The sequence below is a fragment of the Vicinamibacterales bacterium genome (genome assembly GCA_041659285.1).
Taxonomy (GTDB): Bacteria; Acidobacteriota; Vicinamibacteria; order Vicinamibacterales; family UBA2999; genus 12-FULL-67-14b.
The window spans coordinates 56,203-113,873 of record JBAZYO010000004.1; the positions used below are offsets into that span (position 1 = coordinate 56,203).

Annotated in this window: 49 protein-coding genes (2 of these 49 only partly in view); 20 read left to right on the top strand and 29 right to left on the bottom strand. The window is 67.0% G+C overall.

The features are described from left to right. The 8 genes from mtgA to WC815_07405 form a co-directional block, all read right to left on the bottom strand. Window positions 1-195, bottom strand: the 5' end (the start) of a protein-coding gene (mtgA, locus tag WC815_07370) for a monofunctional biosynthetic peptidoglycan transglycosylase (protein MFA5908578.1). Its footprint begins 672 nt before the window's first position; only the first 195 of its 867 coding nucleotides appear in the window; the start codon lies at window positions 193-195; the stop codon falls past the left edge of the window. A gap of 64 nt (window positions 196-259) precedes the next feature. After that, entirely contained in the window at window positions 260-706 is a 447-nt protein-coding gene (locus WC815_07375; GenBank protein ID MFA5908579.1) for a hypothetical protein, read from the bottom strand. Between the two features lie 118 nt (window positions 707-824). Next, window positions 825-2,294: a M48 family metalloprotease gene (locus tag WC815_07380; protein ID MFA5908580.1), complete on the bottom strand. Its 1,470-nt coding sequence runs from the start codon at window positions 2,292-2,294 to the stop codon at window positions 825-827. Window positions 2,295-2,455: 161 nt separating this feature from the next. Then, window positions 2,456-3,364, bottom strand: a complete 909-nt coding sequence (locus WC815_07385) for a dihydrodipicolinate synthase family protein (GenBank protein ID MFA5908581.1) — start codon at window positions 3,362-3,364, stop codon at window positions 2,456-2,458. 31 nt (window positions 3,365-3,395) lie between these two features. Next, window positions 3,396-3,599 (bottom strand): hypothetical protein, encoded by a 204-nt coding sequence (locus WC815_07390; protein MFA5908582.1) that lies wholly within the window; start codon window positions 3,597-3,599, stop codon window positions 3,396-3,398. Between the two features lie 185 nt (window positions 3,600-3,784). Next, entirely contained in the window at window positions 3,785-4,711 is a 927-nt protein-coding gene (locus tag WC815_07395; GenBank protein MFA5908583.1) for an ABC transporter permease, read from the bottom strand. After that, window positions 4,708-5,676: an ABC transporter permease gene (locus WC815_07400; GenBank protein MFA5908584.1), complete on the bottom strand. Its 969-nt coding sequence runs from the start codon at window positions 5,674-5,676 to the stop codon at window positions 4,708-4,710. Before WC815_07400 ends, WC815_07395 begins: the two co-directional genes overlap by 4 nt. Window positions 5,677-5,682: 6 nt before the next feature. Next, entirely contained in the window at window positions 5,683-7,407 is a 1,725-nt protein-coding gene (locus WC815_07405) for an ABC transporter substrate-binding protein (protein ID MFA5908585.1), read from the bottom strand. Between the two features lie 375 nt (window positions 7,408-7,782). Here WC815_07405 and WC815_07410 point away from each other — a divergent pair, with 375 nt between their 5' ends. The 6 genes from WC815_07410 (at window position 7,783) to WC815_07435 (ending at window position 16,210) form a co-directional block, all read left to right on the top strand. Beyond that, window positions 7,783-7,935 carry a helix-turn-helix domain-containing protein gene (locus WC815_07410; protein MFA5908586.1) on the top strand — a complete coding sequence of 51 codons (153 nt, stop codon included), beginning with the start codon at window positions 7,783-7,785 and terminating at the stop codon, window positions 7,933-7,935. Window positions 7,936-7,995: 60 nt separating this feature from the next. Beyond that, the gene (locus tag WC815_07415) at window positions 7,996-9,738 is read left to right on the top strand and encodes a S8 family peptidase (protein ID MFA5908587.1); all 1,743 of its coding nucleotides are present in this window, start codon (window positions 7,996-7,998) and stop codon (window positions 9,736-9,738) included. A gap of 119 nt (window positions 9,739-9,857) precedes the next feature. Then, the gene (locus tag WC815_07420; protein MFA5908588.1) at window positions 9,858-12,194 is read left to right on the top strand and encodes an HD domain-containing phosphohydrolase; all 2,337 of its coding nucleotides are present in this window, start codon (window positions 9,858-9,860) and stop codon (window positions 12,192-12,194) included. Window positions 12,195-13,202: 1,008 nt separating this feature from the next. Then, the gene (locus tag WC815_07425) at window positions 13,203-14,999 is read left to right on the top strand and encodes a sigma-54 dependent transcriptional regulator (GenBank protein MFA5908589.1); all 1,797 of its coding nucleotides are present in this window, start codon (window positions 13,203-13,205) and stop codon (window positions 14,997-14,999) included. A gap of 46 nt (window positions 15,000-15,045) precedes the next feature. Next, a complete protein-coding gene (locus WC815_07430) occupies window positions 15,046-15,534 on the top strand; it encodes a hypothetical protein (GenBank protein MFA5908590.1) in 489 nt (162 codons plus the stop codon). 172 nt (window positions 15,535-15,706) lie between these two features. Then, a complete protein-coding gene (locus WC815_07435) occupies window positions 15,707-16,210 on the top strand; it encodes a GNAT family N-acetyltransferase (GenBank protein MFA5908591.1) in 504 nt (167 codons plus the stop codon). A 48-nt stretch (window positions 16,211-16,258) separates the two neighbouring features. On the opposite strand, the gene WC815_07440 is transcribed toward WC815_07435, so the two are convergent. Further along, the gene (locus tag WC815_07440) at window positions 16,259-17,467 is read right to left on the bottom strand and encodes a hypothetical protein (GenBank protein ID MFA5908592.1); all 1,209 of its coding nucleotides are present in this window, start codon (window positions 17,465-17,467) and stop codon (window positions 16,259-16,261) included. Between the two features lie 75 nt (window positions 17,468-17,542). Then, a complete protein-coding gene (locus WC815_07445) occupies window positions 17,543-18,544 on the bottom strand; it encodes a hypothetical protein (GenBank protein ID MFA5908593.1) in 1,002 nt (333 codons plus the stop codon). A gap of 74 nt (window positions 18,545-18,618) precedes the next feature. Between WC815_07445 and WC815_07450 the strand changes: the two genes are divergently transcribed. Together WC815_07450 and WC815_07455 are read left to right on the top strand one after the other, a co-directional pair. Further along, the gene (locus WC815_07450) at window positions 18,619-20,640 is read left to right on the top strand and encodes a M1 family metallopeptidase (GenBank protein MFA5908594.1); all 2,022 of its coding nucleotides are present in this window, start codon (window positions 18,619-18,621) and stop codon (window positions 20,638-20,640) included. A gap of 16 nt (window positions 20,641-20,656) precedes the next feature. After that, complete coding sequence (locus WC815_07455; protein MFA5908595.1) at window positions 20,657-21,646, top strand: hypothetical protein; 990 nt, start codon at window positions 20,657-20,659, stop codon at window positions 21,644-21,646. 11 nt (window positions 21,647-21,657) lie between these two features. On the opposite strand, the gene WC815_07460 is transcribed toward WC815_07455, so the two are convergent. Continuing rightward, window positions 21,658-24,444: an Npt1/Npt2 family nucleotide transporter gene (locus tag WC815_07460; protein ID MFA5908596.1), complete on the bottom strand. Its 2,787-nt coding sequence runs from the start codon at window positions 24,442-24,444 to the stop codon at window positions 21,658-21,660. A gap of 52 nt (window positions 24,445-24,496) precedes the next feature. On the opposite strand from WC815_07460, the gene WC815_07465 reads away from it, so the two are divergent. Beyond that, entirely contained in the window at window positions 24,497-28,195 is a 3,699-nt protein-coding gene (locus WC815_07465; GenBank protein ID MFA5908597.1) for an Npt1/Npt2 family nucleotide transporter, read from the top strand. A 266-nt stretch (window positions 28,196-28,461) separates the two neighbouring features. Here the strand turns inward: WC815_07465 and WC815_07470 are convergent, their stop codons facing one another. The 3 genes from WC815_07470 to WC815_07480 all read right to left on the bottom strand — a co-directional run bounded on the left by WC815_07470 (window position 28,462) and on the right by WC815_07480 (window position 31,208). Next, complete coding sequence (locus WC815_07470; GenBank protein MFA5908598.1) at window positions 28,462-28,833, bottom strand: hypothetical protein; 372 nt, start codon at window positions 28,831-28,833, stop codon at window positions 28,462-28,464. Between the two features lie 187 nt (window positions 28,834-29,020). Continuing rightward, window positions 29,021-30,505: a HAMP domain-containing sensor histidine kinase gene (locus tag WC815_07475; protein ID MFA5908599.1), complete on the bottom strand. Its 1,485-nt coding sequence runs from the start codon at window positions 30,503-30,505 to the stop codon at window positions 29,021-29,023. After that, the gene (locus WC815_07480; GenBank protein ID MFA5908600.1) at window positions 30,498-31,208 is read right to left on the bottom strand and encodes a response regulator transcription factor; all 711 of its coding nucleotides are present in this window, start codon (window positions 31,206-31,208) and stop codon (window positions 30,498-30,500) included. Before WC815_07480 ends, WC815_07475 begins: the two co-directional genes overlap by 8 nt. 140 nt (window positions 31,209-31,348) lie before the next feature. Between WC815_07480 and WC815_07485 the strand changes: the two genes are divergently transcribed. Next, window positions 31,349-31,906: a Spy/CpxP family protein refolding chaperone gene (locus WC815_07485; GenBank protein MFA5908601.1), complete on the top strand. Its 558-nt coding sequence runs from the start codon at window positions 31,349-31,351 to the stop codon at window positions 31,904-31,906. Window positions 31,907-32,041: 135 nt separating this feature from the next. Here WC815_07485 and WC815_07490 read toward each other — a convergent pair whose 3' ends face one another. The 4 genes from WC815_07490 to WC815_07505 form a co-directional block, all read right to left on the bottom strand. Then, window positions 32,042-33,325 (bottom strand): cation transporter, encoded by a 1,284-nt coding sequence (locus WC815_07490; GenBank protein MFA5908602.1) that lies wholly within the window; start codon window positions 33,323-33,325, stop codon window positions 32,042-32,044. Between the two features lie 80 nt (window positions 33,326-33,405). After that, window positions 33,406-33,873 (bottom strand): thioredoxin-dependent thiol peroxidase, encoded by a 468-nt coding sequence (gene bcp, locus WC815_07495; protein MFA5908603.1) that lies wholly within the window; start codon window positions 33,871-33,873, stop codon window positions 33,406-33,408. A gap of 75 nt (window positions 33,874-33,948) precedes the next feature. Continuing rightward, the gene (locus tag WC815_07500; GenBank protein MFA5908604.1) at window positions 33,949-36,957 is read right to left on the bottom strand and encodes a gamma-glutamyltransferase; all 3,009 of its coding nucleotides are present in this window, start codon (window positions 36,955-36,957) and stop codon (window positions 33,949-33,951) included. Further along, window positions 36,954-38,795, bottom strand: coding sequence for a transketolase (locus WC815_07505; protein MFA5908605.1), 1,842 nt, complete (start codon window positions 38,793-38,795; stop codon window positions 36,954-36,956). The genes WC815_07500 and WC815_07505 overlap by 4 nt, the downstream gene beginning before the upstream one ends. A 57-nt stretch (window positions 38,796-38,852) precedes the next feature. Between WC815_07505 and WC815_07510 the strand changes: the two genes are divergently transcribed. The 4 genes from WC815_07510 to WC815_07525 all read left to right on the top strand — a co-directional run bounded on the left by WC815_07510 (window position 38,853) and on the right by WC815_07525 (window position 42,500). Continuing rightward, the gene (locus WC815_07510) at window positions 38,853-39,341 is read left to right on the top strand and encodes a DUF4149 domain-containing protein (GenBank protein MFA5908606.1); all 489 of its coding nucleotides are present in this window, start codon (window positions 38,853-38,855) and stop codon (window positions 39,339-39,341) included. Further along, the gene (locus WC815_07515; protein MFA5908607.1) at window positions 39,338-40,336 is read left to right on the top strand and encodes an isocitrate/isopropylmalate dehydrogenase family protein; all 999 of its coding nucleotides are present in this window, start codon (window positions 39,338-39,340) and stop codon (window positions 40,334-40,336) included. Before WC815_07510 ends, WC815_07515 begins: the two co-directional genes overlap by 4 nt. A 79-nt stretch (window positions 40,337-40,415) precedes the next feature. Further along, window positions 40,416-41,540 (top strand): 1-acyl-sn-glycerol-3-phosphate acyltransferase, encoded by a 1,125-nt coding sequence (locus tag WC815_07520; protein MFA5908608.1) that lies wholly within the window; start codon window positions 40,416-40,418, stop codon window positions 41,538-41,540. 15 nt (window positions 41,541-41,555) lie between these two features. After that, window positions 41,556-42,500, top strand: a complete 945-nt coding sequence (locus WC815_07525) for a proline dehydrogenase family protein (protein ID MFA5908609.1) — start codon at window positions 41,556-41,558, stop codon at window positions 42,498-42,500. Window positions 42,501-42,573: 73 nt separating this feature from the next. Here WC815_07525 and WC815_07530 read toward each other — a convergent pair whose 3' ends face one another. From WC815_07530 to WC815_07555, 6 genes are all read right to left on the bottom strand, one after another. Next, window positions 42,574-43,644: a cytochrome c peroxidase gene (locus tag WC815_07530; protein ID MFA5908610.1), complete on the bottom strand. Its 1,071-nt coding sequence runs from the start codon at window positions 43,642-43,644 to the stop codon at window positions 42,574-42,576. Between the two features lie 50 nt (window positions 43,645-43,694). Continuing rightward, the gene (locus tag WC815_07535; GenBank protein ID MFA5908611.1) at window positions 43,695-44,846 is read right to left on the bottom strand and encodes a M20/M25/M40 family metallo-hydrolase; all 1,152 of its coding nucleotides are present in this window, start codon (window positions 44,844-44,846) and stop codon (window positions 43,695-43,697) included. 67 nt (window positions 44,847-44,913) lie between these two features. Then, a complete protein-coding gene (locus tag WC815_07540) occupies window positions 44,914-45,399 on the bottom strand; it encodes a hypothetical protein (protein ID MFA5908612.1) in 486 nt (161 codons plus the stop codon). Window positions 45,400-45,408: 9 nt separating this feature from the next. Continuing rightward, on the bottom strand, window positions 45,409-45,849 hold the full coding sequence (locus tag WC815_07545) for an NIPSNAP family protein (GenBank protein MFA5908613.1): 441 nt from the start codon (window positions 45,847-45,849) through the stop codon (window positions 45,409-45,411). Between the two features lie 86 nt (window positions 45,850-45,935). Then, window positions 45,936-46,319 carry a type II toxin-antitoxin system VapC family toxin gene (locus WC815_07550; GenBank protein ID MFA5908614.1) on the bottom strand — a complete coding sequence of 128 codons (384 nt, stop codon included), beginning with the start codon at window positions 46,317-46,319 and terminating at the stop codon, window positions 45,936-45,938. After that, entirely contained in the window at window positions 46,316-46,546 is a 231-nt protein-coding gene (locus WC815_07555; protein MFA5908615.1) for a type II toxin-antitoxin system prevent-host-death family antitoxin, read from the bottom strand. The genes WC815_07550 and WC815_07555 overlap by 4 nt, the downstream gene beginning before the upstream one ends. Window positions 46,547-46,607: 61 nt before the next feature. On the opposite strand from WC815_07555, the gene WC815_07560 reads away from it, so the two are divergent. The 3 genes from WC815_07560 to WC815_07570 all read left to right on the top strand — a co-directional run bounded on the left by WC815_07560 (window position 46,608) and on the right by WC815_07570 (window position 48,866). Beyond that, entirely contained in the window at window positions 46,608-47,966 is a 1,359-nt protein-coding gene (locus WC815_07560) for an HD domain-containing protein (protein MFA5908616.1), read from the top strand. 274 nt (window positions 47,967-48,240) lie between these two features. Then, on the top strand, window positions 48,241-48,468 hold the full coding sequence (locus WC815_07565; GenBank protein MFA5908617.1) for a type II toxin-antitoxin system prevent-host-death family antitoxin: 228 nt from the start codon (window positions 48,241-48,243) through the stop codon (window positions 48,466-48,468). Further along, window positions 48,468-48,866, top strand: a complete 399-nt coding sequence (locus WC815_07570; protein MFA5908618.1) for a type II toxin-antitoxin system VapC family toxin — start codon at window positions 48,468-48,470, stop codon at window positions 48,864-48,866. Before WC815_07565 ends, WC815_07570 begins: the two co-directional genes overlap by 1 nt. A gap of 77 nt (window positions 48,867-48,943) precedes the next feature. Here the strand turns inward: WC815_07570 and WC815_07575 are convergent, their stop codons facing one another. From WC815_07575 to WC815_07595, 5 genes are all read right to left on the bottom strand, one after another. Further along, window positions 48,944-49,477: an RES domain-containing protein gene (locus WC815_07575; GenBank protein MFA5908619.1), complete on the bottom strand. Its 534-nt coding sequence runs from the start codon at window positions 49,475-49,477 to the stop codon at window positions 48,944-48,946. After that, entirely contained in the window at window positions 49,474-50,091 is a 618-nt protein-coding gene (locus WC815_07580; GenBank protein ID MFA5908620.1) for a hypothetical protein, read from the bottom strand. Before WC815_07580 ends, WC815_07575 begins: the two co-directional genes overlap by 4 nt. 48 nt (window positions 50,092-50,139) lie before the next feature. Next, window positions 50,140-51,123 carry a threonine/serine dehydratase gene (locus WC815_07585; protein MFA5908621.1) on the bottom strand — a complete coding sequence of 328 codons (984 nt, stop codon included), beginning with the start codon at window positions 51,121-51,123 and terminating at the stop codon, window positions 50,140-50,142. 67 nt (window positions 51,124-51,190) lie between these two features. Continuing rightward, on the bottom strand, window positions 51,191-52,825 hold the full coding sequence (locus WC815_07590; GenBank protein ID MFA5908622.1) for a M20/M25/M40 family metallo-hydrolase: 1,635 nt from the start codon (window positions 52,823-52,825) through the stop codon (window positions 51,191-51,193). 24 nt (window positions 52,826-52,849) lie between these two features. Further along, the gene (locus WC815_07595) at window positions 52,850-53,773 is read right to left on the bottom strand and encodes an NAD-dependent epimerase/dehydratase family protein (protein MFA5908623.1); all 924 of its coding nucleotides are present in this window, start codon (window positions 53,771-53,773) and stop codon (window positions 52,850-52,852) included. A 72-nt stretch (window positions 53,774-53,845) separates the two neighbouring features. Here WC815_07595 and WC815_07600 point away from each other — a divergent pair, with 72 nt between their 5' ends. The 3 genes from WC815_07600 to WC815_07610 form a co-directional block, all read left to right on the top strand. Beyond that, window positions 53,846-56,338, top strand: coding sequence for an AMP-binding protein (locus tag WC815_07600; GenBank protein ID MFA5908624.1), 2,493 nt, complete (start codon window positions 53,846-53,848; stop codon window positions 56,336-56,338). Window positions 56,339-56,392: 54 nt separating this feature from the next. After that, entirely contained in the window at window positions 56,393-56,611 is a 219-nt protein-coding gene (gene infA / locus WC815_07605) for a translation initiation factor IF-1 (GenBank protein MFA5908625.1), read from the top strand. Window positions 56,612-56,792: 181 nt separating this feature from the next. Then, window positions 56,793-57,671, top strand: partial view of a DEAD/DEAH box helicase gene (locus tag WC815_07610; protein MFA5908626.1) — the 5' portion only. The gene runs 240 nt beyond the window's last position; the window shows 879 of its 1,119 coding nt (coding positions 1-879); its start codon is at window positions 56,793-56,795; its stop codon lies beyond the right edge, outside the window.

A 57,671-nucleotide genomic window follows, 5' to 3' on the forward strand; every position in this document is an offset into this window, starting at 1 on the left:
GCGACCGGCGTCCGCCGCCTCGCGGATCCGCAACTCCATGAATGCCGTGGTCGTGGGATTGGTGTCAGCGAGCCAGCGGACGTCGGGCAGGGTCAGGTAGACGTAGGCGACGTAGGCGAAGCCGATGGCGCCAACAGTGACGACGGTGTTCAGGATTCGCTTCCAGATTGACTTCCGCGCCCGAGCCGCTGGCATCAGGCGATTATACGGGGCGGGTACGCCGACGGCGCTCGGCGTTGAACAGAGGGCAGGGAATCAGCTAGCAGCCGTATCCGTACGGATCGAGGCACTCCGGCGGATTTGGGGCCGATGCGCCGTTGATGCTGCCCACCATTGACGAATGCAGCGTGCAGTGGAAGTTCGCCGCGGCGGCGCTGCGAAGCGTGAAGCCGCGCGAGGCGGCGCCCGGCGCGATGTCACCGAGGTCCGCGGAGCCGTCATCCATGACCAGGTGATGCAGCAGCCCATCGTTGTTCCTGAAGATCACGGTATCTCCCGAACTGGCTCGCACCGGATTGGGCTGAAACGCCGAGTTGCCGGCCGAGGCGATGATGGCGACGTTCACGGTTGCCGCGCCCGGAGCGGATGCCGTCGGGCTCGGCGAAGTCGGCGAAGCCGCCGATGAGCTGCCACCTCCGCCGCAGTTCCAGAGTGCCAGCGCGCCGAGGATCGCCAGGGCGGTCGCCGGGGTAAACGAGTGTCGCATACGGTGTTCCTCCACTTGCCTGACAGGCAAGCGGCGTACCGTGGGTGCGACACGGCGGCTCAACGAGTTACAGGGACTCGCCTTTACGCAAAGGGAAATTACTTACGCGGCGTGGTGACTACCCCTCGACCACGAGCTTGATGCGATCGCCGGGCTGCGGCTGAACGTTGACCTCATGGTCGTTCATGATTGCCAGCGTCGCGGCGTTGACGATGTTCTTGCCCTGCCGCACCGCGATCGACTGCCACGAGTCGCCCTGGCGCACCACGTAGAAGTCCACCTTGTTGGGACGCACGCGGGAAGCCTCGGCGGCGGTGAGGCCGCGGAAGGTCTGGATCGACGGGGTGACCTCGCGATCGACGAGGGCGAACTCGGCTTCCGGCGCGAAGCCCGCCACCACGTACAGCTGCCGCCCCACCGCAATGTGCGCGGCGCGCATCAGGACCTTGCCCGCGCCCTTGGCCGTGCCGCGATACAGGCCGACGTGGGCGTCATGGCCGTTGAGCGTCTCCATGCGGCCGTCCACCACGGAATACCCGGCGGCGCGCATGGCGGCCACCGCGGCGTCACCGATCGTTCGGCCGCCCTGGCCTCCGGAGCCCTGGCGAAGGAGGCGCGGCTGCTCCACTTCCTGCAACACCATGTAGTGTTCGGTGCCCGGCTCGCGCGCCATCACCGCCTCGGGCGAATTGATCACGCCCCAGCCTTCCGGGAAATCGAGTCCGAGGCGCAGCAGCGGATGCAGAAAGACGTTGCCGCGAACGATGCCGTCCTTGGGGTTGTCGCCGACGACGAGCCCGGCGATGCGATCAAGATACTCGTCGCGGTTCCTCTTGGTGGCGGTCGGCGAGACGAACTGGCCCGCGACCGGTTCGGCCTTGCCGACACGCGAACCCGGATCGGGGTGCGTGGACAGCCAGTTGGGCACGCCGTCTTCGGTGAGCGCATCGACGCGCGCGAGCGTGGCGAGGAAGCGCGGCACGCCGGACGGGTCCCAGCCGGCGGCCGAACCGTATTCCACGCCGAGGCGGTCGGCTTCGATTTCCGCATCGCGCCCGTGCTTGAGGAACAACACCCCAAGGCCCGTGGCGCCCAGATCGGTGAACGGCCGCGTGCCCGGCACGAAGATGCTGAGGATGGTGAGGCCCAGGTTGGCTTGCGCCTGCCGCGTGTAGGCCTGCGCCGCGTGCCGCGCCGTGACGTGGCCAATCTCGTGGCCAAGCACGCCGGCCAGTTCCGACTCGTCATCCAGGTACGAGAGGATGCCGCGCGTGATGTAGACGTAACCGCCCGGCAGCGCAAACGCGTTGATGGCGGGGTTGTCGACAATCGTGAACGACCAGGGCAGGTTCGGGCGATGGGAGGCGCGCGCCAGGTCCTGGCCGATTTCCGTCACATACGCCTGGAGGGCGGGGTCGTCATAGACCCCCATTTCGCGGCGAATCTCGACGTCTTGCTGCTGCCCAATCGCCAGCTCCTCGGCTTCGCTGAGAAGGGACATCTGGCGCTTGCCCGACACCGGGTTGGTGGCGCACGCCGCCGTGACGGCGACGAGAACCGTAAAAAGGAAGCAGGTCCCTTTTCTCATGCCCAGGCGACTGCAACCCCTGTACCAGAGCCGGACGTCACGCTTTGCGGACATCCGGCGAGGCCAGGGCCTCCCCGAGCGCCTTCAGCAGCAGATCGACCAGTTCTGGTGACGAACTGGTGCCCATCAGAGCCGGTCCGGGATCGAGGAGGATACGTGCGTTATCGGGAACCAGGGGCGGCCTCCAGCAGGTTGAGCGCGACGAGTTGCTCGCGAATGGCGTCAATGGCAGCCTGGCCGACCGGCTGCAGCGGCGGCCGCGGCGGACCGCCGGCGTAGCCGAGCAGGTCGAGCGCCGCCTTGAGTCCAGGCACGCCATGGGCCGTGCCGACGAGCCGCGCGAGCGGCGCGAGCTTTCGCTGCAACGCGCGCGCCTCGGCGAAGCGGCCATCAGACGCGGCCTTGAACAGGTCCATGCACAGCGCGGGGGCGACGCCGCCAACCGCGAGAATGGCGCCATGCGCGCCCAGCGCGAGGGCCGAGTAGTAGGTCGCGCCGGAACCGGCGAGCACGGTGAAGCCCTGCTTGGCGCGGGCGAGATACTCGCCAAACTGCACCATGTCGCTGTTGGTCTCTTTGACCCCGGCAATGTTCGGATGGGCGCTGAGCGCGGCAATCGCGTCGGGCAGCAGGTTGACGCCGGTGTAGATGGTGACGTTGTAGAGCAACACCGGCACGGGCGACTGATCGGCCACCTGCGTGTAGTGGCGGACAAACGCGTCCGTGGTCATCTGGCCTTTGTAGAACGCGGGTGTGCGCACGAGCACGGCGTCCACGCCCAGGCCGGCGGCGCGCCTGGTGGCGGCCACCGTCGCCTGCGTCGATTCGCGCCCGGTGCCGGCGAGGAGTGGACGGCCCTTGGGCATGGACTCACGCACCACCGCAATGGCGCGATCAGCCTCCGCATCGTCCAGCTGCGGCGCCTCGCCGTTCGAGCCGAGCACGACCAGGCCGGTCAGCGGCGAACGCAGGTAGCGTTCGACATTGGCCTTCAGGCCGCGCTCGTCGAGCGAGCCATCCGCGGCGAAGGGAGTGGCGAGTGGCGTGTAGACGCCGGCAAATGGGTTCATCCGCTGAATTCTATCAGCGGACGGCCCGCGTTCAGGGGGTCAGGAGGCGGATCAGCAGTGCCATCAACGCGGCGGTGGCGGCGACCTGCCCAATCCAGAACGCGAACGACCAGCGCAACAGTTCAACTCGCAGCGCCGCCATCTCATCGCGGATCTCGGAAAACCCCTTGATGAGATCCTCGCGCAGGGCGAAGCGCTCGAGCCGCACATCCAGACGTTCAGTGCACGCTGTCATGACGTCTTTCCTCCAGGCCTCACCCTGTTGACCGAGACACTCGAACAGGTCGTGTGAGGCTTCCTCTCCGAGTCGCTCGCGAAGTGCCACGCCGATTGAATCGACGGATCACGATGTGCTCCATACTGCCGACGACCGCCTGACCGCAAGACGACGATGCCATCGTCGCGGGGCATGGTCAACTGTCATTTTCGGTCGTTCGGAGAGGCGATCAGATTGGTGACCAAGACGATGGCAAAAATTGCCACCGCTGGTGCAAGCGTCCACGGAAATCTTGCCACCGCGTTGTAGTTACCCGCTTCCGCGAGCATGGTGCCCCAGCTCGCGACGGGATCGGGAAAGCCGAGGCCCACAAACGAGAGGGTCGCTTCCGCGAGGATGAATCCCGGCAGCAGCAAGGTGGCCTGGACGACGAGATGCCCGGAACAGGCCGGGATGAGGTGATGCACCAGGATGCGACCCGAGCCGGCGCCGAGCGACCGCGCCGCCTGCACGTACTCGCGATCGCGCTCGGCCGCGACGATGGCGCGCACGCCCTTCGCGACGAAGGGCCAGCCGACCACCACGAAGATCCAGGCCACGAGCAGGAAGACGGTGGACGCCGGCAGCACGAGTGGCAGCACCGATCGCAAGACGAGCACCACGTAGATCACCGGCAGGATCAACACGAAGTCGGCCGTGCGCATGACCGCGTCGTCAACCCAGCCGCCGCAAAGTCCGGCCCAGGCCCCGGCCAGGGCGCCGATGAGGACGGCGCCGAGCGTGGCGACCAGCGCCAGGCCGACGGACGTGCGCGCCCCGTAGAGCAGGCGCGACAGCACATCGCGGCCGAAGTTGTCGGCGCCGAGCAGAAAGACCGGCGCGTCGTCCGTACCGGCGAACCACGGCAGCGGCACGGTGCGCGTGGTGTCGGCCTCGAAGCGCTGCTCGAGGCGATCGGCGAGCACGAGCGGATGCACGACCGGCGCGTGAAGCCCCTGGAACCGCGGACGCATCGGCGGCGCGTGCAGGAAGTCGCGGAAGCCGCGGCCCGCATCGTACGGCGCGAGCAGCGGCGCGAGCAGCGACAGCGCCGCGAGCACCAGCACGAACATCCCCGCGCGCCGGCTCATGGCGCCTCCTGCGAGCGCACCCGCGGATCGGCGAGCGCGAGCAGCACGTCGGCGATCCAGGTGCCGGCGGCCAGGAAGAACGCGCCGCTCGCGGCGCAGCCGGCTACCAGATACAGGTCACGCGCCTTGAGCGCGTCGTACATCAATCGGCCAAGGCCGGGCCACGAGGTGACCACTTCGACGACGAACGAACCGCTGAACAGGGTGCCGATCATGACGCCGTAAAGTCCGAGCACGGATCGCAGGGACACCGGCCAGGCGTGCCTCACCACGGCCTGCGCCTGCGTGAGGCCGCGGGCCCGGCTGGCCGCCACGAAGGGCTCGCGCGTGGCCTTCTCGATGGCCTGCGACTGCAATCGCTCGAGCGTGGCCGCCAGCGGCAGCGCCAGGGCGAGCGCCGGAATCGGAATGTGCCGCGCCAGGTCGGCGAGCCACTGGGCCCAGCTGAGATTGATACCGGCGGCCGAGGTCATGCCGCCGACGGGCAGCCATCCGGTCCGCGCCGCGAGGAACACCAGCGCCAGCGAGCCGATCAGGGGCGGGACCGAGAGCGCCAGGATCGACAGCACGCGCACCACCGAGCGGCCGGCACCCCGCGAGCGGCTGCCTGAATACACTCCCAGCGGCAGGCCAATCGCGGTGGCCAGCATGAGAGCGGCAATCGCGAGCACCGCGGTATTGAGCGCGCGCTCGCTGATCAGCGTGCTGACGGGGCGCGCGTAGAGGAGGGAGCGGCCGAAATCAAGGCGGACGACGCCGCCCAGCCACGACAGGTATTGGACGGCGAGCGGCCGATCCAAGCCCAGTTCGGCCCGCAGCCTGGCGAGCGCGGCCGGGTCGAGGGCGAGGGCTTGATCCGAGGTGATGTCGCCGGGGGCGAGGTGCGTGAGCAGCAGTGACGCCGACGAAACGACGAGGACCAGGAGCAGGGCGAAGCCGAGACGCCTCAGGAGATAGCGTCCCATGCGGCGTTACCGCCCTCCCTGCCCTGTTGGTACCGGGGTGCGCACGGTGATGGTGTCGGCGGCCCACAACAACTGCGGGCGCAGGATGGTGGGCGACAGCGAGCCGACGCGGGCGCTGACGCCGATGTACATGCGCGGCGCCACGAAGTAGATCGCGGGTAGGTTCTCCGCGAAGATCTTCTGGACCTGGTCGAAGAGCCGCTTGCGTTCCGCCTGGTCCACGCTCGACATCACCTGGTGCGTCAGGTCGTCGATTTGCTTCTCCCACTCGGTGGCCGGCGTCGCCTGCCCGATGTTCCAGATGTGCGCGGATCCGGAACTCAGCCAGAAATCCGCCGACATCGCGGGATCGAAACTGGTCGCCGAGAAGAAGAAGAAGATCGACTCAAAGTCACCCTTGATCATGCGCTCGACGAGCGCCCCCTGCTCGAGGGCGACCACGTCCACGGCAATGCCGAGGGGGCGGAGATCTTCGCGCAGCACCGCGGCGGACCGCTCGAGCGACGAGTTGCCGCGATAGGTCAGGAGGGTGAAGCGGGCTTCGGTCCCCTTCTCGTCTTCCAGCCATTCGTCGGCGTCGCGGTTGGTGAGGCCGATACCGGCGAGCAGCTCCTTCGCGCGATCGATCGAGAAGGGATAGCGCGGGACGTTGGGCGAGAACCACTTCTGGTTGCCGGGTGTGATCGGTCCCCAGATCGGCACACCCGCGCCAAGAAACACGGTGTTCGCGAAGGCCTCGCGGTCCACCGCGTGCGAAATCGCCTGCCGGAACTCGCGCCGCGTAATCCAGCTGCCGCGCGGGTCCTTGGCCCACCGCTGGGGCCGCAGGTTGAAGAAGAACAGGTCGGGGTCGGTGCCGACACCCAGTTCCAGCAGCTGCAGCTTGCCCTGATCCACCAGCGGCCGGAGCGTGGCGATGTCTTCGGGCCGCACCTGCTGCTGCAGCATGTCGATCTGCCCGGCCTGCAGGCGCACGAGCTCGGCGTTCTGATCGGGCACGACCTCGAGCACGATTTGGTCCACGTATGGCAGCTGGGTGCCGGCGGTGTCCTTCTTCCAGTAGCGCGGATTGCGATCGAAAATCAGCCGCTGCCCCGGCTCGTAGCGCGACAGCACGAACGGGCCGAGCGACACCAGCTCGTTCACCGGGGTGGCCACGCCCCAGGCCTGCGCGAAGGTGCCGGCGGCCAGCGCGGCCTCCAGCTTGTGCTTGGGCGCGAGGGTGAGGTTGTCGAGCATCGCGATGCCCGGGCCGAAGGGTCCTGGAAAGGCGATCACGACGGTTCGCGCATCGGGCGCGGTGACCGTGAGCGGTTTGCCGTCCACCTCGAGCGAGCTGGCCAGGATGCTGTTGACCTTCGGATCGTAGATGGCCTTGAAGGTAAAGACGACGTCGGCGGAGGTGAACGGGGTGCCGTCGGACCACGCGGCTTCGCGCAGAGTCAGGGTGAAGGTCCGGTTATCGGGTGAGGCGGTCCACGTCTCCGCCAGCGCCGGCTCCAGTTCCTGCGTGCTGCGGTTGACGCGGATCAGCTTGCCCTGCGTGAGCTGCGAGATGAGGTCCGGCGGGAAGTTGCGGTCTACCCACCGGTTGAAGGTGCGCGGTTCGCTGCGCAGCGACGAGGTAAGGACGCCGCCGCGCGTGCTGACGTCGGAGAAGACAATTTCCATGCCTTCGCCGGCAGGTTTCTGCTGGCCGGACCACCACCGCCACCCGGTGAAGGCGATCAAGCCCAACAGCAGAACGCTCAGCAATGCCCGCGGTTGTCGGTTCACTTCTTGTCCAGTCGGCCAATAAATTGGCCGGTTTTGCCGGTGCACTGAATCCGCATTTCGTTCGCTTTGCGTGCAGATCGGCGTCTGGTTGAGCCGGCCGCCTCGACCGGGGCAACCTTTTGGCCGTCGATCCCGGTTCGCTGCCCGGGCCGACCGACCGCATCGTAGAACACCAAACCCTGCCGATGCAATCACTTAGCAGGAACGCGGCGCCGCGCCGGGAAATCTGGCACCGCCCGTGCGATGTCCCTGACCGGAGGAGCACTGCAAATGGACGTTCAACCGCTGACTTACAGCGAACCGGAATTTCAGCCTCAGGTCGGTCGAAGCGTGAGCATCGAACAGGCCGCTCAGTTGCTGAGTGTCTCCCGCCGGACCGTTTACTACCGCATCCGGGATGGACGGCTCCGTACCATTCGCACGCTTGGGGGATCCCAGCGCGTGCTGATGGACTCGGTCGAGGAAATGCGCGGGACGCACTAGCGTCCCGCCCGTTCACCGAACATTTTGTACTTAACCGCACGACACACCCTGGAGTCCCTGATGGACCTGCATCGGAATGGCCGGCGCCGCCAAGGCGGAATCCGGTCTACGTGGTACGGCTCCACCGCTGTTCTAGCGGCCGCGCTCCTGTTCCTCGCCGGTGCCACGTCGGCCATGGCGAGCGAACGGCGGGCGCGGCTCTCGACCGATCTCGTCGCGCACCTCAACTCCGGTTCGCCGGCGCCGGTCGACATCATCGTCTCGGGCTCGCAGGAACGCATCGATCGCCTCGTGAAGCGTCATGGCCTGGTGGTGAAGAAGGTCCTCACCTCGGGCGCCGTGCTGACGGCGTCGAAGGCCGCCGTTGACGCGCTCTCGAACGACGCCGAAGTAGACGCCCTCTCGGGCGATCCGGTCGTCCACTCCCACATGGCGGTCACCACCCAGTCCACCGGCGCCGACGCGGCGTGGGCGGGAGCCATTGCCACGTTGGGCGCGGTCAACGGGCGCGGCATTGGCGTGGCCATCATCGACAGCGGCATTGCCGATCATCCGGCGTTGAGGGATCGGGTGGTCGCGAGCGTGGACTTCACCAGCCGGCGGGGCAAGGGCGGGGATCAGTACGGCCACGGCACCCACATCGCCGGCATCGTCGCGGCGCGGTCGTTCAGGAACGCGGTGACGGGCGCGGAGAGCGGCATGGCGCCGGCGGCGCACCTGATCGACCTGAAGGTGCTGGGCGCTGACGGCAGCGGCCAGGCCAGCGACGTGATCGAGGCCATCGACTGGGCCGTCAAGTACCGCAAGTCGTACGGCATCCGCGTGATCAACCTCTCGCTCGGCGCGGCGCCGACGCAGAGCTACAAGGACGACCCCATATGCCAGGCGGTTGAGCGGGCCGTGAAGGCCGGCCTGGTGGTGGTGGCGTCGGCGGGCAACTACGGCACCAACGACCAGAACCAGCAGATCTACGGCAGCATCACGTCCCCCGGCATTTCGCCCTATGCGATCACCGTGGGCGCCATCCGCACGCAGGGCACGGTGGATCCGGGTGACGACGAGGTGGCGCCATGGAGCTCGAAGGGCCCGACGCTGGTCGATCACATCGTCAAGCCGGACCTGGTGGCGCCGGGCTCGAAGATCGTGTCCACGGCGGCGCCTGGGGCGACGCTGATGCGGCAGTTTCCGGAGCGCCTGATCGACGGCCCCGGCTCGCGCGATTACTTCTCGATGAGCGGCACGAGCATGTCGGCCGCGGTGGTGTCTGGCGCGGTGGCGTTGCTGCTGGATGGGCGCGGAGACCTGACGCCGTTGCAGGTGAAGCTGGCACTGCAGGCGAGTGCGGATTTCATGCCGGCGGCGGGGTTGCTGGCAAGCGGCGCGGGGAGTCTGGACTTAGAAGACCTCGTTCAAATCCCCAACCTCACGCCGAAGGACCAGGCCGAAACAGGCTTCTCGATGACCGTACCGAGCGCTAACGGCACGTCCGCTCAAGTCATCGTTTGGGGTGACGTCATTGTTTGGGGCGACGTCATTGTATGGGGTGATGTGATCGTCTGGGGTGATTCGACGAATGCGAATGACGTCATCGTCTGGGGCGATTCAACGAACGACGTAATTGTGTGGGGGGACTCCACAGCCGCCCAAGATGTCATCGTCTGGGGCGATGCGACGACCTCGCAAGATGTCATCGTGTGGGGCGACTCGCTGGAGGACGTGATCGTGTGGGGAGACTCCGTCGCCGAAGTAATTGTGTGGGGTGATGTAATCGACTGGGGCGACGTGATTGTCTGGGGTGACTAGTTTGCTGTCGCCAAACGTCCACTAGTGCACGTTTCTTCTGAAGGAGAAGTGATGGCTAAACTCATTATCTGGGGCGAATAGTTTTACTGGCAAAGCGACGATAATCTCATCGACGCGATATGTCTCTTCAGTTCGGGGCCCTACCGAGGCCAGTCCGTGCCTACGTGACCGGAGTGTCGGCGATTGGAATCATCGTCGCCTTTCATTCCCTCGCGCAATTACTACTGCAGCAGGTCGACTTGCAGTGGCTCATTCTTGCTGCCCTGACCCTCTTGACAGGCACTTTTACGGTTCGCATACCAGGAGTGCGGGCACGACTCTCCGTTTCTGACACGTTCGTTTTTGCCTCGGTCCTGCTTTTTGGGCCCGCCGCCGGAACGATTACGGCCCTCCTAGACGCGCTGATTATCTCCCTCAGGCTCGGCCATCACGCGCGAGAACCGTTTAGGGTCATCTTCAACGTCGCCGCCGTTGCTCTGTCTACAACACTCTCAGGACACCTCTTCTTCGCCGTCGCGGGTGTGCCCCCCTATTCGATAGCCAACACGCCTCTGTCGCAGATTCTGTTCCCTCTTTTCTTATTTACGCTTTCGTATTTCTTGCTGAATAGCTGGCTTGTTGCGTTTGCTCTGGCCCTAGAACAGCAGAAGTCGCCCCTGGTTATCTGGCGTGAGAACTTCCTGTGGCTGTCAGTGAACTACTTTGGTGGCGGCTCTGTTGCGGGCCTGCTCGTGACGTACACGAGAGAGATAGACTTCACGACGCTCGGAATCATCGTTCCTCTACTCCTGATTTCGTATCTAACATTCAAGACTTCACTCGGAAGAATCGAAGATGCCAACAAGCATCTGATGCACGTCAATAAGATGTATCTGTCGACGATCGAAACCCTTGCAATGGCAATCGATGCGAAAGACCAAATCACGCATGGCCACATTCGACGAGTCCAGCGATACGCGGTTGGCTTAGCGCGAGCAGTTGGGGTAAACGACGACACACAGATCAAGGCAATCGAAGCGGCGGCCCTCCTCCACGACATGGGTAAACTCGCAATACCGGAATTCATCTTGAACAAGCCGGGACGACTGACGCCGAACGAATTCGACGTGATGAAACAGCACGCGAACATTGGAGCGGACATCCTTTCATCGATTCAGTTCCCATATCCGGTGGTGCCAATCGTTCGACATCATCACGAGAGTTGGGACGGCACTGGATATCCGACTGGCCTTAAGGGTGTCGCGATCCCACTTGGTGCCCGGGTATTGTCGGTCGTCGACTGTTTCGACGCGTTGACGTCCGATCGACCCTATCGGCCGAGGCTCTCGGTAGAGGATGCTATTGCGATCTTGATTCAACGCAGAGGGTCAATGTACGACCCCCTGATAGTGGACAAGTTCATCGAGGCCCAGCAAGAACTGTCGGAACTGGCCCAAGAGAATGACGTCGAGAAAGACGCCATCGATTCGATCGCCACAAAGCTACGGGTAATACCCGAACCGCCTCCGCCCGACCTTGTCGATGTATCCGACCGGCTTCCGCTCAAAGTTCTGTCGCTCTTGCAATCGATCACACCTTGCCCACCTGGAATCTCTGTTGAAGACCTTGGTGTAGTCGTTTCAAGACAAGTGCTCCGACTCACCAATGCTCGCTCGATGGCCCTGTACGGCGTGGATGAAAACGGGCACTCAATCCGGTGTGTTTTTGCGGACGGACCCCTATCGCAACTAGTCGGCGGCCCCGAAATCCGTCTCGGCGACAAGCTCTCGGGATGGGTTGCCGCCCATCGAACCCCTATATGGAACTCTGATGCAACGCTTGATCTTCCGATCGAACTCGCACGATCTTCAGGAGTTGGCCTCGGCTCAAGCGTCCCCCTAGTCGACGGAGACGTCTTGGTCGGCACTCTGACGTTCTACGCACCTTCAGGCTCAGAAATCGCGGTCGAGCAGCGGGTTCTGATTCAATCGGTTGCCCCTTTGTTGGCGGCTGCTCTTGCGACTTCAATGGCCCATGATCAGGTGGCATCGGTTGACGGCACTAGCCGAACGTCACGGGAAACGCTTTACGTCATTCTGGACGCCCTCTTATCCCATCGGGCGCACGGAGTCGACCGCAGCCATCCCGATTTCTTGTCCGTGGTTTTGGTCACGTTTTTGAATGCTACGAGCTCGGAACGACATCGGGAGGCCACTCAGACCACCTTCCAAACAGAGCTGGCCGCAGCATCGGGCCGAATTGGCATCGTTCGACTCTCCTCAAGCGAACTCCTTGTCACAGCACCTCTTCGGGCACTTACGGGAATCGGTTTCGATCCGGCTTCGGCGTCAAAGCCGCTGCTGATGGTGCGGAATATCAAGATCGCCGAGATCGCCAACTCTCTTCAACTTCGTGAGGTGCTCGGGCTAATCCAGTCCGGGGAGCCACAGCTAGACGGAAAGCCGCTGGTGCACTAGATCGGAGCGCAGTGGATGACTCCAGATTCGATCATTACCTCGTTCGTGGAGTCAGGGCAATTCCGAACCGCTGCGAAGGCTCTTGACGAGCAACCCAGCCGGCCGCTTGGGTTACGAGTAATACGAGCCCAACTCGAAGCACACGTAGGAAGCCCGGCGCGCGCACGCGATTCGGCGGAGCGGCTTCTCAATGAGCACTTAACGATTTCCGATAAGGCGGCCTGCTGGAACGTCATCGGGCGCGTCAACCTCAGCATCGGCCAGACGGACGTCGGCCTGCGGGGAATGAAACGCGCGCTGGCTTTCGCGTGGGACTCCGGTGACTCTAGGTTACAGGCCAGGCTCATGTGCAGCAACGCCGAAGGCTTGCTCCATTGGGTCGGAATTGAGCCAGCCGCCATCGAGGTCTCGAGGCTTAGAAAGGCCGTGATCCGCGCAGGCGATCCCCATTCAATGGTGGCCCTACACTCTCTGTGCGCGGAGATTCAGGCGAAGAGAGGGTTCTTGGTCGCCGCCGCCAGGAGCGCTCACACAGCGAAGAGCCTACTGGATGGATTCGCCAACGTTTGGCAGCAAGGCAGGCTGGCGATCACCAACGCGGGAATCGCGATAATCAACGGTGACTACCGGACTGCTCTTGAGCTGACCGAGCAAGCCCTCGCCTGCGCCGAGAGTTCCGGGTCACGCGAACTTCGCATACCGGCCCTTGGGAACTTCGCGCATATCAGACTCGCTCAGTCGTCAGTTCAAGATGCGAATGAGGCACTACGAGAGCTCCTTGAGGTGGTGCGCCGCGGGGGATCGACCGAGATAGGTATCCGCGACACTCAGATGCAGTCGGCCCTAGCATCAGGGGACCTTGAGTTCGCCAGAAGTCTAGCCGATGAGATACAGGCTCTTTCGGAAAACCTAGACCATGGTCACTCGTACTACGGACTGTGGCACCTTCTCACCCGTGTCAAATGGCTCTACCTCACTGATCAAGCTGACGCCGGCGTCGCCGTCGCCATGGATGCCATCCCTCGCATCGAGCGCATGGCCGATCGCAACCTGCTGGAACGGATGAAACTGCTGGCGGCGGAAGGCCTCGGGCGCATTGGGCGGGCTGCTGACGGCGCCAGGCTGATGGCCGAGGCGGTCAGCGCCAACCCCGACCCGCCACTCGAGATGCTGGCCGAGGCCTCGCGCGTCGCCGGCCGCCTCACCGCCGACGACAACCAGGCGGCCGCCGCCAGCTACTTCGACCGCGCCGCCCGCATCCTGGTCAGCGTCGGCAACCTCACCGCCGGCGCCGAGATCCAGCGCGACGCCCTGGAAACCGCGCCGCGAACCGCGCTCGCCGGCACCGCCTTTACCGGCGGCGACAGCGGCGACGGACTCGCCGTTGGCGAAGACCCGCCGTCGCACGATGGCCCGGATCGGCGGCCACCGGCCGCGGCCCTCACCGAACGCATTGCCGCCCTCGTTGACCTGGCCGCGCACCCGCCCCTCCTCGCGACCGAAACGCTTTCGTTGATTGCCGACACCCAGGCCGCCCTGCACGCCCGCATTGTCGAGACCCGGCCGGATGGCACGCACCACTGGCCGGCCGCCTACGCGGCGCCCGACGCGCCGGCATGGCGCGCCGATCACCCGGACACGATCCGCATGGCCCTCGGCTCGCATCGCGACCGGCAATTCGCCATCGCCGCCCTGCCGCGCCCCACGGCGACGGCCCGGGCCACGCTGCTCGCCGTGGAACGGATGGTGCACACCGCCCTGGCGCTCGCCCGCGCCCGGCACCAGGAGCGCGAGCAGACGGCGCTGTGGCCCGAACCCTCGCCGGAACAGCAACTCGGCCTGGTGTGCGCGTCTGAACGGATGCTGGAACTGGTGAAGTCGGTGCGCCGGGTGGCGCCGTCGAACGTGACGGTGCTGATCACGGGCGAGACCGGCGTCGGCAAGGAGCTGTTCGCGCGCGCCCTGCACCAGGCCTCGGCCCGGCACGACCGCCTCTTCCTGCCGTTCAATTGCACCACCGTCCCGCGCGACATCATCGACAGCCAGTTGTTCGGCTATCGCCGCGGCGCCTTCACCGGCGCTCTCGACGACTCCCCCGGCCTGATCCGCGCCGCCGCCGGCGGCACCCTGTTCCTCGACGAGATCGGCGAGATGAGCGCCGAGGCGCAGCCGAAGCTGCTCCGCTTCCTCGAGTCCGGCGAAATCCTCCCGCTCGGAGAGACCCGTCCCCAATTCGTGGACGTCCGCGTCGTCGCGGCCACCAACGCCAACCTCGACCAGCTGGTGACTGAGGGCCGGTTCCGCGAAGACCTCTACTACCGGCTCAACGTGATCCCGCTGCACGTGCCGCCGCTCCGGGAACGGCGCGAAGAGATCCCGCTGCTGGTGGAACACTTCCTCGACAAGTTCGCGCACGAGCTGCAGAAGCCGATGCTGCGGGTGGCGGAGGAGACCCTCGAGTATCTCGTGCTCTACCGATGGCCAGGCAACGTGCGGCAACTCGCCAACGAAGTGCGCCGCATGGTGGCGCTGGCGGAACCGGGCGCGGTGCTGATGCCGGAGCACCTGTCGTCGGTCATCGCCGCCAGCCGCCGCACCGTGCCGGCCAATCAGCGGACGCTCGAACCCACCGAGATGGTGATGCGGATCGATCAGCCGCTGGCGGCCGCGGCCGAGCACCTGGAGCGCGCGCTGATCCAGCGCGCCCTCAAGACGTGCGACGGCAAGGTGGAGGACGCCGCGAAAATGCTCGGGCTGTCGCGCAAGGGCCTCTACCTCAAGCGGATGCGCCTCGGCATCGAATAGCTGATGGCGCCGCCAATCCGGCCCACCTCGCGTTAGGATGAGCCCCATGTTCATGGTCATCACGCTGTTTTCGAGCCTGCTGCTAGCCCAAGAGCCGTCGCCAGCCACAGTCATCACCGCCGCCGACATCGAGGCGACGATGAGAGCGTCGATTGCGAACAAGACGCTCGACACGAAGGTGAGGGAAACGCCCGTCAAGGGCGGCATCGTGCGGGTCGGGATCGTGCACCGCATCAACGCCGAGGCCCGCGCGCTGATGCACGAAGATCTCACCGAGATCTATCAGATCATCGAGGGGTCGGGCACGCTCCTGATTGGCGGTGCGATCCAGGACAAGAGGCCGGTCTCCGATCCGCCGAATCTCGGTCCCACGCCCAGCTTTTTCGTGACGCAGGTCGGCGGCGTCACCCAGAAGGTGAACCCCAAGGACCTGGTAATCCTGCCGGCCGGGATCCCTCACCGGTTTACGCAGCTGGACGGACCGATTTCCTACGTCATCTATCGCTTCGAGCCAGCCGCCGCCAAGCAGTTTTAGGGGCTCACAGGTAACCCGGCCACCAGGTTGTGCTGTTTGCACACAAAATCTCCGGCCGTCGCTCGATCCCTGTACCAAACGAGGCCATACTCTTTGTCAGGTTGGCTCCCCTCCTCTGGTTCGTTTTCAGGGAGCCCTTTGCAATGTGGTGAGCCAGGCAACTGTGCATGCTTTGCCCGTACTCTCGCAGGACGACGTGTGCCTGCGCGAAGTACAGCTGTCTGACGCGGCGGCGCTAACGGCGCTGTTCTCGAAGCCCGAGGTGTCGGCACACCTCGATCCGCCTCCCGGAACCATCTCCGAGTTCGGGGCGTGGATTGCGCTCAGCCAGTCGCGCCGGTCCGATCGCCGCGCCGCTTGCTACACCCTGCTCACCGGCAACGAGGAAGTGTCGGGCTTGTTCATGGCGCTGCGGCTCGATGACGACCGCGCGGAAATCGGCTTTGCGATGTCGCCGGACCTGTGGGGGACCGGCGTGTTCCTGACGGCCGTCACCCTCTACCTGGACTTCCTGTTCAACGAGTGGGGCGTGACATCGCTGGTCGGCAAGACATTGGTGCGCAACGGCCGCGGCGTGGGCGCCATGCGGAAGCTGGGCGCGCACGTGGTCAAGGAATCGACCAGGAACGGCCAGCCGGAACTGATCTGGACGCTGGAACCGCGACAGTCCGCCTGAAGGCGGACGCCACATCACGCAGCAATCCGCCAGACGGCGGATGAAGTATCACCTGCCCGCATCGAGAATCCCGGTAATCGCCTGGCGAATCGCCGGCGTCAGGTGCGCGAACTTCGGTCCGGCTTCTTCACCAGACAGCACGCGGTTAATCTTCCCCATCACCAGCGTCGTGACCGCCGGCGGCAACGCCGCGAAGGCCGGCGCGTCGATCATGTAGCTCAGCGGATACTTCTGCAGCCGCGTCTTCAGGTCCAACTCGCGCAGCGACCGGCCTTTCGCGTCGCGCGGGCCCGTGGCGGCGAACTTCTCGGCGAACCCGGATGACCCGACGATGGGCCCGTCCACGATCGGCGCTTCATCCACGAAGAGCATGTAGTCCGCGATGGCATTGGCCGCTTCGGCCACCCTCGACTCGACGCCGACCCTGGCCTCCCAGGTTGCCCGCGTGAACAGGTTGAACAGGTGCGTCTGGTGGTCCAGCACCATCAGCGAGACCACGTCGCTGTAGGGGGTGAGATAGCCGCTCATGTCGAGCTGCCCGGCGAGCGACTCGCGCGCGGGCGGCGGCGTGGCGACGCGGGCGGGCATGAACAGGGGCAGGTTGCCGGCGTGCCTGGCCGGCACCCGCTTGCCGGTCACGTACCACCCGCCCCACCGGTCCTCGATGGGCCGGTAGTGATCCACCGTGAATCCGTTGGCGTAGTCGGCGTCGTTCTTGCGCGGGAAGGTGCTGAGAACGGTCTGGCCGGGAACGCCGAGCGTGTCCCACGACACATGACAGCGCAGGCATTGCTGATCGCGGCCGAACGTCGGCACGGCGGCGGGTTCCTGGCGCACCACGTAGAACACCGAGCCGAGCACCGGATCCTGGGCGACGATCTCGAGCAGCCCGGCGCCGCGGATGTAGCCGACCGACACGTTGTCGTTGAAGTAAATCGCGCGCGGGTTGGTCATCGAGATGTGCTGCGCCTGCAGGCTGGTCTGCGTGTAGACCAGCACCTGCGATTCGACCGGAACGCGCAGCAGGTCGAGGACCGACTTCAGGTAGCCGGTCTTCTCGTCGTAGGCGAGAGCGGCGGACTTGTCGGCCAGCCTCCGGTTCAGCGCATCGACGACGGTGTTGGTGTCGGAGGTGCTGTAGCGGATGGCGGGATGGTTGTAGGACTGGTCGAAGACGCCGGCGCGCTGGGCAATGGCGGCCGCGACGTTGGCGGCGAGGATGGCGGCGGTGGCTAGGAGGAGGTGCGCCGGACGCATGCCTGCTAGCATAGCGCGGAGGCGGTGGTGCGGAGGGGTCAGACCCCTCGGCACTTCTTGCTCGGGGTCAGACCCCTATTTGCCGCCGAACCAGCTGGGGATCGGCATGTCGGCCATCGTCCGCAGGCCCGGCGACACGCGCAGGATCTTCGGGATGGAGTTGACCGTGATCGACGCGGTGGCGATGTCGCCGTGGAGGCCGCCCACCACCCGCGAGGTCACGCGAGGGTTGCCTTCGATGGTGACGGCGTCGTACGACTCCGGCGCGCCCAGGTAGGCTTCCATGTGGAGCGTGATCACCGGCTTGCCCTTGCTGTAGCCGACGCCGTCCTGGATGATGCCGCACACGTAACCGGGATCGACGGCAATCAGGTCGCTTTCCACGGCCTTGTCGGCGATCTTCGGCTGGATGACGTCGGTGATCTTGTCGAGCTTCCAGCCCATCGAGTCGGCAATCATCGTCACGCTTTCGGTCAGGCCGACGTGACGGACGGTGCCCGCCTTCACCTTCGCGGCGAACTGTTCCTTGGTCAGGCCGGAGCCAATCTTCTGCTGGAACGGCAGGCGGCGGGTGCGGGCGTCCTGGACGCGGTCCACGCGAATGCTGTCAACGCGCTCGCAGATGCCGGTCAGCGTGATCGGCAGCGCGTCCATCGCGAAGCCGGGGTTGACGCCGGTACCGACCACCGCCACCTTGGCCTTCTTCGCCAGCGCGTCGATCTTCTTCGCCAGCGCGCGGTTCTTGCCGACCGGGTACGACAGCTCCTCGGTGGTCGAGACGATCGCCACCTTCTTGCCGAGCACCTGCTCGATTTGCGGCATCACCTTCTTGAGCGACGAGCTGGTGCAGAGCACCGCCACGTCCGGCTTGCCTTCTTTGATGGCGCCGAGCGCGTCGTTGGTGACGCGGATGCGCAGCTTCCTGTCGAGGCCGATGACCTGCCCGAGGTCGAGGCCGACCTTCGCGTGGTCGATATCGACCGCGCCGACAATCTTGAAACCCTTGCGTGAGGCCACCTGGCGCGCAACCGCGGCGCCGATGGGGCCCAGACCGTAGAAGAGAACTCGAATTGCCATAGGAACTATGGATTATACCCGCCTTCGCCAAGGCTGCGGCGGGCAAGCACCGTCCCGGGTTACGATGGGCGCTGGTGACCGACAGAAAAGGACTCCGGCGACTCGGGCGCCTCGGGCGCCTCGCGCTGCTCGCAGCGGCCCTGACCCAGGCCGCCCCCTCGGCCCAGACCCCGGGCGGTCCCGCGCGGCAGTCCCCCCGGAACGCCAACTACGACATCGACGTCACGCTGGATCCCGCCGCCCGCACCCTGACCGGGAGCGAGGTCATCACCTGGCGGAACCTCGGCACGCTGGCTGCCTATTCCGTTCGCGTCCACCTCTATTGGAACGCCTTCCGCAACACCAACTCGACGTGGCTGAAGCAGCGCAAGCTGGTGGGCGATGATGCGTTTGGCGACGCTCCCGAGGGCGATTTCGGTTACACCGAGGTCGCGACCATCTCGGTGCTCAACGATGACGGCACGGACCGGGCCGACCTGAAGCCGGTGCTCCGCTACATCTCTCCGGACGATCAGAACCTGGACGACCGCTCGCTGGCGTCGGCGGAGCTGCCCACGCCGGTCCAGCCGGGCGAAACGCTGCGGCTGCGCATCACGTGGAAGGGCCGGTTCCCGGCCAACTTCGACCGCACCGGCGCCATCGGCAACTACTTCTTCGTGTCGCAGTGGTTCCCCAAGCTCGGCGTGTTCGAAGCCGGCGGCTGGACGGCGCACCAGTTTTTTGCCAACTCGGAGTTCTTCTCTGACTTCGGCCGTTACGATGTCCGCATGACGGTGCCGACCGGCTGGGTGCTGGGCGCGACCGGCGTCGAGCAGTCGCGGATCGACGCAGGCGCGGGCCGGACCACCCATCGGTATGTCCAGGACGATGTCCACGATTTCGCGTGGACGACGAGCCCGGACTTCATCGAGCGGACCGCGCGGTTCGAGCACAGCGGCCTGCCGCCGGTGGAGATGCGGCTGCTGCTGCAGCCGGAACACGCCGGCTTCGCGGATCGCCACTTCACCGGCACCGCCGCGGCCCTCCGCTACTACGGTGAGTGGTACGGCGCCTACCCGTACGGCCACATCACGATTGTCGATCCGGCGTTCCAGAGCGACTCGGGCGGCATGGAGTATCCGACGCTGTTCACCGGCGGCACGCGGTGGCTGTCACCCCGCGGCAGCAACGATCCCGAATACGTCGTGCTGCACGAGGCGGGTCACCAGTTCTGGTACGGCATGGTGGCGAACAATGAGACCGAGCGCGCCTGGATGGACGAGGGGTTCAACGAGTACTCCGATTCGCGCGTGCAAGCCGAGGCGCTGCAGCCCAACTACTTCGTGCAGCGCTTCTTCGGCGACTTCATCCCCTGGCAGTTCCGCGACATCCCGCTGAAGCGGGCGACCGACACCAACTGGATGAACACCTATCGGCGCATGGGCGATCGCGACGCGCTGTCGACGCCCACCTTCCAGTTGTGGCCCGCCACGCACCAGGCGCAGTCGTACCACAAGACGGCGCTGATGCTGCACACGCTCGAGCGGAAGCACACCTGGGAAGTGATGCAGAAGGTGCTGTCCACCTACTTCTCGCGGTGGCAGTTCAAGCATCCGCAGCCGGACGACTTCTTCGCAGTGGTTGAAGAAGTCACGGGCCTGCCGCACGCGTGGTTCTTCGACCAGGTGTACCGCAGCTCGAACAAGTTCGACTACGGCATCGAGCGGCTCGACAGCGAGCCCGTCTCGTCGCGAGGGCTCAGCGACGGCCTGACCTTCGAGGACCGGAAGTCGGAGGGCACGTATCGCACGACCGTGGTGGTGCGGCGTCTCGAGGCCGGCGTCTTTCCGGTCGATGTCCTGGTCACGTTCAGCAACGGCGAGCAGGTCCGCGAGGCGTGGGATGGCCGCGCGCGCTGGCACGCGTTCACGTTCGACCGGCCGGTCAAGGCGGTGTCGGCGCAGGTCGATCCCGAGCGCGTGTTGCTGCTCGACACCAACTACACGAACAACAGCCGCGTGATGGCACCCGCGACCGAGGCGGCAGCCACGAAGTGGTCGCTCCGCTGGATGGTGTGGGTGCAGGATCTGCTGATGACTTACGCGTTCTTTGTTTAGGTTCTGAAAGGTGCTGATGGGTTCGGCTTTCGTTGACGGGCTGATGCGGGTGAAGCGAGCGCCGTGGCTGGTGATTGGGCTGTGGCTCTCCACCATCCTGCTGGCCTTGCCCTTGTCTCTGGTCCTGCATGCCGCCCTTGGCGACCACCTGGGCGCCAGCATGGCGGCGCAGCCTGCGGCCGAGGGCATGAACTTCGACTGGTGGAACGAGTTCCTGGCGCAGGCCTCCGGCGTCGGGCAGACGTTCGTGCCGGCCATTCTCGGCTTCGCGGCCGTGCTCAAGAACCTGAGCGGGGTCGCCGACGCCAGCGGACCGCCGTCGCCGTTGGTGTGGGTGGTGGCGGCGCAGATGATCGTCTCGACCTTCCTGATCGGCGGCGTGCTGGACCGCCTGGCGCGCGATCACGCCATCGGCGCGGGCGGATTCTTCTCCGCTTGCGGGGTCTGCTTCTTCCGCTTTCTCCGCCTCAGCGTGATGTCGATGTCGGTGTATGCGTTCCTGTTCATCACCGTGCACCGCTGGTTGTTCGACGGCCTGTATTCGCGGCTGCTCGAAGGTCTGACCGTCGAGCGCACCGCGTTCTTCTATCGCCTCGGCCTCTACATCGTCTTTGGGGCGCTGGTGCTGTTTGCGAACCTGATCTTCGATTACGCAAAGGTGAGGGCGGTGGTCGAGGACCGGCGCAGCATGATCGGCGCGCTGGTGGCGGGCTGGCGGTTCGTGCGCCGCAACCCGGGGGCGGCCATCGGGCTTTACGCGATGAACACGCTCGCATTTCTGGCGGTGCTGCTGCTCTATTACGTTGTGGCGCCGGGCGCGAGCGCGAACGCGCTGGCCTTCGCCGTCGGGCAGCTCTTCATCGTGCTGAGGGTGATTATCCGGCTGCAGTTCGCGGCGTCGCAGACGGCGCTGTTCCAGGGGCGGCTGGCGCATGCCGGTTACGTCGCACGGCCGGTGCCGAAGTGGCCGGATTCCCCGTCGGCCGAAGCAATCGGGCCCGCGTAAAGGGGTGATCCCTAGAGGGCATCAACGCCGGCGGCGGCAGCCGCGGCGTGACGCAACTTCTCGCGGGCGTCGACCGCGGTGGCCCGGAGCAGGGTGTCGCCGTCCTTCGCCCACTCGTCCAGCTTCGCCGCAAACCGCGTCAGCCGCATCTCGCCCATCGCATACGCCGCGCACGAGCGCAGCCACGGGTCCTGGCTGAGCGCCATCACCTCGATGGCCTCTTCGCGGTCGCCGAGCGAGGCGCCGAGCATCCTGTCGGCGGCCTCGATGCGGGTGCCGACGGGCACCTCGCGATCGAACAGCGGGATGACGATCGACCGCACCTCCGGCGGCAGCACCGAGTCGAGGAACTCCACCGCGTTGTCGTGGACGACCGGGTCGTTGGACTGCAGGCCGACGTAGGCACTGTGCATGTCGTAGGAGGGATACAGTATCTTGAGGAGCCGGAAGATGCGCTCCGCCTCCTTCTCCATCGACTCCCTCAACCCATGCGCAATCGGGTTCGCCTCATCGTCCAGGGAGGCGCCGAGCGTGCCGAGCACCTGGTAGGAGCGGTAGTGGCCCATGATCTCGGCGGCCATCACCGACTCGCTCAGCTTGCGATCGGTGGACCGCTCGGGATGCTGCTGGCCCAGCTTGTTGAGGGCCGTGATGGTGTGGTACCGGAGGATGACGTCGCGATCGAGGACGCTCTCGGTCAGCACGGCTTGCGCCGACCGCGAGCCGATGGCCTGCAGGACCTTCGGGATCTCGCGCCGCACCTCGGTGCGGATCCCCTCGTCGGTCAGGTAATCGCGCAGGGTGCCGACAATGCGGTCGCCGAACTCGGCCAGTGCCGAGGTCGCGACCTCGGCGAGCGATGGATCGGCGAGACCATCGATCACCGGCGCAATCAGGGTGCGCTTCCCCAACTTGCCGACGGCGACCATGGCCGCCCGCGCCACCTCGACGTCCTCGTCGTCCAGCAGCGTACGCAGCTCGCGCTCGAACAGGTCCGGCAGCATGGCGATGAGCCGCGCCGCTTCGAGACGGGTGCGCTGGCCTGCCGCCCCTTGCTCCTCGACCATCTTCGCGAGCACCAGCCGCGACGCCTCGACATTCTGGGTGGCGCCGGGCCGGGCGAGGAACGCCACCAGGGCGGCGCGGATCGAGAAGTCCTCGAAGTCGCCGAGCGCCTCGATGCGCTCCAGCGGGTCGCTGTCGTCGAACACCGTGAGGTACAACAGCGCCTCGGTGCGGACTTCGAGGTTCGGGTCCCGGAGCAGCGCCTCGACCTCGGCCTTGACGCTGGCGTCGCCGGCCCGCGCCAGCAGCGAAATGGCCTGACGGCGAATCTCCGGCTGCTCGTGACGGAGCAGGCCGCGCACCGCCGGATGCACCTTGCGGTCGTGCGCCATCTCGAACAGGCTGAGGGCGTAGGCAATCTCCCGCGTGGTGCCCTTCAGCCGCGACGAGATCAGCGCGGTGGCGTCGCGTTCCATCACCGGCATGGAAGCGCGCTCCGAATCCACCCGGTGCTGATGGATGCTCTCACGCAGGTTTTCCACGTACTGCCGGCGCGCCACGAACGCCGCCAGCATCCAGGCGCCAATCAAGACGACGCTGACCTGCGACATGTCCACCGCGGACCAGTGCAAGCCGGCCGCGAAGAGCAGGACGATGAGGCCGCCACCGGCGTCGCCCAGGCGGTAGACCACGGTGTCGATGAACGACTTGACACGGAAGGTGTGCGCGGCCGGCACCGGCAGGTACAACAACTCGGTGGTCGCCTTGTCGATCGAATAGCGCAGCACCTGGTCGCTGGCCTTGAGCGCCGACGCCGCCACCAGCGTGCCGAGCAGGAACACGCCCATCGATCCCATCAGCATCGCGGTGGGCACGATGAACAGCGCCGCGCCCACGCCCGCGGTCCGCAGCACGCGGCCGGTCAGCAGCAGCTGGAGAATCAGCGACATGATCCCGGCGATCATGTTGAAGGTGCCGAAGAACATCGCCAGTTCGTCGGTGCCGGGAATGGCGGCCTTGGCGATGGCCTTGAACTGCCAGCCGGCCACGGTGGTGGTGAGCGCCGAAATCAGCACCAGGGCGGCAATGGCGCGCAGATACGGCGACTCGCGCACCAGTGCCAGGCTGCCGAACAGGGTGGCCGCGGTGCGGTCGGTGCCGGTCGCCGGCATGTCGTTGCCGACGTAGTCGGGACGGTTGCGCCAGATCACCATCACCAGGCCGGCACAGACGAATAGTGACACCGCGACAATCGCCAGCATGTTCGCGGTGCCGAAACGCGACACCGCGGTGCGGGTGGCCAGGCCGCCGACGATCCACCCGAGAATGGCGCCGCTGCCGATGAAGCCGAACGACCGCTTGGCCTCGCGCGTGGTCATCACGTAGTTGGCGAGCGTCCACACCTGCGACGGCGCCAGCACCGAGAAGACGCCGACCCAGATGTAAATGGCCACGAACAGCGCGCCCGACTCGACCACCGACACCGCGGCCCAGGTCCAGAACAGGAGGGCGTTGGCGGCGAAGAACAGGATGCTGCCGACCAGGAGGTTCCGCAGGTTGGTGCGGTGGCCGATCCACAGATACACGCTGGCGGCGAGGCCGACCAGGACGGCGATGGCGATGTCCACGTACGGCAGGTCGATGGCGCGGTAGCGATCGAGGAACAGCGCGTCGCGCGCCGCCTTGCTCGCCACGCTGCTGGCCATGGTCAGGAACAGGTAGGCGAACAACGGGAAGGCCCGTCGAAGTTCACGGCGGGTGAGGCCGAGCGCGCGTTCTGCAAGACTCAGCATCAGGCCCTGCGGGAGTTTACCTTAGGATAAGATTCCCTCACTCCCAACCCAGATGGCCGAACGTCCCTCCCGCCTCTCGCGCGTCCTCGGTCCCGTCGTCCAGTTGCGCGACGGTGAGTCGACGACGGCCCTGCTGATGTTCCTGTACTCGTTCCTGGCGATGACCAGCTACAACATCGTCAAGCCGATCACGCGGTCGGAGTTCATCTCGAGCCTGGGCGCCGACAACCTGCCGTGGGTGCAATTCGGGGCCGGCGTGCTGATCGGCTTCATCATGCAGGGCTACACCACGGTGATGCGGGCGGTGCCCCGGCGCTGGACCATCCCGGTGACGCAGGCCGGCATGGCGGGCCTGCTGCTCCTGTTCTGGTTCCTGTTCACCACCGTCGGCGCCGACTGGGTCGCGGTCGCTTTCTACGTGCTGGCGCTGATCCTCGGCATCCTCCTGATCAGCCAGTTCTGGACGCTGGCCAACGACGTCTACGATCCGCGGCAGGCGAAGCGCATCTTCGGCTTCATCGGCGGCGGCGCCAGCCTCGGCGGCGCGACCGGTGCGGGCCTCACGGCGTTTCTGGTCGAATCGCTCGGCGCCAAGCAGATGCTGCTGGTCAGCGCCTCGATCATGGGCCTGTGCTTCTTCATCGTCACCTTCATCCTGAAGCGCGAGAAGGCGGCGGGCACGAGCGACGCCACCAAGACCGGCGAGGACGAGGGCGTCAGCAGCGGCGAGGCCATCCAGCTGCTGCGGTCCTCCCGCCACCTGCAGGTGATTGCGCTGGTGATCGGCTTTGCCGCCATCGGCGCCGCGATCATCGAGCAGCAGCTCAACATGGCGGCGGCGGAGGCCAAGGGCGCCGCCAATTCCGACGCGATCGCGGCGTTCCTCGCACAAGTCACGGTCTACCTGTCGCTGATCGGCTTCGTCATCCAGGTGGGGCTGACCAGCCGCATCCATCGCGTGATGGGCATCGGCTTCGCGCTGCTGGTGCTGCCGGTGAGCCTGGGCACCACCGCGGTGGTGATGCTGTTCAACCGCGCGCTGTGGGCGCCGGGCCTGGCCCGCGTGCTCGACACCTCGCTGCGCTACACCGTGGACAAGACCTCGCGCGAAGTGCTGTTCCTGCCGCTGCCGGCGGAGCTGAAGTACCGCGCCAAGCCGTTCATCGACGTGACGATGGACCGGTTGTCGAAGGGCATGGGGGCGCTGATGATCCTCGTCCTGATCAAGGACTGGGGCCTGGGCTGGAACTGGCAGCAACTGAGCTACGCCAGCCTGACCATGGTCGGGTTGTGGATGTTCACGGCGATGCGGGCGCGCAAGGAATACCTGCGGACGTTCCGGCGCAGCATCGAGCAGCAGGACGTGGCGCCCGCCGACATCAGCGGCGCCAACCTCGGGCCGCAATCGATCGAAACGCTGGTGAGCGAGTTGTCGCACCCGGAACCGCGCCGCGTGCTCTACGCCATCGATCTGCTCGACGCCCTGGACAAGCGCCACCTGGTCACGCCGCTGTTGCTGGCGCACGAGTCGGCCGAGATCCGGGCGCGCACGTTGAGGGTGGCGGAAGCCGCCGGCACCGAGGCCGCGGACCGCTGGCTGCCGCGCGTCGAGCGGGCGTTGCGGGATGCCGACGCGTCGGTGCGGGTGGCCGCGGTTGGCGCGCTGGCCGCGCTTCGCGGACAAGCCGCCGCGGATGTGATGCGCCCGTTCCTGCACGGCTCCGACCAAGCCCTCGCCATCGTCGCGGCGGCGGCGCTGGCGTCGAGCACGCACGAGGCGGACGTGCAGGCGGCCGAGGATCGGCTCCGCGCCTTCTCGAGCGACACCCGCGAGCAGGGCACGGCGGGGCGGCTGCTGGCGGCCCGCGCGCTCGGCGATGTCGAGAATCCGGCGTTCCGCCCGCTGCTGGTGCCGCTGATGTACGACCCGAACGTCGAGGTCGCCCTCGCGGCGATCGAGAGCGCGGGCAAGCTTGGCGCGCAGGACTTCCTGTTCGTGGTGCCGCTGGTGTCGCTGCTGAGGAACCGCCGGCTGAAGTCGGCGGCGCGGCAGGTGCTGACCGGTTTCGGGGAGCCGGTGGTGGCGCCGCTGGCCTACTTCATGCTGGACCGCGAGGAGAACATCTGGGTGCGCCGCCATGTGCCCTCGACCCTGGCGCACCTCCCGTTCCCGTCCACGGTGGCTGCCCTGCTGACCGCCCTCGACGACCCGGACGGCTTCCTGAAGTTCAAGGCGGTGTCGGCGCTCGAGCGCATTCGCGTGACCAACCCCGAGATCGCGATCGACAAGGACGTGGTGACCCGGCACCTCCATGCGGAGGCCGGCCTCGCCTACAGCGCGCTGACGCTGCACCACAACCTGTTCGTGGCCGGCGGGCTTGACTCCCAATGCCTGCTCGCGCGCTCGCTCACCGAAAAGCAGAGCCGCCGGCTGGGCCGCACCTTCCAGCTGCTCGGCCTGATCAACACGCCGTCGGACATCGCCGCGGTGCAGAACACGCTGACCGACAACGACCCGAAGGTGCGCTCGCGGGGCATCGAGTACCTGGACAACCTGCTGTCGGGTGACGTGCGCAAGCGCGTGATGATCCTGGTGGACGACATGCCGACCGAGGAGCGCATCCGCAAGGGCAACGTGATCTACCGGACGCGTGTGCGCGACGTCGAAGACACCGTGGCGCAGCTCCTGCACGACGAAGACGAGTCGATTGCGGCGGCCGCCGTGCTGCTGGTGGAAGAACGTGGCATGTGGTCGCTGGCCGACGACCTGGAGCACGTGCTCGCCCATCGCGACGCCAAGGACCAACATATGTTCGAGGCGGCGTCGTGGGCCCTGGCCGCGCACCGGATGCCGCCGGACCAGCGCGCCGCCCTCTGGCAGGAGCCGCTGCCGTCGGTGGAGCTGGCCGACCGCCTGCGCCGGCTGCCGATGTTCGACTTCACGCACGTGAACGAACTGTTCCGCCTCGCGCGACTGGGCCGGCAGGTCCGTCATGAGGCCGGACGCACCCTGTACCAGCGCGGCACCCGGCCGACGTCCGTGCAATTCCTGCTCGACGGGCGGGTGCAATCGACCGGCGCCTCCGGCGTGACCGAGATCGCCGCGCCCGCGCCCCTCGCGTTCGAGGCCGTGCTCGAGGGCGCCCCGATGACCACCAGCGTCACTGCGGTGGACCGTGTCATCACGCTGGCGCTGACCAACGACGAATTCCTGGCGCTGTTGTCGGAGAACGTGGAACTCGCGGAAGGCCTGTTCCGGTCCCTCATTCACTCGCGGCACCTGGGCGCGGACCATACGCACATCGAGGGCGACGTGCCGCAGGAGCTGAAGGACCAGGCCACGGCGCCGGAGCAATTGCAGCCGGTCGATCGCCTGTTGCTGCTGCAGTCGAGCCCGCTGCTCGCGCATGCCACGGCGGTGCAGTTGTGGCGGCTGTCGGCCATCGCGCGTCCGGTCACGCTGCAGACCGGTAGCGAGCCGATCAAGCGCGGCGGCGAAGCAGCCATCCTGATCGTCTTGAGCGGATCGCTCACGGTGGAGATGCCGGGCGGCACCACCGCCACGGCGAACGCCGGCGATATCGTCGGGATGTACGAGACGCTGGGCGGCTCGAAGTTCGACGCCACCATGACCGTGACGGAGACCGCCACCGCGCTGCGGCTGGAACGCCATGCGCTGTTCGAGCTGCTCGCCGATCACACCGACCTGCTGCAGGGGGTGTTCTCGTTCCTGCTAAGGCTCGAACGCTGATTTGGCGATTTGGCGATGTGGTGATTTCGCGATTTGGGGAAATCCCAAGTCGCGCAGGCTTCGCTAACGACCTCCCACCCAGCCCGTTCTCAGACCCCAGCGCATGAGGCGTGGTGACGACGTCGGCGATTCAATACCTGCCTCCGGTCGCGATCGCAGGTCACCAGCCCAGCGGCGCGGGTGGCCCCAATGCCTCGCCGGCACCTCGAGTCGCGCCGGCGAGGGTCACTGGTGCGTGCTTCGGCGAGCGTGATGTCTCGCCTGGACTAGGCCTCGATCGCCTGTCCGCCGCAATCGGGCAGCGCGGTTCGGTCTGCCAGCGTCACGTATCCACGCTGCAGTGCGTGCTCGAGCGCCGCGAACCCTTCCACGGCCTCGTGATACGCCTCGCGCAGCGGTTTCAATTCGAGCGCGGTGTCAGTCTCGACGTCCGCACTGAGCGATTCGTCGCCGAGCCTGAGCACGCACCGCAGATAGCGCCCTCGCTGGTGGGCGACCATACGCGCGACGTTGGTGAACGCATTGCGTGTGATCGCCCCAGTGGCGGCGCTGATCAACTCGTGGTTCACCTCGCGGATCGTCATCTCCAGTTCGTGGTGGAGACGACGAGTGGCGGCTTCATCGGGCGGCAATAACATCCAGAATCCTCCCCAATTGCGATGCGCGTTGGCCGACACACAGGCCTACCGGGATAATCGGCCGGCCGCGTCGGCACTTCACTTTCTCGGCGTCGGGCGCCTGGCCGCCACGATCGGGCAGCGCGAAGATGAGGGCCGCACCCAGCAGGAAGAATGCCGATGTGACGCCGAGCGCGAGGCCGATGTCTCAGTCTGGCAGCACGATCTCAAAACTCGTTTCGACCCCCGGCGTGCTGCGCACGCTGACGGTGCCGCCATGGCGCTCGACGATCGCCTTGACGATCGAGAGGCCGAGCCCCGATCCCGATTGCGCGCGGGACCGATCCGCCTTGTAGAACCGATCGAAGACGTGCGGCAGGTGTTCGGCGGGAATGCCGACGCCCGAATCCGACACGCGGATCGCGGCGCCGCGCCCGGTGCGCGCGGCGGCCAGTCGCACGGTGCCGCCGGGCGGCGTGTGGCGCAGCGCGTTCGACGCCAGGTTCTGCACGGCCTGCTCCAGCCGATGCGGATCCGCGGTGACCCTCAGGTCGGTATCTCGGGGATCGACGGTGATCGTCACGCCCTTTTCCTGCGCCGCCTGCGCATGGCGCTCGGTCACGCGCTCGAACAGCTCGTCCACCGACACGGTTTCGAGCGTGAGCGAGATGCCGCCCGCCTCGAAGCGCGCCAGGTCGAGCAGGTCGCCGACCAGCCGCTCGATGCGCTGTCCCTCCTCCTGGATCACGCGAACGGCTCGCTGCCCTTCCTGGTTCTCGGGCAAAAACTGCGGGAGCGCCAGGGTTTCGGCATAGCCGCGGATCGCGGTCAGCGGCGTCATCAACTCGTGCGACACGTCCGCCAGCAACTGCCGACGGGCGCGGTCGGCTTCGACGAGTTGGGCCTGGCGGGCGGCGAGGTCGGCGGCCATGCGATTGAACGCGTCGGCCACCGCCGACACCTCGTCACCGCCGATGGACGGCGCGCGCGCCGACAGGTCGCCTTCGCCGAAGCGGCGGGCCGCGTCCTCGAGGGCGCGCAGGCGCGCCTGGGCGGGGCGAAAGATCACGAGCGCGGCCAGCGCGGTCCCGCCGATCAACAGCAGGAACGCGCCAATGGCGAGGGGCGTGCCGATTTCGTCGGCGGCACGGCGCAGGCCGGTGAGCGGCGGCACCCACACCACGCCGACGACGTCACCGTTGTGCGCAATCGGCGCCATCACCGGTCCGCGCCGCGGCCCGCCAAACGGCATGCGCGGCATGGGCCCGGGGGGCGGCATCCGCTCCATCGGCGGGCCGCCAGGCTCCCCCGCCATGCCGGGCGATCGGCGCTTGAACGGACCCGGCATGCGCATGCCGGGCGGCACGTCCACCCCCGGCGGGCCGACCACACGGCCATCGGCGAAGATGATGACGGCGGGGCGATGCAACTCGCTGATGCGGCGCCTCGCATACTGCTCGAGGTCAATGGCGGGGTCACGTTCGAGCGCCGACTCGAACTCCGACGCCACCAACTCCGCGAAGTCGCGGCCCATCCGCTCGGGCATGCCGCCTTCGGTTTCGCCCGCCACCCAGATGAACAGGGCGAACTGCAGGCCGAGCGTAATGGCCAGGAACAGGATGAAGCCGAGGCCGATGCGCCAGTAGAGGCTGGACGTCAGCTTGGTTCGGGTCGAAGCGGCAGCATCAGACATCGGCGCACTTGTAGCCACTCCCCCACACGGTGAGGATGATGGCGGGGTTGGCCGGATCCAGTTCGACGCGCCGGCGGAGCCGCTTGACGAGCGAGTCCACGCTGCGCTCGGTCACGTAGGTGCGGTCGGGCCACACGCGGGTGAGCAGCGCCTCGCGGCTGAACACGATGCCCGGGTGCGTCGCCAGCACGAACAACAGGCGGAACTCCTGCGCCGTGAGGTCCATTTCCGCGCCGCGCACCCGCACACTGCGGCGGGCCGGGTCGATGTGCAGGCCGTGGATCTCGACCGGGCGTTCCGACGGGGACGCGGCTTCGGCCTGTAACTGCGACCGCCGTGGCCGCCGCAGCAGCGCGCGGGCGCGGGCCACCAGCTCGCGGATGCCGAACGGCTTGGCGAGGTAGTCGTCGGCACCGCTTTCGAGGCCCAGCACCTTGTCGCTCTCTTCGCGCCGCGCCGTGAGCATCATGATCGGCACGTCCTGGTTCGGGCCTTCGCGCCGGATGGCCCGGCAAATCGACACGCCGTCCATGCCGGGCAGCATCAGGTCCAGCAGGATCAGGTCGAACGGCTGCGCGCTGGCGCGAGCCAGCCCGTCGAGCCCGTCGCCCACCGCCTCGGTTTCGAGGCCCTCGAGACCAAGGTGGAGAACGATCAGATCGCGGATGTGCGTGTCGTCTTCGATCACCAGGACGCGTGCCATCTCCCTGCAGTTTTTCACAGATTGCGGCGCTTGCCCCGCCGAAGCCTTGGCGAAGGCGGGCTGCCACAGTTTTCTCACACCCGGGCCACGGGGCTGCCACGAGAATCCCGTCTCATAGGCTAGAAGGAGTGAGCAATCACATGACCAAGACATTCAAGATTTCCCTCGCCACCGGGCTCGTCGCGGTAGCCATGGCCGCGGGTTCGGCGCTGGTGATGGCACAGGACGGCCCGATGCGCCGAGGCGGCGGCCCTGGCGTGGGCGGCCCGCCCCCGGGCGGACCGATGGACGGACAAATGCGTGGACCGGGCGGGCCAATGCGCGGCCCCGGCGGTCCCGGCGGCCCCATGGGCATCGGGCCCGGGTTCCGTGAACTGGATCTGAGCGACGATCAGAAGGCGCAGGTCAAGTCGATCCACGAATCGCACCTGGCCGAATTCCAGGCCGCGGGTGCAAAGGTCGGCGCGGCGCGCGAGGGCATGCGCAAGCTGCTCGAAGCCGACACGCTGGACGAATCCGCGGTCCGCGCCAAGAGCGTGGAGGTGGCTGCGGCCGAGGCCGACGCGGCGATCCTGGGCGCGAAAGTCCGCGCGCAGACGCTGCAGGTGCTGACGTCGGAACAGCTGGCCAAGCTGAAGGAGCTGCGGGCATCGCGCGAAGCGCAGCCGAGAAAGCAGCGCCAGCAGGGTAAGCGCTAATCAGGCGGGGGCTGACCCCTCATGGGCATTGTGTGAGGGGTCAGTCTCCGACGCCGCCCGCGTAGGGGTCTGTCCCCGACGCGGCGCCGCGAAGGGGTCAGACCCCTCGGCATTTCTCGCTCGGGGTCAGACCCCTTATTGGTTCGCGTGGGCTCTGAGCAGCCGGAGGCCGTTGAGCGTCACGGCGACCGTCGCGCCGGTGTCCGCCAGCACCGCCAGCCACAGCGGCGCGGCACCGAAGAACGCGGAGATGAGGAAGGCTGCTTTCGTGGCCAGGGCGAGCGTGACGTTCTGGCGAATCACTTTCACCGCCCTTCGCGCGTGGCCGACCAGGAACTCCATGTCTTCGGGATGGTCGCACGTCAGCACGACATCCACCTTCTCGAGCGGGATGGTGTCGGCCGTGCGGCACTGCACGACGACTCCGGCGGCGCCGAGCGCCTCCACCGTGAATGCCTTCGCTTGCGCCGCGCGCTCGAGCGGCGCGCCGCCCTTGAACAACACGCCGCGCCTGGCCGCGGAGGTGAGGGCGGCGACCACGGTCACGGGCGTGGAGATCACGAGCGCGCAGGGACAGGCCAGCACGAGGAAGATCAGGCCGCGGTAAAACCACACTTCCCACCGGCCGTCGAGCATGGGCGGCAGCATCACGACGGCCAGGGCCGCGAAGGTCACGACCGGCGTGTAGACGGCGGCGAACTTCTCGATCCAGCGCTCCACCGGCGCCGATTCGTGGCCGCGGTCCTCGCCCCACCCGGGCTCGTGGCCGACCAGGTGGGCCACGGCGTGCCGCGCCCGATCGATGCTCCACGCTTCCATGAGGTGGGCGAGGGCAAACAGGAAGGCGACGGCCGCCGCCTCGGCCCACTGGCCAATGGACGCCGCGCCGATCGCCGACAGGCACACCAGCACGTGCATGTCGAGGCGCCGGTAGCGCAGCGACACCACCGCGCGCGGAATCATCGGCGCCAGTCCGGCGACCGCCGACAGCGCGTAGGCCGCCACGGCGGGGCCCTGGTGCGCGTGCCCGGCCCCCGTGCCGTGCCCGAACATCGCTTCGCTCCAGGTCTCGGCGGACAGGCCGTCGATAATCCAGCCAACGGCAAAGGCGGCCAGGCTCGCGCCCGCCCACCACTTCGCGGTGTCGTGATGATGATCGTGATGGTCGTCGCCCACCACGTCGTCGGCGTCGTGGCTGTGGGCGACCAGCCCGGTGCCGGCCACCGCATCGAGAATCGCCGACGCGGGGACAATGGACGGGTCGTAGGTGACGTCAACGCGGCGGCCGACCAGGTCGAAGGTCAGCGCGGCGACGCCCGGGCGATTCAGCGCATGTCGAATGAGCGCCGCTTCGTCGGCGCAGTCCATCCCGGCAACATGTAGTCTCAGTATCGAGTTGGTTGGGCTGGCCACGAACACTTCATTATCGCCGGAACGGTCCGGCTAAAGCCGGACGCCACAGGCGCCGGACGCTGGCATGGTCCGGCTAAAGCCGGACGCTACAGGGCCTGGACTGCCGCCAGCACGTCTTCGGCGTGGCCGTCGACCTTGACGCCGTCCCATCGCCGCACGACCTTGCCGTCGGGCCCGATGAGATACGTGGTGCGCGCCACGCCCATGTAGTTGCGGCCGTACATCGACTTCTCCTGCCACACGCCGTACTTCTCCATCACGGCGTGGTCTTCGTCGGCGAGCAGCGGGAACGTGAGGTCGTACTTCGTCGCGAACCTGGCCTTGCTCTTCGAGTCGAGCACGCTCATGCCGAACACGGCGGCCTTGCTCTTCTTGAACTTCGGCAGGTTGTCCTGAAAGGCGCACGACTCCTTGGTGCAGCCAGGCGTGTCGTCCTTCGGGTAGAAGTAGATCACCACCGGCTGGCCGGCGTAGTCAGCCAGGGTGTGGACCTTGCCGGCCTGGTCGGGCAGGGAGAACGCGGGAGCTTTCTTGCCGGGGTCGATGAGTGCCATGGTGTCTCCGCGGGCGGCATGGTCCGGCTGAAGCCGGACACTACATGTCGAAGTCGCCCCTACGTGTTCTGATGCCTACTGGGCGGTCGAGGTTGCGCGGCCGTCAAACGGCACGGCGGCGTGGGCGCGACGCGGCTCCGCGCCGCCCTCCACCTTCTTGTTCGCCACGTCCACGGTGATGGCGGCGGCGTAGCCGTAGCGCACCTCGCCCTTGCGGCCGATGCGCTGGAAGCGATGGCCGCGGTCGATCAGGTTGTTCAACAGGCTCCGCGGAAAGCGATCCTCGATCTCGATGCGCTCGCCGTTCTCGAGCGGATCCGCCGGGTCGCGCCCGGGCAGGAAGCGCGGCGACTCGATCGCCGCCTGCGCGCCGAGCTTGCCGTCGATCACGCCGGTGATGATGTTGTAGACCGACACCGGAATCCAGGCGTTGCCGGCGCAGCCCACCGCCAGGCGGGGCACTTCTTCGCCGTTCGCCTTCTTCTCGAACACCAGCGTCGGCACGCTCGCCGTGCTCGACCGCATCAGCGGCACCAGGCTGCCGTAGGCGCCCGCCGTCAGGCGGTTCGATCGCAGATGGTTGTTATAGAGAAAGCCCAAGCCCTTGGACACATAGAAGGTGCCGCCCCATGTGCTCAGCGTCTGCGTGACCGCGATCATGTTGCCTTCGGCATCCGCCACCGCAAATGACGTCGTCCCGGTGCTGATGCGCGGCGTCGGCGCCGATTGCGTGGTCGGCGCCTCGTCGGGCGGCTGCCGCTCGTAGCGCGACGCCTTGTTCGCGTCGATCTTCGCAAACAGCTTCCTGGCGTGCTCCGCGGTCAGGTGTTCCTCGAACTCCACCGGCCAGCGTTCGGGATCCGCCACGCGGCGCAGCGGATCGCGCACCTTCCACGATTCCACGAGGTAGTGCAGGTAGTCGGGATCCGTGGAGGCGCGGGCGCCCGGCGCCGGCACGTAGTTCTCGAGCACGTGCAGCGACTCGAACAACTGGATGCCGGTAGACACCGGCGGGCCGCCGGCATAGAGCGTGTGGCCGCGATAGCTGCCCATCACCGGCACGCGCTCGATGGCCCGGTACTGCGCCATGTCGGCAAAGGTCAGGATGCCGCCGTTCTCTTCCATGTCGGCGGCGATCTTCTTCGCGATCTCGCCGCGGTAGAAGGCGTCGGCGCCGCCCTTCTGGATGGCGCGCAGCGTGTTGGCGTAGTCCTTGTTGAAGAACCGCTCGCCCGGCTTCGGCACCTTGCCGCCGGGCAGGTAGATCTTCGCGGCCTCGGGCCACTTCTCGAGGAAGCGGCGGCCCTCGGCAATGCTCGACGGCAGGCCTTCATCGAGGACGAAGCCCTCGTCCGCCAGCGCGATGGCCGGCGCCACCAGGTCTTCCCACTTCACCTTGCCGCTGCCGTAGGTGCGATAGGCGTAGTCGAGGCCGGCGACAATGCCGGGGATGTTCGCCGCGGCCGGACCGTCGGCGACAATGCGGCCGTCCTGCATCAGCCGCGGATTGTCGGCGGTGGCGCCGATCGGCGTCATGTCCTTGTATTCGATGACGGTCGGCTTCTTCATGCCCTTGAGGTAGAGCACGGCCGAACCGTCGCCGCCCACGCCCGAGGCTTCGGGCTCGACCACACCGAGCGCGAACGACACGGCGATCATCGCGTCCACGACGTTGCCGCCCTTCTCGAAGGCGAGCCGCCCGGCCGCCGACGCCAGCGGATGTCCCGACACGACGACCGCGCCGTTGGAGGTGATGACCGGCTTGATCAGCGGCTGCGCGGCCACCATCTCGTCGATCACCGACTCGAGGTCACCCTCGGTCTTCGCGGCGGTCGCGCGCGGGCGGAACTGGTCCTTCAGGCTCGCCCACTTCTCCGCCGGCACCGGCGCCGAGTAGTAGAGCGTGCGGAGCGTGTTCCAGACGCGATCGAACATCGCGGCGAAGGCCGCCGGCGAGGGCGCCATCTCCGCGGTGACGCCGCCACCGTCTTCATGCACGGGCAGCGGCGCGGCCACGCGCCACAACTGGAACGCGGCGTTCAACGCGAACAGCGGCGGCGCCTCGACGTCGCTGCGAAGCGGGTTGCCGTTGTAGACCGGCTGCGGATCGGGCAGGCCCGAGACGAGCAGTGTCTTGCCGTCGGGCGACCACGCCGGCGCGCCGCCCTTGCGCGACACCAACTGCGGCTGCGCGGCGGGCTTCGGACGCGGCAGTGGATCCTCGGCCCCCTCGGGGCGCGGCGGCTCGACGGCGGCGACCCACACCGAGCCGATGCCGTCGCGCACGGCATAGAACGCCATGCGCACGTTGTCGGGCGCCCACGACGGGTAGGCCTCGTTGCCGCGGACGCGCGCGATGCGGAACGATCGCAGCGCCCGTCCGTCGACACCGACGCTGGGAATGGACGAGGTCACCGGCTTGGCCGGGCGCGAGCCGAGCGGCGTGGGCCTGGCCACCGCGGCGGGCGGCACCGCCATCCACCACAGGTCGAGGTCGTCTTCGGACTCCCGCTCTGAGATGAAGGCGACCTTCGACCCGTCCGGCGAGACGCGCGGATAGGTCTCGCTGTCCGCCGTTTCGGTGAGCGCCAGCGGCGCCTGCCAACTGTCGGACTGTTGGACCGGACGCACCACGAACAGGTCCCATTGCAGACTGGGATCCGCGGCGCGGCCCGCCGGGCGCGCATCCCGATGCGCGAACACGAGCCGGCCATCCGCCGTCCACGACGGCCACCGCTCGTCGCCGGGCAGCGTGGTGACGGCGACGGGCGCGCCAACGGCCACGCCGTTCTTGAGCGCGACCACCAGGACGTCGAAGCCATCGCCGCGATCGGCGGCATACGCCAGGCGGCGGCCGTCCGGCGACCACGCCGGCTCGCGCTCAATCGCGCTGCCATCCCCGGCGGTGACCGCTTTCCCCTGCCGGCCTTCCGGCGTCATGGTCCAGATGCGATCGAGGTACGACACCGCGATGCGCTTGCCGTCGGGCGCCCACGCCGGCTCCTGGACGCCGACGGGCGCCTGCGCGCCACCGGCGGATTGAAGGGCGAGGAGGATGGCGGCGAGCAGCAGCGTACGTGTCATTTGTTCAATACGGCGTTCACGATGTGACGGGCCGAGATGCCGAACTTGTCCACGAGCTCGTCGGGCTTGCCGCTGCGTGGGATCTCCGGCACGGCCAGGCGCGTGACGGTGAGGCCGGCGGGCGCGACGGCCCGGGCCACGGCGTCGCCGAGTCCACCCGAGATGTAGTGATCCTCGACCGTGATCAGGCGGCCGGTTTGCCTGCCCGCCTCAATCAACGATGCCGCGTCGATCGGCTGCACGGAATAGAGGTCGATCACGCGAATCGAGATCCCCTTCGCCTTCAACTCGTCGTGGGCCTTGAGGGCCTCGAACAGCGTGACGCCGGCGCCGATCACCGTCGCCGTGTCGGTGGCGCCCTGGCGCACGACCTTGAGGCCGCCGATCGGGAATTCCTCGCTGTTGTCGTAGATGACGGGCGTCTTGGGACGCGAGGTGCGGATATAGACCGGACCGTAGTGGGCAGCGGCCTCGCCGATCAGCTTTTCCATGCACACCGCGTCGCTCGGGTAGAGCGCCACGAAGTTCGGCTGCGCCGTGGTCATGGCGAAGTCTTCGAGCGCCATCTGCGACGGCCCGTCCTCGCCAATCGAGACGCCGGCGTGCGAGCCGGCCAGCTTGATGTTGTTGCCGCCGACGGCGGCCATGCGGATGAAGTCGGCGGCGCGGGTCAGGAACGCGGCGAAGGTCGACGGGAACGGGATGGCGCCGCGCGCGGCAAGCCCCATGGCGGCCCCGACCATCACCTGCTCGGCAATGAAGAACTGGTAGAAGCGCTCGGGATGCGCCGCCTCGAACTTGTCGCTGAAGGTGGAGTTCTTGACGTCGGCGTCGAGCGCGACGACGCGGGAATCCACGGCGCCGAGCTTGGCGATGCCGGTGCCGTAGGCCTCACGCGTGGCGACCAGGTCGCCGAGCTTGAACTGGGGCGGCGCCATCTTGCCGGGCGCCGGCTCCGGCCGGGCGGCGGGCGGCGCGGCAATCTGCAGGGGCGATCCGGTCTCGGGCACCATCTGGGCCTCGAGCTCGGCGAACGCCTTCTGCATCTGTTCCTGGCTGAGCGCCTTGCCGTGCCAGTTGGGGAGACCTTCGGTGAACGACACGCCCTTGCCCTTCAGCGTGCGGGCCAGGATCACGGTGGGCCGGCCCTTGGTCGAGCGGGCTTCCTTCAGCGCGGCCAGCACCTGCGTCAGGTCGTGGCCATCGATCGCGATCGCATGCCAGCCGAACGCGTTCCAGCGCGCGCGATAGGTTTCCATGTCGTGCTCGAGCTCGGTGCCACGGCTCTGGCCGAGCGCGTTGATGTCGATGATCCCGCACAGCGAGTCGAGCTTGTGGAAGTGCGCGGAGGCGGCGGCTTCCCACACGGCGCCTTCGGCGGTCTCGCCGTCGCCCATCAGCACGTAGGTCCGGTAGGGGGAGCCGATGCGGCGGGCGTTCAGCGCGCAGCCGACGCCGGCGCCCAGGCCCTGGCCGAGCGACCCGGTCGCCACGTCCACGAACGGCAGGCGCGGCGTGGGGTGGCCTTCGAGGTTCGAGGTGAACAGCCGCAGGTCGGTCAGCCGCTCGCGCGGAATGAAGCCGGCTTCGGCCCACATCGCGTAGAGGAGCGGCGCGGCGTGGCCCTTTGACATGATCAGGCGATCGGCCTCGGGATGCTGCGGGTTCTTCGGGTCGAAGCGCATGTCGGCGAAGAACAACGCCGCCATCAGCTCCGCCGACGACATGCAGGTGGTGGGATGCCCGCTGGCCGACGCCGTGGTCGCTCGAATCGACTCGATGCGAAGACGGGTGGCAATGTTTTTCAGCGACGAGAGCAGCGAAGCATCAACCTGCAACAGAAAACCTCCAAAGGGAAAGGGGAAGACGAGAAAGTTTATCAGTAAAATGGGGGGATGGTCCTCTTCCGCTACCTCTACATCCTGGCCCTCGTGTTGTGGCTGGGCGGAACGATGGTGGCGGGCGGCGTCGTCGCGCCGTCGATTTTCCACGTGCTGGAAACATGGAACCCGGTCGAGGGCCGCGTGCTGGGCGGGCAGGTGTTCGGCGAAGTGTTGCAGCGGCTCTATCTGGTGGCCTACGCGATGAGCGCGGTGATGTTCGTATCGCTGTCACTGCACCGCCTGCTGGGGGCGCGGCCCGTCAAGTACGGCATCCGCATCTCGATTCTGGCCGTCATGCTGGCGCTGACGCTGGGCGCGGATTACTACGTGGGCCCGCGGATTACGACGCTTCAGGCCCAAATCTCGGGTCCGGTGTCGGCGTTGCCGGCGGGCGACCCGGTCCGCGGGGAGTTCAACCGGCTCCACGGCCTTGCCAACATCCTGCTGAGCCTGTCGGCGGTCGGCGGGCTCGCCCTCCTTTTCTGGGAAGCTCGCGAATGATCATCACGCTCATCCCCGGCGACGGCATCGGTCCTGAAGTCACGCGCGCGGTGGTCCGCGTCCTGGCCGCATCGGGGTTCTCTCCGGAATGGGAGACCTTTTCCGCCGGGGCGGCGGCAGTCGAGGAGCACGGCACCACGCTGCCGCAGGCGCTGCTCGACTCCATCACCCGCAACAAGATCGCGCTGAAGGGCCCGATTACCACGCCGGTCGGCAAGGGCTTCACCAGCGTGAACGTGGGGCTGCGCAAGGCGCTCGACCTCTACGCCAACCTGCGGCCGGTCTGGAACCTGCCGTCGGTGCCGTCACGCTACCAGAACGTCGATCTCGTGATCGTCCGCGAGAACACCGAAGACCTGTATGCCGGGCTCGAACACGTCGTGGTGCCCGGCGTCGTGGAGAGCATCAAAATCATCACGGAAGTGGCGTCCACGCGCATCGCCGAGTTCGCGTTCCAGCAGGCCCGCCGCCGCGGCCGCAAGCTGGTGACCGCCGTGCACAAGGCCAACATCATGAAGCTCAGCGACGGGTTGTTCCTCGACTGCGCCCGCACCGTCGCCGCGCGCTACCCCGACATCCAGTTCGACGACCGCATCGTCGACGCCGCGTGCATGCACCTGGTGATGCATCCGGAACGGCTGGACGTGCTGCTGCTGCCGAACCTGTACGGCGACATCGTGTCGGACCTGTGCGCCGGCCTGGTCGGCGGGCTTGGTGTGGTCCCGGCTGCCAACCTCGGCTTCAACGGCGTGGGCGTGTTCGAAGCGGTCCACGGCAGCGCCCCGGACATCGCCGGCAAGGATATCGCCAACCCGACGGCGTTGTTGCTGTCAGCCGTGCTGATGCTCCAGCACCTTCAGGAAGACGCCAAGGCCGACGCGATCATGGTCGCGCTGAAGAAAGTGCTCGCCAGCGGTCACGTCACCCCTGATTTGGGAGGCAGCGCCTCGACGACGTCCTTTGCCGATGCGATCGTGCAAGAGCTATCATCTTAATGACGGATAAGTTGCGAGCCCCGAGGCCGCTCCGATGTCGCGGCCGTTTGGCCGGGACGAATCCACCGAGATAAGAACCGTGGCCACTGACACCATCGTCCAAGCCGTTCTCGCGCGTGAAGACGTGACGCGTTTCCTGGAAGGCAGCCATGGCCTGACCAGCGCCGACGCCCGCACGCGGGTCATGGGCTACCTGGACGAGCTGCAGACGACGCAGCGCTATGAGTTGTACCGGGCGCTCGAGTATCCGCTCTACCCCATTCTGCGGAAGATCGAGCGAATCAGCGAGCAGCAGCATTTCGCCATCGACGCGGCGGCCCAGGGCCGGGTCGCGTACGCGTCGAACCACCGCAGCCACATCGACTACCTGGTGGAACCGCTGGCGCTCGACGACGCCGGGATTCGTCCGCCGATTATCGCCGCGGGCATCAACCTGTTCGGCGGACCGCTGGGCCTGATCCACAAGCACGTGACCGGGGCGCTGCCGATCCGCCGCAACATGAAGGATCCGGCCTACCTGATTACGCTCAAGGCCTACGTCAGCGAGCTACTGCACAAGCACGACCTGTTCTTCTATCCGGAGGGCGGCCGCAGCTACAGCGGCGAGCTCAAGGCGATGAAGACCGGGCTGTTCAGCGCCTGCATCGATGCCGGCGTGCCGGGCATGCAGCTGGTGCCGGTGGCCGTGGCCTACGACCTCGTGCTCGAGGATCACGTGATCGCGAAGCAACGCGTCAAGGGCCGCCAGAAGGCCTTCAGCCGCGAGGTGGCCGAACTGGTCCGCTACGCGGTGGGCTACCACAGCCGGTCGTTCGTCACGTTTGGCCGTCCCATTCCGCTGGACGGCATCGACGGCGAATCGCGCAAGGCGGTGATGGACCTGGCCCGCCACGTGCGCGGCGAGATCGGGCTGCTCGCCAAGGTGCTGCCGACGGCGGTGCTGGCGGCGGCGATGCGGCCGTCGGTGACGCGCGCCGACCTCAGCGACCGGATTGCCGCCATTCTCGACACGCTGCGCGCCGTGGGCGCCAACCTCGGCGTGACTTCGGCGGAAGAAGTGCTGGCGCTCGCCACCGGGCCCCTCGAAACCCGCAATATCATCGCAATAGAGGCCGGCCGCTACCGGGTCCGCGAGCGCCACGTGCTCCGTTATTACGCGCGCTCGATCGCGCACTTGCTGACGCCGCCCGGTTCCACCCATTAAGGCCCGTCCCAACTGATGCTCGACGTCACCTCGAAGGCCCTGTTCCACGGCCTCGCGCAAGTTCCCACTCTGCAGCGGTTCGCCTCCAAGTACGGCATGGGCAGCAGCCACCGCGGCGGCTTCGCCCGCCGCTTCATTGCCGGCGAGACGATCGACGAAGCCATCGCGGCGGTGGCGGACCTGCCCGGCAAGGGCCTGCAGCTGACGCTCGACTACCTGGGCGAAAGCGTGGCGAGCGCCCAGGCCGCGGCGGCGGCCGCCGCCGACTACGCCGCGACCATCGAGAAGATCGTCGCCTCCGGCATCGAACGGAACATCTCGCTCAAGCTGACGCAACTGGGGCTCGACGTCGATCGCGCGACCGCGGTGGACAACATGCGGCGCATCCTCGAGACGGCCGACGCGCACGGGTTTTTCGTGCGCATCGACATGGAGAACTCGCCGTATACCGAGGCGACGCTGGGGATCCTCGAGACGCTGCGCCAGCAGGGCCACACCAACATCGGCACCGTGATCCAGACCTGCCTGAAGCGGTCGGAGGCCGACATTCGCCGCCTCAACGGCCTGGGTGTGCGGGTGCGGCTGGTGAAGGGCGCCTACAAGGAACCGAAGACGGTCGCCTACCAGAAGAAAAGCGAAGTGGACGCCGCGTTCGTGGACCTGATGCGGCTGTTGCTGGACGAAGGCACCTACCCCGCCTTCGCGACGCATGACCCGGTCATGATCGAGACGACCAAGGCGTATGCGACGAGCAAGGGCCACGCGAAGGACCGCTTCGAGTTCCAGATGCTCTACGGCATTCGCCGCGACCTGCAGTCGGCGCTGGTGGCCGAGGGCTACCGCGTGCGCGTCTACGTGCCCTTCGGCAAGCAGTGGTATCCGTACTTCATGCGGCGGCTCGGTGAGCGGCCGGCCAACGTGGCGTTCGTGCTGAAGGGGATCTTCAGCGACCGCGGCTAAGCCGCAGATTACGACCAGGCCGCAGATGACGCAGATTACGCAGAGAACTCAATTCAAGAATTGACGGTGCAGCCTACCTCGGGAAGTGCACTGGCGGACGATCATGGTACCCGTCGCCGTCCAGCGTGTGAAGGAATGCGACCAAGGCATCAACTTCCTGATGCGTGAGTCCGAGTGGCCTGATGCGACCTGACAACATCGGGTTGCGGACGCCGCCCCGGTTATAGAACTCGACCACCTCTCGGAGGGTGGCCAAGGAACCGTCGTGCATGTAGGGAGGGTGTCTTGAGACCTCTCGCAATCCCGGGGTCTTGAACGCACCGCGATCTTTCTGTTCATGACTGACCGCTGCCCGGCCTTCGTCAAGGAACGTCTGTGACTTCGCATCCCATCCGATACCAAGGTTGTGAAAGCGTCCGTCAGAAAAGTTAAAGCCGACGTGGCACATGCCGCAGCCGCCCTTGAAAGAGAAGATGTCGTAGCCGAGTTTTGCCTCCTCCGATGCGGCACGGGCATCGCGCGCGTAGCTCCATCGGTCGAACGGGGCGTTGCCGCTCTTGCGCGTGCGCACGTAATCGGCAATGGCCTCGGCCACGTGATTGGTCGTTAGCGCCTCCGATCCGAACACTTCGCGGAAGTATCGGCGATAGCCTGGGATCGCTGACAGCCTGGCTACCATCGCTCGATGGTCGAGGCCCATCTCCTGCGGGTCGGCGATAGGCATCAGCACCTGCTCTTCGAGATTCGTTGCGCGGCCGTCCCAGAAGAAGGCCGGACCGGGATCGTTCGGGGGTGGCGGCAACACCGTGCGGGCAGCCAAGTTGACGATACTGGGCCTCTTGCGGCGGCCCCGCTGGCCCCCAATTCCAGTTGGGACCGGAACTGGTTCCGAAAACGCGTAGTCCGGTCGATGACACGAGGCGCAGGACACGGTTTCGTCGTTGGAAAGCCGCTTGTCAAAAAAGAGCCAGCGACCGAGTCGAGCCCGCGCCGGCACGGGCTGCTGAGGAGCCTCTGCAAAGAACTCTTCCATGCCGAAAGGAGCCGGTGCGTTGGGGCGGATCGGATTGTCGGCGTTGAGCTGTGCCGGGGTCGGGCCCGACTCGCACGCTGCAAAGAGAGCACTGGTGACCAGAGCCGACACCAGAAGTATTCGAATGCTCCGTGTCTGTGTCCTCCGTGGCATATTCCCTTTTAGCGGCACCAGTCGCGGGCCAGGCTGACCAGCGCGTCGCGGCAGGTCAGCACCGACTGCAGGTCCACCCACTCGTCGATGCTGTGAAGTCCGGCGCCGGTCGGTCCGTAGAGGATCGCGGGGATGCCGGCTTCGCTCAGCACGGCGGCGTCGGTCCAGAAACTCATTCCAATCACGGGTGCCGGGGTGCTGAGGTGCTCAGGTGCTGAAGTGCGATGGGCTTCCTGCAAAGCGACGGGCAATGCGTGATCAGGCGCGATCTGGTGCGGTGGCCGTCCGAAGGTGACCTTCGCGCCGCCGCGGAATTCGGGATCTTCCTTGCGCAATCGATCGAGGATTGCTTCGACCTCGGTGCCCGCGATTCCGGGCGCTTCGCCAGGTACCGTGCGGCGCTCCATCTGCAAGTGACAGCGGTCGGGATAGCTGCTCAACTCGTGACCGCCGGCAATCACCGACGCGTGCAGCGAAGCCGTGCCCAGCAGCGCGTGCGGCGCGCGTGACTGCAGATCGCGATCGAGCGCGTCGAGGGCGCCCAGCACGCGGCCCATCAGGCGGATGGCGTCGCGGCCTTCGCGAGGCCGGCTGCCGTGTGCGGCGCGGCCTTCGGTTTCAATCTCCACCCACTCGAAGCCCTTGTGGGCCACGGCCACGGCGAGGTCGGTCGGCTCGGTCACCACGGCCCCGTCGGCGCGCCAGCGGGTAACCAGGGCATCGGCGCCGATGCTGGCGTGCTCCTCGTCCACGACGCACGCGATCACTAGACGGCCGGCCGCGAGTCCACCCGATTCGGCAATCACCCGCGCGGCGCCGATCATCGCCGCCACGCCGCTCTTCATGTCCTGCGAGCCGCGGCCGTAGATGCGGCCGTCGCGCTCGGCAGGCTCGAACGGCCGCGTCATGCCCGACACGCCCACGGTGTCGATGTGTCCGCAGTACATCAGCGATCGCCCCGGCGCCTTCCCTTCGAGCACACCGACGACGTTCGGGCGCCCGGGCGCGGCTTCCTGCACCTCAACGGCCAGCCCGATCGCCCGCAGCTCCTCGACGAGCGCGCGGGCAATCGCCGCCTCCCCGGCCGCCCCGGACACGAGCGACGGGTTGATCGAATCGATCGCAATCAACTGCTTCAGAAGTCGGAGGGTGTGGTCCATGGCTTGGGGCTTTGGGCTTGGGCTCGGGACTCGGGTTCTCAAGCCTCAAGTCCCAAGCCTCAAGCCATCACTTCTTCCCAGAATACTCGTCGTCCGTCGTCTTCGTGAGCCACTTGGTGGTGCCGCCAAACTGGATGTTGACCTGCACCAGCGCCTCGCCCGGCGTCGCGCCGTGCCAGTGCTCGATGTTCGGGCCGGTGTACTCACTGCCGCCGGTCGGGTATTCCTTGATCGCTTCGCCGCGGCGTCCCGTGCGCATGCGGCCCGACTCCGACAGGATCAACTGGCCCTTGTCGTGGCTGTGCCACGCCGTGCGCGCGCCCGGGTCGAAACGGCGGCGGCCCCCCGTGATGTCCTTGGCGTCCATGGGGGTGACGACACCGGTGAAGTTGGGATCAACGGCAGGCTGTTGAGCCGAGGCGATGGAAAGGGTGGTGAGACCCGCGGTCACGATGACCGCGGCGACGACGAGTCGGAGATGTCCGGCTGCCGCCTTCGCCGCAACGCGGCTACGGCGGGCCAAGGAAGCTGAACGCCACATCGGTTTGATCATGATGCCCTCCTACTTGATCGGCGAATAGTCGGTGGCGTCCATGTAGACCGACACGACCTTGGAGACGATGGGACCGTCAACCTGGGATTCGGCCGAGACCTTCTTCCATTCCGGATCCGCGGCGAAGTTGGCCCAGCTCTGCTTGGCGGCATCGCGGCTGGCGTGCGAAATGACGTAGATCAGCGTGTTGTCCGTGGCCGGCGCGTCCTGGGGAACCCAGTAGCCCACGTTCTTCATGCCGTGCTTCTCGAAGATGCGCAGGGTGTGGTCCCGGAAGCGCTTCTGGAGCAGGGGCAGCTTGCCGTCGGGCGCCGTGTAGGTGCGCAGTTCGAACACCTTGCCGCCGGCCTGCGCCTGGGCGGGGGTGGACGAGTAGAAGGCGCCAAATCCAAACCCGAGGGCGACGAGCGCGACGGCCGTTAAGAAACGCGACACGGTAGGTGCAGTCATGGTGGGTCCTCTCCCGCCGCCATTATAGGTGGCTGCCGTGGTCGCGCCGGCCTTGTCGCCTCACGTGTCGGCTCAGGGATGCGGCGTCACCACACGACCTCGACGCCGTACTTGCGAAAGGCGCGATCTCTCGTGATCAGCGGGCAGCGCTCGGCCAGCGATTGCGCCACCAGGAGGCGATCGAACGGGTCGCGATGGTGCCACGGCAGGCCCTCGACCCTGGCCGCATGGGCCCAGGACACGGACAGCATGCGATAGCCCTGGCCAATTTTCTCGGCGATATAGGCATCGACCGGGCCCGAGAGCTGCAGCCGACCCAGGCTCACCTTGATCGCCATCTCCCACACCGTGGCCGCGCTGATCAGTAATTCCGCGTCGCTGGCCTCGATGGCCTGGCGTGCCGCCTTGCTCAGCCGGCGGTCGCCCGCCTGGAACCAGAGCAGCGCGTGGGTGTCGAGGAGGAGCTTCACCGGTACGACTTCATGTCGTCGAGCGGCGCGTCGAAGTCGTCCGCCATCACGACGCGGCCGCGATCGGCGCCGAACGATGGGCGGCCAAGCCCGGTGGTGATTGGGCGCAGCTCGGCGATCGGCGTCCCGCGTTTGGTGATGCGATAGACGCGGCCGCGGCTGACATTGTCGAGCAGCTCCGACAGCCGGGTCTTGGCCTCGAAGGCGCCGATATCTTCGATGTCCATACCAACTAGTTTATCGTACTAGTTGACGTCGGCGTAGCCGGCCATCGGCTATTCTGTGCAGGTGAGCCTCGATCAGGACGCCCGCCGGGTCGCCCTCGCCATTCGTGACGCCGGCGGTCGCGCCTTGTGCGTGGGCGGGTTCGTCCGCGATCGGCTCCTGGATCACCCGTCCACCGACCTCGACCTGGAGGTCTTCGGCATCGCGCAGGACCGGCTGCCCGAGCTGCTCCGGACCCTTGGCCGCGTCGAACCGGTGGGCCAGGCCTTCCCGGTCTACAAGCTCGGCCACATCGACGTGGCGCTGCCCCGCCGCGAATCCAAGTCGGGCCGCGGCCATAAGGGCTTCGTGGTGGAAGGCGACCCCGCGATGCCGTTCGCCGAGGCCGCGCGCCGCCGCGACTTCACGATCAACGCCATCGCCTGGGATCCGCTGACCGATGAGTATCTCGACCCCTACGACGGCCGCGCCGATCTCGCCCGGCGGCTGCTGCGCGTGGTCGATCCGCTCACCTTCGGAGACGACTCGCTCCGCGTGCTGCGCGCTCTGCAGTTCGCGGCGCGGTTCGAGTTGACGCTCGACCCGGCGACGGCCGACATCTGCCGCGCCATTGCGCTGGACGACCTGCCCGCCGAGCGCATCTGGGGGGAGTTCGAGAAGCTGCTGCTGCAGGCACGGCGGCCGTCGATCGGGTTCGCGCTCGCGCGCGACCTCGGCGTGATCAGGCAGATCTTGCCGGAGATGGAGGCGCTCTACGAGTGCCCGCAGGACGCCGAGTGGCACCCCGAAGGCGAGGTGTGGACGCACACGTTGATGGTGATCGACAAGGCCCACGAGCTGAACGCCGGCCTCGACCGCGCGCGTCTCGCCACGGTGATGCTGGGCGCGGTGTGCCACGACCTCGGCAAGCCGCTGACCACGGCGATGATCGACGGGCGCGTGCGATCGCCGGGCCACGAGGCGGCCGGCGTGCCGCTGGCGACCGCCATTCTCGATCGCCTCAATGTCCACACGCTCGACAACTTCGACGTGCGCAAGCAGGTGCTGGGGCTGGTGGCCGAGCACCTGCGGCCGAGCGCCTTCCACAAACAGAAGGACACGGTGACCGACGGCGCCTTCCGCCGGCTCGCGCAGAAGGTGGACCTGGAGCTGCTGGTGTGTTTCGCCCGCGCGGATTGCCACGGCCGCACGGGCACGTTTGACTGCTCCGCGATGGATTGGTTCATCGAGCGCGCGCGGTCACTCGGCGTCGAACACAAGCCGCCGGCGCCGATCTTGCTCGGGCGTCACCTGATCGAACTCGGCGTCGCGCCGGGGCCGCGCATGGGGGAAATATTGCGCGCGGTGTACGAACTGCAGCTCGACGGCGCGGTCACCACGCTCGACGAGGCGCGCACGCGAGCCGGGCAATTGACAATTTAGCGATCGACCGATCGACTCACTGTTGCCGATTCTGCGATCTTGGCATTGGGTGAATCGATTGGGGGATTTGGGAATTGGTTGGTTGGAGGCCGATTACGGGCTTCTTCACCAGTTCCAACCACCGGGCACGCTCGATGCAGTATCCCCGGCCATGACACCTCAGGAACTCTGCGAACGAACCGATCGCATCGCCGGTGATCTCGGCCAAGGCCGGCCGCCAGTCGATGCTGGCGACCAACTTGATATAGCTATAATTTATGGCTATACTCGGCCTATGGACGTCAGCATCGCCGAAGCCAAGAATCGCCTGCCAGAACTCATCCGCGCGGTTGAGGCTGGTGGCGCCGTCGTCATTACGCGCCACGGCAAGCCCGTCGCCCAACTGACTGCCGCACCAGTGGAACGTCGGCAGGTCCGCCTGGGAGGCATGAAGAACCGTGTCCAACTGTTGCCCGGTTGGGATGCGCCGGTGGACCTGGACAGCTTCCTCGGTCGCGAGTGATGGCCCGCACGCGCGGTTACCTGCTCGACACCAACGCGGCGCTGATCGCCCTGACGAATCCTGCCAGGCTGTCGCGCCGGGTTCGCAAGGCCGTGCTCACGGGCCCCAACCACTTAAGCGTGGTCGTCTACTGGGAAGTGTTGCTGAAGACGATGAAGGGTGCCGTGGACGTCGGAGAGCCGCGGACGTGGTGGCTGGATGCGCTCGACCAGCTGGCCGCCACACCGCTCGTCCTGCGGCCTGAACATGTCTCCGAGGTGTCAACCTTGCCGCCGATCCACAAGGACCCGTTCGACCGGGTGCTGATCGCACAGTCGACGGTTGAGGATCTGACGCTGCTGACGACCGATGGAGAGATACCGCGGTACGCGTCCGACCGGTTCCGCGTGATGTCGTAATCGTGCATCAGCGGGTCGGCTGCGTAAGGCGACATTGATCGCCAATTCACGCAACAGTCAGTCGATTTGGCAATCGGTCAATCGACAATGCGATTGACGCGCTCGAGCAACCCTATCGGCGGCGAGCCGTGTTCGACCGCCTTCCATCCGACAATGCCCGCAGGTTCGCCGAAGATGACGAAGACCCGGCCATCACGCGGCCTGGCCGTGCGTTCGAGCGCGGCGACGACCTCTCGCCCCGCTGCGCCACCTGGCATGAGCGCCGCCGATGGCGCCACGAGGCGCCGCGCCCCCCGCGCCCGCAGCCGCCGCGCGTGCGCCTGGCAGGCCCAGTAGGTGCCCCTGCCACCGGTCAGGACCGCGGGCTTCAACGTCACGGCCTTGGCGGGTTCGTCGCCCAGTTCGACCACCCACAGGGCGCGTCGCAGCGTCGCCACGTCCGCGGGATCGTGAATCTCCTCGTGGCGCAACAACTCGGCCCAGGCACCATCAGGTGTGTCGGCGAAATAGTGCGCCGGGCCCTCGCCCTCCGCATGCCAGCGCGCGGCGGGCTGGGTCGAGTCGCTCCAGAGGAAGGGATAGCGGGGATCGGCCTGGCGGAAGCCGATCATGTGGTCCCCAATGCGACCAGGGCACGCGCCAGGTCACGGACCTCTTGCGGTGCGGGGTCGTCGGGATTCCAGTCTCCCGACAACAGCGCGGCCGGCGCGCGCCCATCGAGCGCGGTGCGCTTGCGTTCGAACCACCGCCGCACGCCCACCTCGTTATATGCCCCGGCCAGGTCGCCGACGATCAGGGCCACGTGGTGCAGGCGCGCCGCCACATCGTCTGGCGTGTCGCGTTCGCCGGAGGCGTAGCGCTTCAGGCTCGAGGCCGACACGTTCAGCAACGACGCCAGTTGCTCGACATCGATCACCCGTGACACGGCGGGCCACTCGAACCGAGGCGCCGGTGACGCCTCGAGGGCGGCAATCACGAGCCTCAACAGCGCACCCGCCTCCGCCACCGTTGGCAACTCGACGTTGTCGAAGTGGAGCGCAGGCAGGCGGGCAATGCCCGCGTCGCGTACCCGTTGCAGCAGACGGGCCACGTCGGGGGCTTCCAGCCTTGTGGCATCCAGCTCGGCCAGCCCCATCGCCTCCGCCCGCCGCCACGCTTCAAGGGCGAGCGCCCGCACCGGCTGGGCGTCCATCGGATCGGGTTTGGACTGAATACGGGACTGCACGATATCCCGAAAATACCCCGACAAGACCTGGCGAGTCAACTCTGCAGGCTACGGCGGGGTCAGACCCCGATGTACTTCGCGAATTTCTCGGGAGCCACGTTGCCGCCGGTGACGATCGCGACCACCTTGCCGGCCGGGTGACCGAGGCCGAGCGCGACCGCCGCTGTCGTGATGGCGCCGCTTGGTTCGGACGATGCGGGCGTTCTTGAACAGCCAACCCACCGCGGAGGCGATGTCGGCGTCGCTGACGGTGACGACTTCGTCGACGTACTTCTGGATGTGCGTGAACGTGATGTCGCCGGGCCGCAGGTTCATCAAGCCGTCGGCGATGCTGGCCGACGAAGGCAGCGTGACCGGGTGACCCGCCTCCAGCGACCGCGACACCTTTGGCGCGCCGGCCGGCTCCACGGCCACGATGCGGACCGACGGCTTCGACAGCTTGACGGCCGCGGCCACGCCCGACACCAGCCCGCCGCCCCCGGCGGGCACGAAGATGGTGCCGGCGTCAGGGCATTGCTCGAGAATCTCGAGCCCCGTCGTCCCCTGGCCGATGATGATCTGCTTGTGATCGAACGGCGGCACCATGGTGAGGCCGCGCTCGCGCGCTTCTTTCTCGGCCCGCGCCTGGCGATCCAGCGACGTCGTGCCTTCCATGATCACTTCGGCGCCGTAGCTCTTGCAGCCCTCGACCTTCACGGCGGGCGCCGTGGTCGGCATCACAATCACGGCCGGCGCGCCGAGCGTCCTCGCCGCCAGCGCCACGGCTTGCCCATGGTTGCCGGAGGAATACGTGATGACGCCGCGCCGCAACTGCTCCGGCGACAGCTGCGCGATCATGTTGAAGGCGCCGCGGATCTTGAAGGCGCCCATGGGCTGAAGGTTTTCAGCCTTCAGCCAGAGTGCCTGAGGTGCCTGGGGTGCCAAGGGTGCCAACGCTGGCCACGGCACCTCGAGCAGGGGCGTATAGACGGCGGCGGATTTGATGCGCTCACGGGCGGCGCGAATTTCGTCGAGCGTAACGAGAGGTTCCATGATTCTCCCAGGCGGAACTGAAGTTCCGCCCTTCTGGCACTACGAGCCTACATTGGCCCTTCTGGCACTACTTGCGGACGTGGGCGAACTGGTCGCCGTCGTTGTACTTCGGCATCTCCGCCTGCGCGGCAACGCGCCAGCCGAGCTGCGCCAGCGCCCGCAGGTCCTCGACGCCGCCGCTGAAATCCCACGACGGGTCGTACTGGTCGCTCGGCTGGTGGTAGTCCTTGCCGTTGTACTCCTCCTGCTTCTTGAGGAGCGCCGCCCCGTTCGGGCCGGTGAATTCCCTCGGCTCACTCAGCGACAGGGCCGGCACGCCCGCCTTCGCAAACGGGAAATGGTCGGAGCGGAAGAAGTAGCCGCGTTCGGGATGCGAATCGCCGCCGAGGGCGCGGCCGCGCTCCTTCAGGATCGCCTCCACCATGGGCCCGAGCGTGGACCGATCCGAGCCGAGCTGGATCATGTCCCTGGCCGGCCCGAGATAATTCACGCCGTCGACGTTGATGTTGGCGGCCACCGTGCCCATGGGCATCGGCGGGTTGGCGGCGAAGTAGCCGGAGCCGAGCAGACCGGACTCCTCCGCCGTGACGAAGACGAAGTAGATCGATCGCGCCGGCTTCTGCGACGTCTTGGTGAACGCCTTCGCAATCTCGAGCAGCCCGGCGCAGCCTGAGGCGTTGTCGTAGGCGCCGTTGTAGATGCGATCCGCGTCCGGCGCATCGGCCGGCAACGGCGCGCGGGTGCCGAAGTGATCCCAGTGGGCGGTGTAGACCACCGACTGCGCGGGGTTGGTCCCCTTCAACACGCCGATCACGTTCGGCGCGGTCTTGCGCGACGACCGCTGCATCAAGGTGGCGGCTGCTTTGGTGTTGAGCGTCATCGCCTTGAAGCCGCGCTTGCTGGCCGTCACGCGCATGGCGTCGAGGTCACGCCCGCCACGGCGCGCCAGGTCCTTGGCCGCGGCGTTGGTGATCCAGCCCTTGATGCCCAGCGCCGGCGCTCCCGGCTGGGGCGGCAGCGAGTACTGCGTCCCGCTCCAGGACGACTGCACCACCTGCCAGGGATAGGTCGCCGATTCGTCGGTGTGGATGAGCAGCGCGCCGGCGGCGCCCTGGCGCGCGGCCTCCTCGAACTTGTAGGTCCAGCGGCCGTAGTAGGTCAGCGCGGGGCCGCCGAACAGCGTGGGCTCATCGGCGGGCGCGGGCGGATCGTTGACCATGATCATCACCCACTTGTTCTTCACGTTGACGCCGGCGTAGTCGTTCCAGTTGAGCTCCGGCGCGTTGATGCCGTAGCCCACGAACACGACCTCGCCCTGCACCTGCACGCGCGGCTTCTCGACGCCCGAGAACGCCACCACGTCGGTGTAATAGCGATAGGTGTTCCCCGGAACGCTGAGCACGAAGTTGCGCTCGACGACCGACTCGACGATCGGCACCTGCTGGAAGAAGGTGCCGTCGGCGGCGCCCGGCTCGAGACCGAGCGCGGCCATCTGCGTGGCCAGGTATTCCGTGGCCTTCGCGCCGCCGGGCGTGGCCGGGGCGCGGCCGCCGAACTCGTCTGACGCCAGCGTCTTGATGTGCGCAGTCAGCGAGTCAACGGTGATTTCGTTTTCGGCCGGGGTCGGAGGGGGTGGAGGCGGCGCCGGCTGAGTGCAGCCGGCGGCCAGGACCAGAAGGGCGGCGAACGTCAGGGATCGCATGCCCCTCAGTTTATTCCTTATTGGTTAATCGTTCTTCTCGCGCTGCGCGTTGCGGAACTCCTCGACCAGCCGGGCCACGCTGTTGGCCACGCCGGGCAGGCTCGGCGCCCATCCCAGGGCGCGGGCCTTCGGGCTGCGGACCTTCTGATCCAGGGCCAGCGCGTCGGCGTAGGTGCCGAACTTCTTGCGCGCCTCGGCCATCGGCATGTAGCGGATGTCGGGGCGCTGCGGCACCTGGCCGGCAATCGCCTCGACGATGTCGCTGACCCGCTCGTCGGCCTCGTCGTTCGCGTGGAAGATGCCGGTGGCCGTCGGCGACTCGAGGATGCGCACGAAGAGGTCGCCCAGATCGTGGTCGTAGACGCACGGCCACCGGTTCTTGCCCGGGCCGACCACGCGAATGATCCCGTTCAACGCGTCCTTGATCAGGTCCGATACAATCCCGCGGCCGCCGCCATACACGATGCCGGGCCGGATCACGACCGGCCGCAGGCCGGACGCGGCGGCGGCCAGCACGAGCTCTTCATGGGCCGGACGCCACGCCACGTGCGGGGGCGGGTCGAGCGGCGCGTCTTCGTCCGCCGCCCGCGCGGTACGGCCCAGCACCCAGATTCCGGACGTGTAGAGGAACGCCCTCGGCTTGCCGTCGGTGGCCAGCGCGTCACGCTGCGCCGTCAGCATGGTCTCGATCGCCTGCCGGTCGAGCTGCACGCCGCGCGGCGAATATTCGTACGCGGTGTGCACCACCGCGTCCGCGGCCTTGAGCAGCGGCACGTACATTTTCGGCAGCCCCAGCTCGGCGATCACTGGCGTGGCGCCTTTGGCGCGCAGTCGTTCGGCTTTTTCCGGATCGCGCGCGATCGCGGTGACCTGGTGCCCCCCCTTTAACATCGCGTCGAGTACAGCCGACCCGATGTATCCGGTGGCGCCCGTCAAGAATATCTGCATCAACTCCCCGAAATGGACAGAGGGGTATTGTAGTCGACCGGGATAACAGACGTTAGAATTCGACATTCTCGCGTGATCACGCTCATCGACGTCTTCCGCTCACTCGAGACCCACCGCGGGGAATTCCTCGTCTACGACGATGGCTACCGGGTGCGGCGGCATTCGTACGCGGAGGTGACCGCCGCCTCGCGCGGATTTGCCGCGCGCTTGTCAAATCACGGCATCGGCAAAGGCGACAAGGTCCTGATCTGGGGGGAGAACCGTCCCGAGTGGATCGTGGCGTACTGGGGCATCCAGTTGATCGGCGCCATCGCCGTGCCGATCGACTACCGGTCGTCACCGGAATTCGCCGCGCGCATCCGCGACATCGTCAATGCACGCCTGGTCCTCGCTGGTGATGACGTGGAGCCGGGGCCGATGTTGGCATGGCGGCTCGCCGGCATCGACTGGAGTGCCGACGGCCCCATGCCCGCCGTGACGATCGACCGCGACGACGTCGCGCAAATCGTGTTCACCTCGGGCGCGACCGCCGAGCCGAAGGGCGTGCTCGTTCGCCACCGCAATATCCTGGCGAACACCAATCCAGTGGCGAGGGAAATCGATAAGTACAAGAGGTACGCGTGGCCGTTCCTGCCGCTTCGCTTCCTGAACCTGCTGCCCCTCAGCCACATGTTCGGGCAATCGATGGCCACCTTCATCCCGCCGCTCATCGACGGCACCGTCGGGTTCATGCGCAGCTACAACCCGCACGACATCGCGCGCCGCGTGAAGGACTGGCGCATTTCGGTGATCGTCTGCGTGCCCAAGATCCTCGAGGTGCTGCAGGACCACGCCATCCGCCTGGACCCGGCGGCCGCCAGTCCCCCGGGCGGGCTGTCGATCCCCGCGCGGTGGTGGCGCTACCGGCGCATCCACGGCACGTTCGGCCTGAAGTTCTGGGGGTTCATCGTCGGCGCCGCCCCGCTCTCCCCCGTGCTCGAGGACTACTGGAAGCGCCTCGGGTTCGTCGTCATCCAGGGATACGGCCTCACGGAAACCGCGCCGATCGTCACGTTGAACAACCCCTTCAGGACCAATACCGGCTCGGTCGGGACACCGATTGCCGGCGTCGAAGTGAAGATCGCCGCCGACGGGGAGATCCTGGTGCGGGGCGAAAATGTCACGACCGGCTACTACCAACCGGGAGCCGGCGATCGAACGCAGGACGCCGAGGGGTGGCTGCACACGGGGGATATCGGGGAGCTCGACGCCCAAGGACGCCTGTTCATCCGCGGGCGCAAGAAGGAGATGATCGTCACGCCCGAAGGGCTCAACGTCTTTCCCGATGACGTGGAGCGCGGATTGAACGAAGTGCCTGGCGTCGTCGAATCCGCCGTGGTCGGAACCAGGACCGCAGATGGCACAGATTACTCAGAACGGGTCCACGCCGTCCTTGTTCTCTCTCCCGGAATCGATGCTGAAACCGTCGTTCAACTGTCAAACGCCAAACTGGCCGATCACCAGCGCATCCGCAGCTTCTCGGTGTGGACCGATGGCCAGCTGCCGCGGACCGAGGGCACGAAGAAGCTCAAGCGCGCGGCGATCAGGCAGTGGGTGCAGAGCGGGGCGAAGCCGGCGGCGGCGACGACGGATGATCCGCTGAAGGCGCTGCTGTCGAAGTTCGCCGGCGCGCGAACGATGAGCGGCGACACCTCGATCGAAGGCCTGGGCCTGAGCTCGCTCGAACGCGTCGAGTTGATGGTGGCGCTCGAGGATCAATTCCAGACGCGCATCGACGAGACCCTGTTTGCCGGCGCGAAAACCCTGGACGACCTGCGGGCCGTGGTGAAGGCCGCACCGGAGCAGGCCGAGGTTCCCGAGCCCGTGGACTTCCCGTCGTGGAACCGGACCTGGCCCGTGCGGTGGATCCGGCGCGTCTGCCAGTTCACGTGGCTGCTGCCGCTGACCCGCGCCTTCGCGTGGGCGCGCGTGGAGGGCCTGGAACATCTCGAGGGCATCCATGGGCCGGTCGTCTTCGCGGCGAATCACCAGAGCCACATGGACGTACCGGTGATCCTGTCGGTGCTGCCCGGCGCGTGGCGCGCGCGCATTGCGCCGGCCATGGCGAAGGAGTTTTTCAAGGCGCACTTCTTCCCGGCGGAGCACACGTGGCGGCAGGTGCTGACCAACCGGGCGAACTACTACCTGGCGGCGTTCTTCTTCAATACGTTCCCGCTGCCGCAGCGTGAGGCGGGCGCGCGGCAGACGCTGCGCTACATCGGCGAGGTGACCGGCGACGGGTATTCGGTGCTGATCTTCCCCGAGGGCGCCCGCACCGAGTCAGGCGAGATCAAGGCGTTTCGGGGCGGCATCGGCATGATTGGGGCGCGGCTGGATCTGCCGGTGGTGCCGGTGCGCCTCGACGGCGTGGACCGGGTGCTCCACACAAGCTGGAAAATGGCCAGGCCGGGCCGGGTTTCGGTGACCTTCGGAAAGCCCTTGCGGCTGGCCGGAGACGACTACGCGGCCCTGGCGCGGCAGGTGGAGCAGGCGGTACGCGATTTGCCTATCAAGGGCGGCGCGTGACACAATCCGTGGGTTGGGACTGTTCCCGACCGCGGAGCCGATTACTGGACCTGAATGAGCAAAGACGATCTGATTGACATGCAAGGCACGGTGGTCGCCGTGCACAGCGGCGGTCTTTACCGCGTGCAGGTGGACGCCGGCCACGAAGTGCTGGCGCAGCTGAGTGGTCGGATGCGGCGTTTCCGTATCAAGGTGGTTCCTGGCGACCGCGTGACGGTTGGCATCTCCCCTTACGACCCGCAACGCGGCATCATCACCTTCCGCGCCCGCTAGGGCGCAAGTTCGAGAAGACTTGAGTCCAAATTCCGCTTCACCTCGTAGGCCCGGCCGGCGCCGGTCCGGTGGTGGTGGAGGCCGTGGCGGACGCCGCGGCTCATCCAGCACCCCAAGCTTCCGCCCGGCCGCTCCGCTGCCCGACCTGCCCTGGATCATCGTTGACGCCGACGCCGCCCCGGTGCCGTACGACTCGCTGGGTTTCGACCCGCGCCTGGAGGCCGGCTTCAGGACGCTGGGCTTCGATGGCACGCGGCCGGTGCAGGGCGCGGTGATTCCGCTCGCGCTCGACGGCCACGACGTGATTGCCTGCGCCGAGACCGGCACCGGCAAGACGCTGGCGTTCGCGGCGCCGATCCTCGAACTGCTGCTCACCGAACAGCCCGGCTACGGCGACCCCGCGCGCGAGGCATTCACGCGCGCGCTGATCCTCGCGCCAACGCGCGAGCTCGCCGTGCAGATTGAAGATTCGCTGGTCGGCCTGACGTATCACACGCCGGTGACCACGGCGCCGGTGTTCGGCGGCGTCGAGATGGGGCCGCAGGAACGCGCGCTGCAAGCCGGCGTCGACATCATCGTCGCCACGCCCGGCCGGCTGATGGATCACATGCGGCACAGCACGACGGACCTGGTCCGCGTGCAGTTCCTCGTGCTGGACGAGGCCGACCGCATGATGGACATGGGCTTCTGGCCCGACGTCCAGAAGATTATGTCGGCGCTGCCTCCGGATCGGCAGACGCTGCTGTTCTCCGCCACGCTGCCGGGTGAAATCCAGCGGATGGCGACCGAGATGCTGCGCTCGCCGAAGTACGTGCAGGTGGGCAAGCAGGGCGGGGCGGCGCGGACCATCGATCACCAGATGGTGCAGGTCGAGAGCGGCGCCAAGATCGACTGGCTCGCCAACTTCGCCAAGCGCGACGCCGACGGCCCGGTGCTGGTGTTCGTGCGCACCAAGATTGGCGCCGACCGCGTGGCCCGGCACCTGGTGGCGAAGAGCATTCGCGCGGCGGCGCTGCACGCGGACCGCTCGCAGCAGGAACGGTTGTCGGCGGTCGAAGGC

Coding starts and splice junctions, on each gene's coding strand:
- WC815_07510 (MFA5908606.1), top strand. CDS start 38,853: ATGGTCCTCTTCCGCTACCTCTACATCCTGGCCCTCGTGTTGTGGCTG.
- WC815_07570 (MFA5908618.1), top strand. CDS start 48,468: ATGGCCCGCACGCGCGGTTACCTGCTCGACACCAACGCGGCGCTGATC.
- WC815_07525 (MFA5908609.1), top strand. CDS start 41,556: ATGCTCGACGTCACCTCGAAGGCCCTGTTCCACGGCCTCGCGCAAGTT.
- WC815_07565 (MFA5908617.1), top strand. CDS start 48,241: ATGGACGTCAGCATCGCCGAAGCCAAGAATCGCCTGCCAGAACTCATC.
- WC815_07555 (MFA5908615.1), bottom strand. CDS start 46,546: ATGGACATCGAAGATATCGGCGCCTTCGAGGCCAAGACCCGGCTGTCG.
- WC815_07465 (MFA5908597.1), top strand. CDS start 24,497: ATGGCCGAACGTCCCTCCCGCCTCTCGCGCGTCCTCGGTCCCGTCGTC.
- WC815_07375 (MFA5908579.1), bottom strand. CDS start 706: ATGCGACACTCGTTTACCCCGGCGACCGCCCTGGCGATCCTCGGCGCG.
- WC815_07515 (MFA5908607.1), top strand. CDS start 39,338: ATGATCATCACGCTCATCCCCGGCGACGGCATCGGTCCTGAAGTCACG.
- WC815_07480 (MFA5908600.1), bottom strand. CDS start 31,208: ATGGCACGCGTCCTGGTGATCGAAGACGACACGCACATCCGCGATCTG.
- WC815_07420 (MFA5908588.1), top strand. CDS start 9,858: ATGTCTCTTCAGTTCGGGGCCCTACCGAGGCCAGTCCGTGCCTACGTG.
- WC815_07395 (MFA5908583.1), bottom strand. CDS start 4,711: ATGAGCCGGCGCGCGGGGATGTTCGTGCTGGTGCTCGCGGCGCTGTCG.
- WC815_07460 (MFA5908596.1), bottom strand. CDS start 24,444: ATGCTGAGTCTTGCAGAACGCGCGCTCGGCCTCACCCGCCGTGAACTT.
- WC815_07545 (MFA5908613.1), bottom strand. CDS start 45,849: ATGACTGCACCTACCGTGTCGCGTTTCTTAACGGCCGTCGCGCTCGTC.
- WC815_07475 (MFA5908599.1), bottom strand. CDS start 30,505: ATGTCTGATGCTGCCGCTTCGACCCGAACCAAGCTGACGTCCAGCCTC.
- WC815_07590 (MFA5908622.1), bottom strand. CDS start 52,825: ATGCGATCCCTGACGTTCGCCGCCCTTCTGGTCCTGGCCGCCGGCTGC.
- WC815_07390 (MFA5908582.1), bottom strand. CDS start 3,599: ATGACAGCGTGCACTGAACGTCTGGATGTGCGGCTCGAGCGCTTCGCC.
- WC815_07575 (MFA5908619.1), bottom strand. CDS start 49,477: ATGATCGGCTTCCGCCAGGCCGATCCCCGCTATCCCTTCCTCTGGAGC.
- bcp (MFA5908603.1), bottom strand. CDS start 33,873: ATGGCACTCATCGACCCCGGCAAGAAAGCTCCCGCGTTCTCCCTGCCC.
- WC815_07485 (MFA5908601.1), top strand. CDS start 31,349: ATGACCAAGACATTCAAGATTTCCCTCGCCACCGGGCTCGTCGCGGTA.
- WC815_07595 (MFA5908623.1), bottom strand. CDS start 53,773: ATGCAGATATTCTTGACGGGCGCCACCGGATACATCGGGTCGGCTGTA.
- WC815_07415 (MFA5908587.1), top strand. CDS start 7,996: ATGGACCTGCATCGGAATGGCCGGCGCCGCCAAGGCGGAATCCGGTCT.
- WC815_07455 (MFA5908595.1), top strand. CDS start 20,657: ATGGGTTCGGCTTTCGTTGACGGGCTGATGCGGGTGAAGCGAGCGCCG.
- WC815_07445 (MFA5908593.1), bottom strand. CDS start 18,544: ATGGCAATTCGAGTTCTCTTCTACGGTCTGGGCCCCATCGGCGCCGCG.
- WC815_07400 (MFA5908584.1), bottom strand. CDS start 5,676: ATGGGACGCTATCTCCTGAGGCGTCTCGGCTTCGCCCTGCTCCTGGTC.
- infA (MFA5908625.1), top strand. CDS start 56,393: ATGAGCAAAGACGATCTGATTGACATGCAAGGCACGGTGGTCGCCGTG.
- WC815_07430 (MFA5908590.1), top strand. CDS start 15,046: ATGTTCATGGTCATCACGCTGTTTTCGAGCCTGCTGCTAGCCCAAGAG.
- WC815_07540 (MFA5908612.1), bottom strand. CDS start 45,399: ATGATCAAACCGATGTGGCGTTCAGCTTCCTTGGCCCGCCGTAGCCGC.
- WC815_07380 (MFA5908580.1), bottom strand. CDS start 2,294: ATGAGAAAAGGGACCTGCTTCCTTTTTACGGTTCTCGTCGCCGTCACG.
- WC815_07500 (MFA5908604.1), bottom strand. CDS start 36,957: ATGACACGTACGCTGCTGCTCGCCGCCATCCTCCTCGCCCTTCAATCC.
- WC815_07470 (MFA5908598.1), bottom strand. CDS start 28,833: ATGTTATTGCCGCCCGATGAAGCCGCCACTCGTCGTCTCCACCACGAA.
- WC815_07385 (MFA5908581.1), bottom strand. CDS start 3,364: ATGAACCCATTTGCCGGCGTCTACACGCCACTCGCCACTCCCTTCGCC.
- WC815_07535 (MFA5908611.1), bottom strand. CDS start 44,846: ATGGACCACACCCTCCGACTTCTGAAGCAGTTGATTGCGATCGATTCG.
- WC815_07425 (MFA5908589.1), top strand. CDS start 13,203: ATGGATGCCATCCCTCGCATCGAGCGCATGGCCGATCGCAACCTGCTG.
- WC815_07440 (MFA5908592.1), bottom strand. CDS start 17,467: ATGCGTCCGGCGCACCTCCTCCTAGCCACCGCCGCCATCCTCGCCGCC.
- WC815_07585 (MFA5908621.1), bottom strand. CDS start 51,123: ATGGAACCTCTCGTTACGCTCGACGAAATTCGCGCCGCCCGTGAGCGC.